This is a genomic window from Paraglaciecola sp. T6c (assembly GCF_000014225.1).
In the GTDB taxonomy this organism is placed as follows: Bacteria; Pseudomonadota; Gammaproteobacteria; order Enterobacterales; family Alteromonadaceae; genus Paraglaciecola; species Paraglaciecola atlantica_A.
The window spans coordinates 807,401-865,071 of the sequence record NC_008228.1 but is presented as its reverse complement, the minus strand read 5'-3'; the positions used below and the strand labels follow the sequence as shown (position 1 = coordinate 865,071).

The following is a 57,671-nucleotide window of genomic DNA, read 5'->3' as shown; positions in this document are numbered from 1 at the left end:
TTTGTTCAATACGACGAACGCCGTTGGGTTCAAGCCCATGGGCTTTTTTCGCTAGAGGCGCTATCACGGTTTGGCGCAGAAACGAGACAAACTCAAATGCTTCAAATAGTTCCCCTCTCCCTATTCTGGCGGCACCGTAGTGCACCCAAACCCAGAATCTATCTTCATACCATTGCAGACTTTGCATTGGGTAATGCCCCTGTGAGCCTTGATAAATATCGCTTAACTGACTGTCTTCTTCCCACAGTACAATCGGATTGTCCACCCGTTGCACGACTTCAGGCAATGGAACGAGCTTCAAATCCACATGCAGTAGTTCATCGCCCTCTTGATACAAACAAATCAGTACTTTAGGCTCACCTACATGCTCACCGGTAAAACACCCTAGCAATTCACCATATGACGCCGCTAACGCTTCGCGCTGTTTGACTAGCGCTTCGTAGTGTTGAGGTTTCACCGCCAATACCAGATCCAGATCGCTGTATTTGTCCAAGTTATTAGTAGAAGCAGAGCCTGAAATCGATAAACCACAGAACTGTTCATTGTTTTGAGTGAGACGAATAATACGTTTAAGAAACGATAAATGGTGTGGTAATGCGCTGGTAATCTTGTTCAACATGGGAAGTGCCCCCTTGCAAATGATGTTGCGACGTTTTTCAAACTTTTCAATAACTTGGATTTTACTACACAGACTTGCTTTGCACGGCTTAGCTTAGCCCCACTGTATTCGGTTTTATTTTACACAGCAATACTTTAGCCTCTCACAATAAGATGCGTAAACCAATGATTAAATGGCGGGTAATAAATCCACCAATCAAATAGCGTCAAAACGTGAAGTCGTAGCAGTTTTATCTATTTTGCATGGCAACCTAGCGGCTTTTTTGCTATTGGTAGCGCATTGATTGTTAAAGCATAAGTAGGTTTTGGGTGAACAACACACATTCTTCCGTGTTGAATAAAGTAGCGTATTTAATATTGCACGGCTTTGACAAAAGCTATCGCTGGCATTCACGAATTACACGCGATGCCCAACAACGTTTTGAACAAGCCCTGTGGCAAGAAACGCAAAAGGCAGTAAAAGAACGCATTGCTATTTATGAGCGCACTTTGGCTGACGCAGTGGGCGAAATATATCAGCAGGTGTTTCCCCATCAAGAAAACAACCAATTTTGGTTTGACCTGAAAACACGGTATCAAAAAATACTCAGCGACCATCCTCAATATGAATTAGCCGAGACCTTTTACAACTCGGTGCTAGGCAGAATTTTCAAACATCAAAAAATCAATGATGAGATGATGTTTATTATGCCCACACGTTGCTATTTAGCGGGGTTGCAGCGCCATTTAGTGGTGCACAGTTTTGATACTTCAGGCACGGTGCGCAGAATGTTAGAAGACATTTTTAGTCAATACCATTTCGATATTGCTTTTCAGGACATGCAACGTGATTTACAGCATCTAGATGGAGCGTTGCGTGCGCGTTTAAATAGAGAACAATTGGCCAGCGTGCATACGGTGGAGATGTTAAAACCGGTATTTTATCGTAGTAAATCCGCTTACTTAATTGGGCGGATTTGCATGCCCGATGAAACCCTGCCCTTCGTGATCCCGCTGTCTATTGCTGAAGCGGAAACCTCAGGTGAAAAACACAAAATTGTGGTGGAAGCCTTGCTCACTGAGCGTCAGGATCTCAGTGTGGTGTTTAGTTTCGCCCGCGCCTATTTTATGGCTGACACCCAACACCCCGCAGAAGTAGTGGCCTTTCTCCATGAGCTACTCCCTCACAAAAAGAAGTTCGAGCTATACATAGCGCTTGGGTTATATAAACACGGAAAAACCGTATTTTATCGTAACTTTTTAGCGCATCTAGAGGAGTCGAATGACCAATTTTCCATAGCCCCAGGGATACGCGGGTTGGTTATGGCAGTATTTCACTTACCGTCTTACGGCGTGGTGTTTAAAATCATTAAAGATGAGTTTCCTGAAAGTAAAAAAATTACCCGTCAACATGTGAAAGACTGCTATAAACTTGTCAAAATGACCGACCGAGTGGGACGCATGGCAGACACTCATGAATACGTAAATTTTCGTCTACCCCGCCACAGAGTCGAACAAGCGTTAGTTGATGAATTACTCGATTGTTGCGCCAGTAGCATTGAGCTTACCGATGAAGAAGTGATCATTAAGCACTTGTACATAGAACGTAAAATGACACCACTAAACATCTTTTTAGAGCAACAACCCGACCCTGCATTGATAACCAGCGCCTTGAATGATTTGGGATTATGCATTAAACAAATCGCCGCAGCGCATATATTTGCTGGCGACATGTTACATAAAAACTTTGGAATTACCCGAGGCGGACGCGTCATATTTTACGATTATGACGAAATTTGCTACTTGACTGAGCGTGAATTTAGAACCTTACCCAAATCTGACGACCCCTACGCAATTGACACGCTTTCAGTGGGCCCGACAGATGTTTTTCCGGAGCAGTTTGAGCACTTTATAGTGGGTAAGAAGCACTTGAAGCAAGAACTTAAGGCTTTGCACGGAGAAATAATGACAGCCGAATATTGGCAACATATGCAGGCCCAATCGTTAAAAGGGGATGTACCGGATTTTATCCCCTATAACCAAGCGAAACGTTTCGTCAACTAAACAGGTTACACCTGACAACATGCTCTACCGCCATTATTTATTAACGGTAGGGCACCTTCTAGTTATTCTTCTCGGTGGTATTAGTTACCGTATAATCAGTATTAAGAACACGTACTTCACGCTGCGGGAACGGTATGGAGATGTTGTGTTCACGTAGCGTTTCAAAGATCGACAGCATTAAATCACCGCCGACGCGATTTTTACCGTCATCAATGCCTTCCATCCAAAATTCTACAAACACGTTTACACCTGAATCCCCGAAGCTATCAATTTCGCAATCTGGTCGCTCTTCAATGGGGTATTCATCACCGCTCAACACTTGCGGGTGCTCAGCAACTACCTCTTTTATTATTTCGACCATGGCTCGAATGTCGGTTTGATAAGCCACCGAGAAGTCCACGCGGTATCGCTGCTTGGGGTTCTTGTGAGACCAGTTAACAAATGTGCTAGAGATAAACTTTTCATTAGGCACCATGATGTCTTTGCCATCATAGGTTTCAAGGGTGGTATAGCGCATTTTGAAATGCCTTACGAAGCCCTTTTGTCCGTCTTCCATTTCAATGTAATCGCCAATGGTCACTGAGCGGTCAAGGAGTATGATAATGCCAGAGATGAAGTTTGATGCGATAGACTGTAAACCAAAGCCTAAACCGACGCCCACTGCGCCACCAAACACGGCTAGTGCGGTTAAGTTGATGCCCATCACATTCAGAAGTAGCAAGGCAATAACACACACCAAAGCGACTTCAAACAGCTTAGCGAATACTTCTCGGGTGCGGATATCCAAGGACTCTTGCTTACGTATAATGTCTTGGCCCACGTTATTCGAAGCGCGGCCTACCCAAAACAACAGCGTGCCAAAAATTAACACTCGCGCCAGTCCGTAGGCTGAGATTTCAATATTTCCGAGGTTAATGCTCAAGCCCTGCAGCACCTCAATAATCCCCGCTAGCCATCCCACCATATGCAGAAACAATAAGGGCAGCATCATCCACTTTAATAAGTTGGCGAGTATCGGGTGTGACACACACACGTTAATGACTGAATTAACAAACAACAGCACGGCGATGGTTAAGGCTAAATCTAAGATCCAGTTAGCCCCTATAATGCTGGCACTAAACTCGCTAACCACCTTTAGAAGAATAATCGCAATCAGCGGAAAGAGCATTTTGTCGATACGATAGGTAATTTTTCGTATGGGGTGGTCTTTTGAATCAGGCTGGTTATCGACGAATTTAGACGCCTTTCGTAATTTACTACCAAACCAATATGCTAATAAATAGATACCAGCAATTAAGCCAAGTTGTATGTAGGTATCGGCCATAAAGAGATGCTGATGGGCTACCTCTAGGTAATGTTGCGCCGTCTGCACTAATGACTGACCCGTCGTTTCTAGTACTGCAGTGTTTTTAGTTGCTACAGCGTCGGCGACGGGTAAAGTAGCGTCGGCGACGGACGAAGTAGCGATGATGAAGGTGTTGGTATCTGTCGTATCCACGTTAATTCTCTAACCAGTTATGGAATGGCTAACCAAATAAGAAACAATGACGCAATATAGCCAATTGTCCATAAAATGCTACGCAAAACATGCACATCGAACCAATAGGCACATAAGTAGCCGAAACGAGCTGCAATGAACACAATCGCACTGTATTGGGCCAAATGACCAGCAGATTGCGTTGCAACCACAGCCAGCGCACCCGGTACAAATAGAATCAGCGCTTCAAAGCAATTTGCGTGCGCTGCTGCCGCCCTCGCTCCAAATCCCTTGAGTTGCTTTTGCTGATCACGTGGATAGCGGTTGTCGTAGCCGTCTTGCTCTTTATTCATCGCTATCGCCAAAGGAGCTTTGGCAATAATTGGCATCAAAGCCGCGATGAGTAAACACAGAAGTATAATGGTCATAATGTATTGCTTATTATTAAATATCAGACCAAACGACCTTATCACGCAATTTACCGATTTCCCTAGCCATGTTTAAACCTGGAAACATTCCCATAAAAAGTGGATTTCGCTGTTTGGTGTGTCCGTTAGTGACCCAACATCACTTGTTTGTAGCAATCTTAATGCTTTGATTTTTATAGAATAACGCATATTCTGAAAGCGCATTTTCGTTATATAACGTTTCATCATTTTATGCGCAACTAAAGGTAATCTATGGATAATGTTTGGTTAGTCATTATTTTTACGTTAATCGCAGGTTTAGCAATGCCAGTTGGCGCTGTGGTAGCGCGTATCGAACATTTTCAATCCCAGTGGTTTGAAGAAGAATTTCGTCATTTAGTGATTGCCTTTGGCGGTGGCGCGCTGCTTTCTGCTGTGGCTTTGGTGCTCGTACCAGAAGGGATTGCTAACTTAAGCCTTACCACCAGCTTGGTGTTTTTTATTGCTGGCAGCTTGAGCTTTATGGCTATCGATATTTTACTGGTCAAGATTGATACCCCTGCTAGTCAGCTTGCGGCTATGTTGGCCGATTTCATACCTGAGTCGATTGCCCTAGGAGCAGCCTTCGCCACGGGTAAAAGCAATGCGGTTCTTCTTGCTGTGCTTATCGCCCTACAAAATTTGCCAGAGGGTTTCAATGCGTTTAGAGAAATGCGCGAAGGGGATAAATTCAGCGCCAATCGGCTTTTAGTCATTTTTAGCGCGCTAGCTTTATTTGGTCCCGCGGCGGGTTTAAGTGGTTATTTTTGGCTGGCTGACTACCCTGATTACGTGTCTGCGATTATGCTTTTTGCATCAGGCGGTATTTTATATTCGATTTTCCAAGATATTGCCCCACAAGCGAAACTCGATAAACATTGGTTTCCTCCTATGGGGGGGGTGTTCGGGTTCGCGCTTGGGCTGATTGGTTTTATGCTAACGTAAAACGCGTTAAATATTGGCAACATTATAGGGTGAGTAGTTATTCGCACTTCAAGTATTCAAAAACGTATTGACTTCGATCTACTAAGACGTTCTCTGATGGGCGTCATTGTTTACGCATTTATATTACCGGTCATTTTTTGGCCGTTACATTTTTTAGAAGCTCAAACCAAGCTGGCTTATGTGCTATCAGGTTGCATGTTTTTTATCAGTGCCCTAAGACTCATTCACTACTTCTTCTCACAACCCTTATACGAATTTTCTTCCCGTCTTTGGTTTGCGATTTTTGCCGTTTTATCGCTACTGCAAGCCGCCATACTTGGTTATGTATTTACGTTGGCAATTTTTGATGAGCGCTTCACTCCTATTATTCACATCTCTATGCTAGCCACCGCAGGTATTAGCGTCAGCGCGCTTTTTGCCCTTAGTCCAAGACTCAGGTTTGCGTTTGTGAATTTGTCGTTGTTGATGATGCCAGTGATGATAACCGGATTTTTAACCGACGGGTTTCTTCCTTTAGCGGGTATGATGCTGGTGTTTTTGCTGTACATTTCTGGGATTGGCATAAGGTCGAACAAGGAATACAAACGCTCTTTTGAGATTGAAATTGAGCTTCAAGCCCAACGAAGAGAGCTTGAGACCCTTAGTCAAACAGATGCCTTAACCAGTATTTATAATCGCGGGTATTTCAATCAGTATTTCGAAAATCTCTGGCACCACGCAACACGGCATAAAATAGAAATCGCTTTGCTGATCATCGATGCAGATCATTTTAAATCAGTCAACGATACCTACGGCCATTTAGGCGGAGACGCCTGCTTGATCCACCTCGCTCATGCAATCAATAAACCGATTAACCGTGCAACTGATATTGCGGTGCGCTACGGGGGGGAAGAGTTCGCTATTTTGCTGTCTGGTTGCAATCCACAGCAGAGCAAAAAAATGGCTGATGCCATTATGCAGTCGATTCAACAGCATAAATTTGTCTATCAAGATAGCGAAATACCTATCACGGTGAGTATTGGCATCGCGACGCTTGTTCCTAGTCCCCATCAAAAGTCGAATGAATTAATTGAACAGGCTGACTCTGCGTTATATCGCGCTAAAGCGACAGGTAGAAACAGAGCCGTATTATTCAGTCCTGACGATTAGGGTTACACTGTGGCATTTATAACAGCTGTGACCCCCTCGTGAACGACACCTTAAACTTAACGCCTATTCTTCAGGACATTTCCCTCCCCTCCCCTGCGCAGCAGATATTCCCGGATTGGGAGCATGCTGATGAAGTACAATTATGGGTAAAACGCGACGATCTAATTCACCCCATAGTATCAGGGAATAAATGGCGTAAATTACGTTACACACTTGAGCGAGCTGTTGGCACTGGGGTTCGGCACATCGTCAGCTTCGGCGGTGCGCATTCGAATCATCTACATGCACTGGGTTATGCTTGCAATAGCCTAAATATAAAGCTAACAGCGATAGTACGTGGTCACTTTCATAATAATCCGACACCTATGCTACAAGATTTAGTGGCATGGCAAGCTGACGTGCAATTTGCTGATCGTAAGACATATCAACTGCGCAATGACGAAACTTACTTGGCCTCATTAGCTCAGCAATATCCTAATGCTATGTTTATCCCAGAAGGCGGCTCTTCTGAGTTCGCTCTCGCTGGCGTGGCGGACATTGTTCGTGAGCTCACTCAACGTTATGACTACTTGTTAACGCCTGTTGGCAGCGGGGGGACATTAGCCGGGCTTATTCATGGTGCGATGAGTCAACCTGTGCCATTACACACCAAAATCATCGGAATCGCTGTGCTTAGAGGTGAGGGGTATCTCGAAGAGTTGGTGAGTAACTTACTGTCATCCCGGGCTATGTTGCCATCGCAAGCTAACACACGTGAACCTATCGCTGATTGGCACATTAACCACCAGTTTCATTTTAATGGCTACGCGAAGGCTACACCTGAACTGCATCAATTTTGTCAGTCGTTCAATGAGACACTGAGCATTCCTATTGAGCCTGTGTATAGCGGCAAGCTTTTTTGGGCGGTAAAAGAACTCATGGCTAAAAAGGCGTTTACACCCGGCAGCAAAATTTTGCTATTGCATACAGGTGGACTACAAGGCGCTAGAGGCTAATACTTGCGTACATCATCTGCTGGCGAATGGATACATTCTCACTTTCAGATGGTATATTCCCGCCCATAATCAGTCCAACCACACTATATGGCGAGTATGTTGTTTAACATTCGATTTTTATTGTTATTAAGTTTGCCTGTTCTTATAACCGGGTGCGCCTCTCAGCATTCCCCCGATGCATCACCCAGTGCACAGACCAAACTAGAGACAAAAGTAGAACGAGCTGAGGCCAGTGGTCACCTTACCCCCCCTATGCAGACCGTACTTAGAACCTCTTCGCAATCTGAGCTAATGATTGAACACTCTGATACACCTGACAAGGAGAGCTCCGCCCCAACGTTACACTTGAAGACACCGCGTTTTGCCCATGCTTCAGCAACAGACGGCAGATATATTTATGTGTTTGCAGGGTATGGTAAGCAAGGCTATTTAAGTGATGTTGAAATTATCAACCCTATCACCGGCGAAGTCGCTGTACTTGAAAATCGCGTGCTACCAAGGGGCTACTTTTCGGCAGTTTTCGATGGGCAGCATTCGATATATTTGCTTGGTGGCGTGAGTCATCAAGAAGACAAGGTACGCGTAGAGCAACGCATTGAAGTGTTCGACACCCGTACCCTTGAAACACGTACCTTAGGGGATATCCCTGAACCTTTGAGAGACAATAAAGCCGTTTATCTTGACGGTTACCTGTACGTACTCGGTGGTTCTTCTTACCAGGCAGAAAACGGTTATCAACTCACTCCAAGCGCGTCTGTTTGGCGCTATCACATCCAGCAGCAAGAATGGCAAAAGATGGCCAATATGCCAAGCGCAAAATCTACAGCCGTGGTAACCGATAACCAAGATATTTATGTTGTAGGGGGCGAACAAAACACAGATAGCCTAGCCAATGTCGAGCGATACACAGTGGCGAGCAATACATGGCAAAACATGACAGCCCTGCCGCATCCAGTCAGTGCCCACAGTGCAACGTGGCTAAACAACGCACTATGGGTATTTAGCAATGAAGATGAAACCAACAACAGCTACTTTTTAAAACGAGACACCTCACGCTGGCAAATAGCACCATTCAATTATCAAAGCGCCCTATATACTAGCATCACCTCGATGGGTCATAGCTTGTATATTATTGGCGGTAATGGCGGCAAGGGAAATTCATTTATGGGTGACATACAGGTATTAACACCATGAGCTGGTTAGAATGGATACAGGGTTTTGCTGGAGCGTCCATCATTGAATGGGTAGCCACCTTGGCCGGGTTTCTTTGCGTATTTCTGTTAATAAAGCGCAGTCGCTGGAGCTTTGTTTTTGGTTTTGTTCAAGTCAGTATTTATAGCTGGATATTTTTCGATGTAAAACTGTATTCCGATATGGGTTTACACATTATTTACATCGGCTTCCAGATTTATGGCTGGTATATGTGGAGCAACCATCAAGATCAGCAAGGGCATATATCCCCGGTCAAAGGCAGTGCGAAAGAATATGCTGGGTTTGGTGGATTAGCCTTAGCAAGCGCTGCAATATTAGGCTTAGCTATGTCTAGTTATACCGATGCCAGCTTCCCTTATGTTGACGCTTTTACCACCTGCGCGAGCTTAATTGCTCAGTGGTTGCTGACTCACCGCAAACTGTTTAACTGGGTGGTGTGGATCATTGTCGATATAGTTTCCATCTCACTATATTGGCAAAAAGGCTTGCATCCTACGTCCGCCTTGTATTTCTGCTTCTTGATAATGGCCTGTATTGGCCAATACACTTGGTTAAAAGAATTCCGTCGCCATAATAGTGAAAAGCATTCCACACATTTAGACAAAGCACTGAGTTAATTTGGGCTTCCCTGAAAACAGCAAAGTGATATGACGAGTACAGTATCTCCATGATCAAAAAAATTGTTTTTTTAGGGGCGCCTTCTACAGGTAAATCAACGCTCAGTGAAACTCTCGCTGAACAATTCAATTCAATTTCTGTAGCGGAATATGGCCGAGAGTATTGGATTGAACATCAGGTCGATAGGCGTCTTACGCCTGAGCAATTATTGCATATCGCCCAAGTGCAAAACCAATGGGAAGATGACGCCGAACAAAAAGCCAAAGGCTATTTATTCTGTGACACCAATGCGTTTACGACCTGGCACTTTGCCTGCCACTACCACACAACTGCTCTGCCTGAACTGACCAAACTCGCCGAAGACAGCTGGCAACGTTACGACTTGGTAGTACTTTGTGATAACGATATTCCCTATGATGATACGTGGGAGCGCTCTGGAGACGCCAACCGAAGTGAGTTCCAACAGTTTCTGAATCAATATTTAATCAACCACGCAATTCCATTCGTGAAAGTCAGTGGTGATATTGAATCTCGCGTTGCCCAAGTGCGTATCGCACTTGATGAGCTTACCGGTCAAATTAAGCAAAGCTTCAGTACACCCGCGACCTGTTAATATATTGTAAACGTTTGAAATTGCTCACTAATTTGGTGCTTATTGCACTAAAGTATACCACTGTTATGGCACCTTTCTATCGCGGATTTCCACTGAAAAATCTGTAACTGCATGAATTATAAGAACTTTAAAAGTTGGCCTATGTGTTGCAAAGGCTTAGGTGTATTAGATGTCCAGATCATCTAATACAGGGAACAATAATAACTATAATAAAAATAGCAGTACCGAGCGATGTAAAGCTCTTCAAACGAAAGCGTCTTATTCTTGTCCGGGTAAGGCGCTTTTTTGATCGTCCCATCGCGCTAAGCTGTCTAATTGCCCAGCAAATACTAGCCTAATTGGTGTGTGTGCCCGAAGTGTGAAATAGTCATTGGTGTAGAAGACTTCTTTGCCATCTTCCCACTGCGCTGACTGCGAAGCCGTTTATTCTCCCAAATACGCTCGTGGATCATATACGCCACCGTGTTAACCGCAGGCTCTACTAACGCAATAAGCCCACCTACGATAAAACTACCCGTAAGAAGATACGCTACGCTGAACGCAACGGTAAAGTGAGTAATAGCAAAGGTGATTGTTTTCATAAAAGTTCCCGTCAGTAATTCGTTCAGTTAGTCGGTGTAAACATAAAAAGTTGATAAACAAATATTATTCCCCGCCTAAAATTTAGGCTAATGAAACAAAGCAATCGCTTCAATCCATTAATACGATTAATTCTCATTTGTATTTTACTGTAACAGACTTAATATGCTTAGATAAAGACAAGTCATTTTTTTTAACGGCACTTTGTTTACATCCCATGATTAGGTGTTAGCATTCGCGTTTTATTGCATGTTGTTATTTATAAGGGTCTCCCTATGTCTCGTGTTCTGATTATCGGCGCTGGCGGCGTGGCTGCTGTCACTATTAAAAAATGTGCTCGTTTACCTGAGCTATTTGATGAAATTTATCTTGCTAGTCGTACGGTTTCTAAATGCGAAGCCCTACAACAAGAAGTGGGTATTGACCGCGTGAAAGGTGTATTTGCCGTTGACGCGGATCACGCAAGCGAAGTAGTAAAAGTGATTAATCAGGTCAAGCCTGACTTGGTTATCAACCTTGCCTTGCCATATCAAGATTTAGCCATCATGGACGCGTGTTTAGAAACCGGCGTTCATTACCTAGATACTGCAAACTATGAGCCAAAAGATGTGGCTAAATTTGAATACTCTTGGCAGTGGGCGTATCAAGAAAAATTCGAAAAAGCAGGCTTAACTGCGTTACTCGGTAGTGGCTTCGATCCGGGCGTAACTAACGTTTATACGGCGTATGCCGCTAAGCATTATTTTGATGAAATTCACTACTTAGATATCGTTGATTGTAACGGTGGCGATCACGGTCAAGCGTTTGCAACGAACTTCAATCCAGAAATCAATATTCGTGAAATCACTCAGCGCGGTCGTTTCTTCGAAAATGGGGAATGGAAAGAAACGGATCCCCTAAGCGTTCGTGAAGATTTAGACTATCAAAACATTGGTGTGCGCGCTTCATACTTGATGTTCCATGAAGAACTTGAGTCTATCGTTAAGCACTTCCCTACGCTGAAACGTGCCCGCTTCTGGATGACCTTTGGTGACGCGTACCTTACACACCTTAAAGTGCTTGAAGGCATCGGCATGACCAGTATCGAGCCAATTGACTTCCAAGGACAGCAAATTGTGCCCCTTGAGTTCTTAAAAGCAGTGTTACCGAACCCGGGCTCACTCGCTGACGGTTACACAGGCATGACGTGTATCGGTACTTACATTACCGGTATGAAGGATGGCAAAGAGAAAACTATCTTTATTTACAATAACTGTGATCACGCAGCGTGTTTCGCAGAAGTGGGGGCACAAGCTGTGTCATACACCACAGGCGTACCCGCCATGATCGGTGCATCCTTGATGCTAAGCGGTAAATGGAAGAAGCCTGGCGTGTGGAACATGGAGCAGTTTGACCCAGACCCGTTCATGGACATGCTAAACCAGCACGGCCTGCCTTGGCACGTAATGGAATGTGACGAAAGCCCATTTAGCAAGTAAGTCGTATTCAGCAAAGAAGTCATAGCACCAATCATCAGCATTTTAGGGCCATTTATTTGGCCCTTTACTTATTTAGCGGAGACCCCCGTGACTGATCCAATGTTAAACCCTGATATTCCTTCACCTTGCTATGTGTGTGAAGAAGCCAAACTCGAAGCCAATTTGCAGTTAATGCAACGAGTACAACAAGAAAGTGGCGTCGAGATTATTTTGGCGTTAAAAGGCTTTCCGATGTGGTCCACTTTTGATTTGGTAAAGCAGTATCTGCAAGGCTCAACCGCCAGTGCAGTATGGGAAGCTCGTTTAGGTAAAGAAGAAATAGGCAAGCAAGTGCATGCTTTTTCACCCGCTTTTAAACCTGCTGATATCGATCAGTTAGTGGATTTGGTCGACCATATTTCATTTAACAGTTTTGGCCAATGGAACCGCTTTAAAGCACAAATTTTACAGTCGAACGTGTCTCCCGGTATTCGCTTGAACGCGGAGCACAGAGAAGCCGATACAGAATTGTATGATCCAAGTGCGCCTGGCTCCCGTTTCGGTATTCTGGCTAAAGACTTGAAAGGCGCTGATTTAAGCGGTCTTGAAGGATTTCACATCCATAACCTTTGCGAGTGTGACTCGTTCGCCACCGAGCGCACTATACTCGCGGTGGAAGAAAAATTTGGCCAATACTTTGAGCAAATTAAATGGATTAATTTTGGTGGCGGTCATTTGATGACCAAAGACGGTTATGACGTGGAGCACCTTATTGCCACGCTAAAAGCCTTCAAAGCGCGTCACCCTCATCTGAACGTAATACTTGAGCCTGGCTCAGCGGTAGCGTGGCAAACAGGCCCCTTGGTGTGTGAAGTCATTGATATCGTTGAAAACCGCGACAAGATCGCGATCGTCGATATGTCAGCCACAGCGCACATGCCAGACGTACTTGAAATGCCCTATCGCCCAGATGTACGCGGTGCAGGTAAGGCAAATGAAAAAGCCTTTACCTATCGTTTTGGCGGTAACTCATGTTTAACCGGTGATGCGATTGATTTATATAGTTTTGATCACGAGCTACAAATTGGCGAACGGATTATTTTTGAAGACATGATCCACTACACCATGGTCAAAACGACGTTTTTCAATGGAGTAGAACACCCATCTATTGGTATTTTACGTAAAAACGGCGAATTTGAGCTGGTACGTAAATTTGAGTACGAAGACTTTAAGAATAAATTGTCTTAACACGATGACCGTCAAAGTCGCGCTACTATGATTAAACAAGGCGTAACCCGACTACTCGGGTTACGCCTTTTTTGATTGCCACCTCATCGCAATTAATGGCTCGCTTTATCGCCCCAGATTTCCTCTAGGCGTTGGTCACGGCCGCAATTCCAGCGATATAGTTTGTAGCGTACTGGACTCTTTTTGTAGAAGTCTTGATGGCCGATTTCATTACCTTTAATCGGGTAAAAACGCTTCGCGTCGAGAATAGGTGTTACCACTGTTTGCTCAGGAAATTGAGCCTCAACTGCTTGCTTGGTACTCTGGGCAATGGCGCGTTCCTGCTCATTGGCCACGAAAATAGCACTTAAATAACTATGGCCTTTATCACAAAATTGGCCGCGGTCATCAAAGGGGTCAATGTTCACCCAATAATGATCTAAAATTTGTTGATAACTCACAACCTCAGCGTCATAGGTAATTTTCACCGCTTCATAATGACCTTTGTGATTTCCGTTATACGTTGGGTTACGCACAGTTCCGCCAGTAAAACCAGAAACCACATCGCTCACCCCCTGTAATTTTTCGAAATCGGATTCCATACACCAAAAACAGCCACCAGCCAGTATGGTTTCATCCGCTGTTACATGAAAAGAGATAAACGATACGCTGAGGATCAACGCAGATAAAATAGATTTCATAACCACCCTTTAATGCTACAACAACACGCTCACGGGAATGTGACGCTCTTGATAAGTAGAACCGATAAACAGCCTACAACTTTCACTGTTGTGGCTTTATCGAAACCGCCCTACGAAGGGCGCCTTGCGTAGGCCGCTTTGCGAAGGCCGCATTCATCAATTAATCAATGCGCTGAGCCAGTATCTTCGTTCTTGGCCTTACGAATAAAAAACATCAACGGCAAGGCACAGGCATACATAGCGCCAATCCATAGAAATAGATCATTAAAGGCCAGTACTTGCGCTTGCACCATGACTCTATCCGCAATTTGCTTAATCGCTGCAACAGCAGGATCGCTCGATGCGCCAGCGACAGCTAACTGAGCTTTAGTAAGCTCTTCGAGCACCACAGCGCGGTTGGTGTCGATAGCAGGAATAAGCTGCGCCCAATGATAGTCCACGCGAATATCACGTATAGTATCCATAAAGGCTAGGCCCACTGCACCGCCTAAATTACGCAACACGTTGAATAGACCCGCTGCGTTACTGATCTCACTGTTTGGCAAGGTGCCCATGGCAATACGAGAGGCCGTTAATAAACACATCAATAAGCCCACCCCGCGCACCATTTGCGGCCACATAAACTGGTTAAAATCTGCTTGATCCGTAAGGTTCGCATTCATCACAGAGCCCGTGCCCACCATTACTAAGCCAACCGCTAACATATAACGCGCATCAACTTTGTCAGATAGCCGACCAATAATGGGGGCACTAAAGAACATTGATGCCCCTGTCACAAACATCAGCTGGCCAATTTGAAAACTATTAAACCCCCGCACCGTGCCTAAAAACAACGGCATTAGATACACCATGCCGTACAGAGCAATTCCGATAATAAAGCCTAATGAAGCACCTAATGCGAAGTTACGGTCGCCAAACACGCGCAAGTCAACGATGGGTAGCGTTACGCGAAAGGCCCGCCAGAAAAAACCTACCGCGCCCATTGCGCATACCGCACTGAGCATTAAGATCAGCGTGCTATCGAACCACTCATCCCCAGGGCCTTCTTCGAGTATGTATTCAAGCGGGCCTAAGAATAACGCCAAATAAAGAAGGCCTAAAAAATCGATTTTTTTGAACAATAAAAAATCTGGTTTATCGATACGTAAGTAAAACCACACACCCGCGCTGGCCAATATTCCCGGCGCCACATTCATTAAAAATAACCAATGCCAGCTTGCGTGCTGAGTGATGTAACCGCCTAAAGTAGGGCCAATTGAAGGAGCGGTTGTCGCTATCATGCCGATCACCGCTTGCACTGCTCCCATGACCCTAAGCGGGAATAACTTGAAGCTAATGGCATAGGCTATGGGGATCATCGCCCCGCCCACAAAGCCTTGAATGGCGCGCATAATAATTAATTGGTCAATAGTTTGCGCAAGGGCGCAGCCGACACTGGCGATAGTAAATGCCACACAGGAAATCACGAAGGTAAGATGCGTTGATAACCAACGGGTTAACATGCCTGACAGCGGGATCATAATTATTTCGGCGATGAGATAGGCCGTTTGCACCCAAGAAATTTCATCAGGTGTGGCAGACACCCCTGCTTGAATTTCATTCAAAGAGCTGGCGACAATCTGAATATCTAAAATCGCCATAAACATACCGAGCATCACAGCAACAAAGCCAATCTTCTGACGCAGCGATGGCATCTCGGTTACTTTTTCATCACTCATTTACGTGACTCGACTTGTCATATTTCGTACCGATTTGATGTACGCGGCAAGCGAGTATTTTTGGCAATACCGGTAAAAGATGATTCATGTGCTTGCCAGTTTAGTTAATGCCTATCGCGTTGCGTGGTCAGCACTTCTTCGTTGGGCAAATAGGCACTTTGTTGATTGAAACCTTGTGTATCAACATGCGGTACCACAGATAAACCAGGACGCAATAAATGCAAATACTCGCTTGGACCTGTGACGTGAATTCGAACAGGCACACGTTGTACGATTTTATTGAAATTTCCAGTGGCATTATCTTTAGGCAGTAAACTAAATTCAGAGCCGGTGGCTGGTGAAATAGACGCTACCACCCCGGTAAACTCCACATCATCTTGAGCATCTACTGTGAGCTTTACAGGCTGGCCGATTGTCATGTGGCCTATCTGCGTTTCTTTGTAATTGGCCACAACATACACTTGAGGAAGCGGTACCAAATACAAGAGTGTCATGGTCGGTTGAACCAAGCCCCCAGTGCGAGCTCCTAAATTACCGACTATGCCATCGCTTGGTGCCAGAATATCTGTTTTAGCCAGCTGGCTTTGCGCATAAGCAATCTGTGATTCAGCGGAACTGATGTTGGCTGCAGCACTTTGCTTTTGTGCATCGAGCACAGCAAACATCTGTTGTGCAGCAGCGTAAGCCGCTTCAGCTTGGGCTTGCTTAGCTTTGGCAACCGCCACGTCAGCTTCGGTATTTTGCAGCTGCTGCTTGGAGTCGAAAGACTGTTTATCTAAAACTTGGAAGCGAGCTAAATTGAGCTCGCCGCGCTTTACTTCTGCTTTGGCCGCATCAATATTGGCTTTTGCTTCATCTATTTTTTTATCTTGCAGACTAATTTGCTGCTGAGCATTAACAAGGGCGGCTTCGGCAACGCTAAGCTCAGCGTTAGCCTGTGCTAATTTTGCTTGGTAATCACTGGCGTTAATTTTGACCAGAAGTTGCCCTTGGCGCACATGTTGATTTTCTTGCACGGCTAAGGTTTCGATACGCCCGGATATTTCAGCTCGAATGGAGATATTGTCTGATTTGATATACGCGTTATCGGTTTCTTCAATAAATCGCCCATGTTCGTACCACTCGTAGCCTTTAGTTGCTATCCACCCCACGACCAACACTAAAACGACGAGGAAAAAACCTTTTCTTAACCACATTGGGAGTCCAAATTTGTGTGCGTTACATTAAGTGTAATGTATATTACACTACACTTCTAATCGTTCAATTGATAACAGGCAAATAACATAAATTTTTGTTATGGTTATTTCGTCTCATTAATGCAGTTAAGCCATGCCCCCAAAGACACCACTAGCTAGCAACACCACTGAGTATGCACCACGAGAACGTGGCCTTATTCGCCGTGATAAAATTATTCAAGCCGCGACGCGTGTTTTCGTTCAATCTGGTTTTGAATCAGCGAATCTGCAAGATATCGTTGCTTTAGCTGGCGGCTCACTAGCCACCCTTTACCGATTATTTGGCAACAAAGAGGGGTTATTTTATGCCGTTATCGAGCGTAAGAGTGACCAGCTACTGGGCGAAATTGACTATGGTGATTTACAGCACAAAACTCCAAAAGATGCATTGCAGGTGATAGGCATGCGTTTTTTCAGTATGGTGATTTCGCCGGAGGTGGGCGCGATACACCGCTTGCTGATAGGCGAAGCGGTGCGCACTCCCAAACTGCGTGAAATATTCTTAACACTTGCTACCGAGCGCGCAATACGTAACTTAGCGGATTACCTGCAAACCCAAGTTGATAAACAAACATTGGATATTCCAGATTGCTTTATTGCCGCCAGTCACTTTATGGGCGCATTAAAAGGCAACTATCACATTCGATGCATGTTAGGGGAAGTGGTCAACTTACCCCTTGAAGAGCAAGAAAAATTTGTAACCGCAGCAGTTGATATGTTCCTCGGTGGTTATGCTCGTCGCTAAAGAGTGCGTTAAACGTCAAGGGCAATTTCAGGCGTTGAAAGTCGTTCTAATAACCGCTCAGATAAGCCATCGTTAATATTGCGTGCTTTTTGCGCGACTATAACGTGGTTAATACGCAGTTTCGAAAGCCAATTCATGCAAGCTCGATTCAGTAAATCTTGCATACCCCTTTGTAAACCTCACCCCGTAGCGCCCCCGTAGATTTGTTTTTCACTCAATACATTGCTCTATAACCCGCGCTGCGCGTGCCGTAAATATTTTATGAGAACTCGGCAGAGCATTTGCATCGTTGATAGCAAATCCGTTAGCGGCTTGAAGATCGCATTTAGGCTACTTGAGACCGTTAAGTTACCACCACATCTTAGTAATAAAATCAGTGCAGGAGACATTATATGAGTATTGTTAAATCTGGCAGCGCAACCTATAAGCCATTAGGTAAGAAAGGCAAAGGCAGTATTTCTACAGAAACTGGCGCATTATCAAATCACCCATATGGCTTCAATACACGTTTTGAAGACGGCAAAGGCAGTAACCCGGAAGAACTCATCGGTGCTGCGCATGCAAGCTGCTTCACCATGGCTCTTTCGCTGGCCCTAGCAGATGCAGGTTACGAAGACGGTGAATTAAAAACCACAGCGAAAATCAGTTTAGATAAGACAGATAATGGCTACAAAATTAGCCAGTCAGCATTGAGCTTAAGCGCAACAGTAGCAGGGATATCCGAAGACGAGTTCTCAGAAATAGCACAAGAAGCAAAAGCCAACTGCCCCGTATCAAAACTGCTAGATACCAAGATAACCTTAGCAATCGATCTATCCACCTAGCCGTTTTATATAACGCCAGTGGTAAATAAAGCCTTAACGGCATGAGCCCCTAATACCGATGGCTCATCAAGTGTAAGGCCGCGGGGGGATAACAACCCTGCGGCTTTTGTTTCTCCCACCCTCCTCTATTAACCCTATTCGATTAACCGTATTTGATAAAGAATGGGTTTAACGAAACTGGGTAATCAGAAGAGCTAAGATCTGAGTTGAAAATCAGCAACTTCGCATCGCCATTTTTACACGGCATCGCAGCACAATTGAAAACGCTTAGTGCCCTCTTTGATTGACCAATTAATCATGTCTTCCTACTGCGTTGCAGCTGCCAGCGCTTTAAGATCTTGAGTTAAGCCGGTTTTGGGTCTTTCGATGACCCGCCCTAACTCTTTTCCATTGTTCAGTAGAATAAACGTGGGTGTGTATTTAAGCCCGTACTGCTCTGCCAAGCCTTCAGGGTCTGATTTTCTCCGGTCAACGGCGACCAACGTAAGCTTAGGCACCTCCAACCCGCTTAGGTCAAAGGTCTTTAACAAACGCGGCACTTCACGTTGACTGTCGTGACACCAGGTACCAAATAAAACCACAAGGGTATCTTTTTGCAGTTCTGCTACCGCAGCCAGTTCCTCTTTGCTTGGTTGATACGCTTTATATTCGGTTTGAAAGGCCGGGTATTGGGCCAACAATTGCTCTGCGCTGATTTCCCCCACTAAGTCAGGCTCACTGCCCACTGAATGACTACAGCCGGTTAACACAAAACCCAATAATATAAATAACGTCACTTTTTTAATACGATTCAAACTGGCTGGCTCCTTCGGTTAACGCACTGGTATTCAATATCACATGTCATCAAATTTCAAGTTAACACATTACTGAGATTATGATTTGGTGTAATATTACTACCGAAGCGTCTTGAGTAGTTAAATCAAAATAAAAACAGTAACTTGCTACCCTTTTTTTCGACTAAACTGATAACAGCTATGCGGCACATTTAATACATAGGACAAGGATTATGGCGACACCAAGCGATAGCGCTCTTACTCAATCGGTAAATGCGTTGGTGGCAAAAATTAATGATGCAACCCAAGCAAAAGAATCTTTGTTCGAACAGGCTGAAATCTATTTCCAATCGGCCCAGAGTCAAGCGCGAACGATCATGCAGCTCACTCAAGATATCGAAGAGAAGCAAAGAACAATTGACTCAGCTCAAAACGAAATACAGAAGAATCAATTTCGTGAGCTTCATATTCAAGCCCAAAAAGCACTCAAGGACGAAAGAAGCAAACAGTCCCGTTTAAGATATGCACGTCTTCAGACTCTCAATCAAATATGTACTGAAATAATTCAACTATGTGAAGGCACGAGTTGGCAAGAAACTCAGCAAAAAAGTGCCAAAGTCCTAGCTACCTTACTCCTGATATGCCCGCCAGAAGGTAACGCTGTGGCGCAAACGCATCAGCGTTGCAAACCTTTTTATAAGGCCGTGCTGAGCTTACGCTTATTGGATCAAATGCTTAAGAATGAACAGGTTGAAAACGCGTATGTTGTTAGTCGCTTCAATGAATCATCGCGATTCTCCACACCAGCAAAAGCACCTCAAAATTTAAATTTGTTCCAAAAAGATGTCGCCATTCCGTTAATTAGCGCGTCCATATTGCAAGACATTGGTATGCAGCATCCTGAAATTCAGCGTTTATTAAAAGGCTCAGACGGTTCGCAAGACCCGTATCGCGTATTAGAAAAAGAAGTACGTGTGCCTCTTTTAATCATGAACCATGAACAAACCATTGATTATGCGAATAATGGATTAGGCGAGGGACAATTTAGCGAAGAAAATGATGACTCTGTAGAGTTCAAAGAACGTCAAGAGCGGTTTGAGAAAAGTGAAGCTAATCGAGCTCGATTACTACTAAGCATGCTAAATGGAGCGATTAAACCTAAAGAAGCCCTCGGCAGCGCGCTCAAAGCCGCGCAGATTTATACGTCCATTGTACTCTCCACCAAGCCCAACTTTAATTTTGCTGACTTACCTAAAGCCACTAAGGTCGTTTTACATTCCGCTCAAAAAGGCGCATTGACCTTAACGGGTGCGCAAAGCTTGCAACAGGTTGTGGGTCATTTCCCCATGGGGTTTGGCGTCGTTTTTTGTCACGAGAAGATAGATGATACGGCTGAGAAACACTATGCTTACGCTTTGGTCAATATGCTTAACCCGCCAAGAGCGAATGACCCTCATTGCCGTATAATTAATTCATTAAACGCTGAGTACCCAGCTGGCAAACAAACTGTTATTCCCCAGCAGCAAAATTTGTATTTTGAGGACGCTTATAACCAATTCAACGCGTTACCGGAAGAACACCTGAATGGCCTTGCTCAAAATATTGCTGAAAAACTCGATCAACCTAAATGTAAAGACACACTTCCTAATCATTGGTCTGCGTACGCTTATTTTCACTTTAAAAAGCAGCAGAACTTTTGGCTACAACATAAGAAATAGTGTTTACTTTATTGATATAACTAAAAAGATGAGTTTATAGCACTCAATTCTACCCTGTTGCTCTTGATTGCTTACTGAATGTCCCCATTTCGGCACCTGCTTTACAGGATGCTAAGTCAATTAGCCTTTAGGCAAAAGTATTGAGATTTTATTAGTCTTTATCCTGTCCTTATTCGTACAAGCTAAGTGAAAACATTGGATTTAGGCGTTTCACCGATAAATTGCATCGAAATACGTATTTTGCGTGGAATCTAACAATAACCAATCTCAATTCAACCATACTATGAAAACCGAAACCACTATACATCAGGCGTGTGTTGCTCACGCTAAACGAGGATTTAACTTAATGCGCTTACTCAAGCCCTTTCTACTGACCACTATTCTTTTGACTATAGTGACCGCGTGCTCAAAGCAATCTGAGCAAAAACCATCCGCAGCGCAAGCTCTGCCGGTTGAAACGAGTGCACCGATTAAAGCAGTCATCACACAGTGGGATGAATACACGGGTCGCTTCGAAGCGACTCAGCAAGTGGATATTCGCGCACGGGTTAGCGGCTATTTGGACAAAGTAAACTTTAAAGATGGTCAAATGGTCAAGAAAGGGGACGTGCTTTTCGTTATCGACCAACGCCCATTTAAAATCGCCTTACAAAGCGCAGAATCGCAGTTTGCGTTAGCAAAAAAAGAATTGGCTAGAGGCAAAGACTTGCGTAAGAAGAACTCGTTGTCCCAGGAAGAAGTAGACCGTCGTCAAAACGAATACGATATCGCGCTAGCCAATGTTGAAACGGCTAAGCTCGATTTGGAGTTCACAGAAGTTAAATCCCCGATTGATGGTGTGGTCTCACGTGATTTAATTAACGAAGGCAACCTCGTTAATGGCAGCGCAACGAGTGCATCTTTACTGACAAATGTTGTATCTATAGACCCTATCCATTTTTATTTCGATGCGGGCGAGCGTGACCTGCTAAAATACATTCGCCTTAGCCAATCCAACAAACGTGAAAGCTCACGTAGTGCGTCCAACCCTGTCAAAGTCCGCTTACAAGATGAAGAAGACTTTGTTCACTCGGGTGTTATGGACTTTGTCGATAACCAAATCGACCAAAACACCGGCACTATCGTTGGCCGCGCTATATTAGATAACCCGGGTGGATTTATCGTGCCGGGCTTGTTTGGTCGTATTCGTTTATTGTCTGAATTGAACGTAGAAAAAATCCTGATCCCTGATGCTGTTATCGGTACAGACCAATCCCGTAAATTCGTTTTTGTGGTGAACGGTGAAGGCAAAGTCGATCGTAAATTCGTTACTTTGGGTAAATTACACACTAAGGAATTACGCGTCATTGAATCTGGTTTAACCCAAGATGACCATATTATTTTGAATAACTTGATGCGCGCCCGTCCCGGTACGCCAGTTCAGGCAGAAAATGTTGACCTTTCTAGCCAATACTCGCTGTAAAGGACGCATAAAATGAACATATCTCATTTCTTCATTGACCGACCGAAGTTTGCTTCGGTCTTGGCAATTATTGTTTTAATCATAGGCAGTCTTGCGTACTTCAGTTTGCCTGTTGAGCAGTACCCACAAATAGCCCCGCCAACTGTTCAGGTGGTGGCGTCCTACCCAGGCGCAAGCGCTGAAATAGCGGCTAAAACCGTCGCAACGCCATTGGAGCAAGAAATAAACGGCGTGGAAAATATGCTGTATATGTCGTCTCAGTCAACGGCTGATGGGCGAGTCACCATCACGGTTACTTTCAAACTGGGAACGGATTTAGATAACGCACAAGTGCAGGTTCAAAACCGCGTGGCCATCGCTGAACCTAGGTTACCTGAAACGGTTAGCCGTTTAGGTATTACCACCAAAAAGAACTCACCGGATTTAATGTTAGTGGTCAACATGTACTCACCCAATGGTACATACGACCAAACCTACATTGCTAACTATGCTGCGCTACAAATTCGTGACCAGCTATCTCGTATCGATGGAGTCGGCGATATCTTAACCTTTGGCGCCAGCCAATACTCTATGCGCGTTTGGCTTGACCCAGACATCATTGCATCTCTTGATATGACGGCCGCAGAAGTGGTAACTGCATTACGAGGACAAAATATTCAGGTTGCAAGCGGCACCTTAAATCAGTCGCCTGTGGATGCAGGACAAACTGCATTTGAGCTAAACGTTCAAACCCAAGGGCAACTGATTGAGCCTGAAGAATTTGAAAATGTCATTATTAAAAACCAAGACGGAAAGATCGTGCGCTTGCGCGATGTGGGCCGTGTGGAGCTTGGTGCAGAAAGTTATACCACCCGCGGTTATTTAGGAGACAAAAAAGCCGTCGCGATGCCGGTATTCCAACGTCCAGGCTCGAATGCCATTGAGACGGCGGACGCTATTAAGGCTGCCATGGTTGAGGTCGGGAAAAATTTCCCACCAGATTTAACTTATGAAATAGCCTACAACCCGACTAACTTCATCAGCGAGTCAATTACCGCCGTTGAACACACCATATACGAAGCAATAGCCCTAGTTGTTTTAGTCATTATGGTGTTCCTACAGAATTGGCGTGCAGCGCTCATTCCAATCATCGCTATTCCTATATCATTAGTCGGTACGTTCGCAGTGCTAAGTGCATTTGGCTTCTCTTTAAATAACTTGACCTTATTTGGTCTGGTGTTAGCCATCGGAATTGTTGTTGATGATGCCATCGTAGTGGTTGAGAACATGGAACGTTTAATGGCCGATGGTATGCGTCCTTTAAAAGCTGCTCGTCAGACCATGACAGAAGTCGGCGGAGCGGTACTGGCGATTGGGCTAGTACTGGTCGCGGTATTCTTGCCCACAGCCTTTGTGGACGGTATTTCAGGACAATTTTATAGTCAGTTCGGTATCACCATCGCCGTAGCCACTATCATCTCGGTGTCTGTGTCGTTGATCCTCAGTCCTGCTATCTCTGCAGTGCTGTTTAAGCCTCATAAAGACGAATCAGAAAAAAGCGGTGTATTTCATTACCTGTCGGGCAAATTTAACCGTGGTATGGACAGAACCTCGGATAAATACGCACGCATGGTCGCCAAGCTTGTCCGCCATGGTTCAATTATGTCGTTTGTATATGTGTTGCTTATGGGCTTTACGGTTTACATGTTTAGCATCGTGCCCAAAGGCTTTATTCCTGCTCAAGACCAAGGTTATTTGATTGTTGGCGTCCAGTTACCCTCTGGTGCTTCGCTTTCTCGCACGGATGCCGTTGTGCAAGAAGCGGTAGATAAATTACTTAGCATTGAAGGCGTTGAGAATGCCGTTGCTTTTGCTGGGTTCTCCGGTGCGACGTTTACCAATGCCACCAACTCAGCGGCAATTTTTGCCATCATGAAATCCTTTGATGAGCGCGCTGAAATTGGCGCTACATTTAACAGCGTCCTTGGCAACGCAAGGGCACAAATGAGCTCTATCGACTCAGCCAATGTCGTCGTTATTCCGCCACCACCAGTGCGCGGTATTGGTAATGGCGGTGGCTTTAAAATGATGCTTGAGGACAGAAGTGGCCGAGGCCTGCCAGCACTCGAACAAGCGATGTGGCAGCTCGCTGGTGCAGCAAATCAAGAACCTGCTACCACTGCGGTGTTCAGCTTCTTTGAAACCAGCACACCGCAACTGTACGCAGATATTGATCGTGAACGAGTTGAACGATTGGGTGTATCCGTATCAGACGTATTTAGCGCCCTAGAAATCTATTTAGGCAGTGCCTTCGTCAATGATTTTAGCTACCTAGGCAGAACGTTCCGGGTAACGGCTCAAGCTGACGCGCCTTACAGAATGGAAGCCGATGACATAGGGCGAATTCGTGTGCGTAATTCGTCAGGTGAAATGGTTCCCCTGAGCTCAGTGGCAACGTTTGAATATCGCTCAGGCCCTTCACGAGTGCCAAGATATAATTTATACCCAGCGGCAGATTTAATCGGCAGTACTGCGCCAGGCTTTAGTTCAGGGGAAGCGATCGCCACTATGGAGCGACTCGCGGCAGAGATTTTGCCCGACGGAATAACCTACGAATGGACTGAATTGGCCTATCAAGAACAACAGTCAGGCAGTACCGGTATATTGGCTTTTGGCTTCGCGGTGGTCTTCGTGTTCTTGCTACTGGTTGCGCTTTATGAGAGCTGGACGCTACCTTTATCTGTTATTCTCATCGTACCCATGTGTTTACTTAGCGCCATCATCGGTGTGCACCTTATGGGGCTAGATAACAATATCTTGACGCAAGTTGGCTTAATCGTGCTCGTTGGTCTTGCCAGTAAGAATGCCATTCTTATCGTAGAATTTGCCCGTCACCGTGAGCATGAAGGAGCTGGCTTATATGAGGCCGCTAGCGATGCCGCCAAACTACGATTACGTCCTATTTTAATGACCTCGTTCGCTTTTATTCTTGGCGTTTTACCCCTAGCAGCAGCCACTGGAGCAGGAGCAGAGATGCGTCAAGCATTAGGCGTGGCGGTATTCAGTGGCATGTTAGGTGTGACATTCTTTGGCTTGATATTCACACCCGTGTTTTACGTTTTAATGCGTAAACTATCAATGCTAGTGAAAGGTCAGAAATTGGATGAAATGGGCCGAGTGCCGGTGATTGAAAGAGAGTAATTAGCGCTAGATAGCATCAGCCCGCCAGAATACTTAAACTTGTTCTGGCGGGCTTTTTTTATGTCCCGCGGATAGGCTTGTTATTCCCCTAAAGGTTGATTCCAAGGCCCAGTGCGATTTCGTCGACTTAAGGCTACCATCACCAATTTAAGGTGCTTCCTTCCACCACAGGGTTTGAATAGGCGCTTGGTCAAGCGTAAAGACTTGGCCAAATTCAGGGGTACTCAACGCGACTTTATTCAACGCAGCAGCTTGCTTAACCCTGTTTAGCGGCTCATACCAAGGATGAAACGCCAAATCAAAAGTGCCGTTATGGATAGGCACCATTACCTTACCAGCTAAGTCCATATGTGCCTGTACAGACTCTTCCGGTGTCATATGAATATCCGCCCAATCCTTGTCATATGCGCCGGTTTCAATCATGGTTACATCGAACGGTCCGTATTTATCACCTATGTCTTTAAAGCCCGAAAAATAGCCTGAGTCCCCACTGAAGTAAAAGCTTCTTCCATCGCATTTAACCACCCAAGAACCCCACAGTGTTTTATTTCCATCACCAATCCCGCGACCGGAAAAATGTTGTGTAGGGGTAAATGCGATTAAGGCATGCTCTGTCTGCCACTCTTGCCACCAATCAAACTGTTTTATTTTGTCATTGCTTACGCCCCACTTTTGCAAGTCTCCTTGAACGCCTAACGGCACCAAAAACAAGGTCGTTTTGGTATTGAGTAACTTGATCGCAGCCTGGTCTAAATGATCATAATGATTATGTGATATGAATACTTTATCGATTGGTGGTAATTCCTCGATACTGATGGGCGTCGGCTCAAAGCGCTTTGGCCCGATAAATGAAAAAGGCGATGCTCGTTCAGAAAATACTGGGTCAATAAGCCAATACTGTCCAAACACTTTCAACAAAATAGACGAGTGGCCCAACTTAACTAAGTAAACATTATCATCACTTAGTGCATCTAATTGCTGACGCGTAACAGCTTGTACCGGCACATGTTCATTGGGCACTGCATCGACCTTTTTCTCGGTAAAGTAGCGAGCAAAGATCCCTAGTGTTTTACCCAAGCTTGGCGGCTCACTGTGCACAGCATTTTTAAATTTTCCACCATCGTAATGAGGGCTACTTGGCTCTTCATCACCAATCGTGGCAACTAATTCTTTGTTCAACGCGCATGCTCCTATGAAGCTACATATCAGTATCGAGATTGTGCTGAAAATAAAGGTTTTCATTCACCTTCCAAAAAGTAAACTGCGAAGTGTAATTTATCATAAGAAGCAAAAAAGTAAACTATCAAGTCTACTTTAGTTACGATACCATGCCCTTGAATCGGATTTTAAACCTTTAGCAAAGAAACATAAAAAGAGGAGTTCGGGTGAAATTATCGGACAAGAAACGTTTAAACATTTTAGATGCAGCTGAACAATTGTTCTTTGAAAATGGTGTAGAACACACCACTATGGACCAAATCGCCAAAGCTGCTCAGGCTTCTAAGCGTACCGTATACAACCACTTTGTGACCAAAGATGCGCTATTTGAGGCGATTATTAGCCGAATGGTTGAGCACCTTAATCAAGATGAGGAGTTGAGCTTTAGCAACAAAGTAGCGATTGATATTCAACTGACCAAAATCGCACAACAAGAAGTGTCACTGCTTAACTCCGAACACTTTTTACGTATAGCCAAAATAGCCTTTATGCAAATGTTACAACAGCCGACGTTAGCCGAGCATATCGCCAGTAATCAATTTGGTTGTATGCGTTACCTTGAGTCTTTCTTGCGCCAAGGGGTAGCTAACAATAAACTGCAAATAGAAAATATAGAATTTGCGGCTAAACAATTCGTTTATCAGCTAAAGTCATTTGTGTTTTATCCGGTTTTGTTTGGCTTTGAAACCCCTAATTCCCTGCCGCTAAAAAAGATTATTGAACAAACTGTTGCGACGTTTTTATCTCGCTATCAGGTAAAGTAAGAGCAGGTATGTTATCCAGTGGTAGCGTCACACGAAAAATGGACCCCTCACCATTATCAGGAACCGCATAAACCAGTTTAGCGCCAATTAAATCTGCACTTTTTTTAACCATGTATAGACCAAGCCCTGTACCCACTGAAGCCGCAGGATGGAAGCGTTCAAACATTTGAAATAGTTTTTTTCGATACACCTCATCAATACCCAAACCGTTATCTTGTACCTCCAACACGAACTCTTGGTTCAGCTTGTAGGTTAAGACGCGAATAAAAGAATTGGCCTTACCCGTGTCTTGGTACTTAATCGCATTGGAAATGAAGTTGTCAATTATTTGGGTAAATTTATAGGGCTGAGTGTTGATTGTTCCTATGTACTCAAAACGTGTCTCAATGTCTAAGCGTTCGAAGTTTTCCATATTACTCAGAGCGGCCAGTGTTTCACACACGATCACTGACACATCAATAGGTTGGGAGCTCTCCTCTTGCAGCTTAACTTTGCTCACATCCAAAACACCGCTGACCAAATCACTTAATTTAGAGAGCCCGTCGTGAGAGGTTTGAACTGTCTTCAAGGCACTCTGTAAATCACCGTTACTAATCTGTTGTGTGATCATCTTCATAAGATAGCCCATAGAGCTCAATGGCGACCGTAAATCATGAGTAAGTCGATAGGCAAACTCCTCCATTTCTTGCTTGTCTTGCAACAAATCTACAGAGGCTTTTTTCTGCAACGTAATGTCTTGAATTTGTGAAATGAAGTACAGAGGGTGTTGTGCTTTGTCTCTTACTAAAGACACCGTCAACTTAGCCCAAATCAATCGACCACTTTTATGGAAGTAACGTTTTTCCATGTTGTACGTTTGTATGTCACCGGCAAGTATTTGCTTAAGAAAAGTAAGGTCAGTTTGTAGATCCTCAGGATGAGTAATAGATTGGAAATCTATTTTAAGCAGTTCTTTCTCGCTGTAACCAAGGATATCGCATATGGCTTTGTTGACTTTTAGCCAGGTACCGTCTGGTGATATTAACGCCATACCTATGGCTGAATGCTCCATTGCAAGACGAAACATATCCTTATGCTCCAAATTAACTAATGGAGCGGCCAATCTTCTTCCTTTGAACATATCGATTATTTTTTTTACCATAAAAACCTACAATAAATGACGTCTATGCAGTGGGCTCTTAATAAGAAAAGTAAACTTTTGTATCGCGATTAGCTAGCGCAATGCGCTACGATGCGGAAAACCTAGACTAAAGTCTACAACCTGACAGCACTTTGAATATAAGAGACAGAAATAGCGAAATAAAAAGTTATATTATTCAACGCAGGCTATTAAAAAATGAAAGTAGACACCGCCTGATGATCAGGCGGAGTAATATTGAAATTAGGTGGAGTTGGTCGATAAGCCAACCTCAGCAAAATTAATGTACTAGTAAAAACAGTATGTTATAAAACCAACCAATATATATTGTCACAGTTTTTGGCACAACCATTTCAAGACTTTAAATATACTATTTAAGGTGACACAACTGATTGAAATATTCATATTTCTAAATATTTAACTTACCCCCCATGACTCCTATTCTGAAAATGATCCTTTATATTTTAAAATCTCTGCGTACTCACTCTCATCCATCGCCATACAACTTAAATGAGCTTGCCTTAATTTCCACATTGAAATGGTATCTAATTCAAACATCTCGATTGTTCTTTCACCTTTACCACAATCTTTCTCTGTGGGCTTGACGACGTAAGGAACATCATTACTTGGGAAAAATGAAATAAATTCGGATGGTGTATCTAAATATGGGTGAATGATTTTGAATGTACAGTCGCTGTAGTTTTTATCATAACTATCTATCACTGTGGTTCGTTTCTTTAATCTTCTATTACAAAATTCACAGGAAGCAAACAAGTTCTCAGGTGTGAACATGAACTCTTTAAATCCACGGGTTGCTTCTTTGTGTACAAAATGCTCTCGGTCAACTGATTTTCGATCAAAACCTAACCCGCAATAAACACATCTATTTTCTTGAATATCTACAAGCTTTTCTAACAACTCTTTCTTATATTTCTTCATTGCATTGGTCTGTAAATTCCATTGGCTAGGATCGTGAGGTATCAAACTTCCTATATAATGAACAGATTCTTTAGAAAGATTAGGTAAGACTGTTATATTAAGATACCAGTCATCCACGCTCATCAATAAAATCCTCCATAGCACCAATGAACTTTTTCAATGGATCTTTTTCATCTAAAACCAGTGACTCAAATTTACTCATTAGCTTTTTTAATTCTACAAAGTCTATATCATCACTTGACATTAATTGATGTGCTTTTTGTAAATCACTATCTAAATAGACACTGTTAATTATCCTCACATTGAAAACTCTGTATAAAACACTTTCAGGACTCCACCCTAAAGTTGAACTTTCGATAGGAGTAGCTCTAATGCCCTTTTCATCTTTTTCTAAAACTATCAATGAACTATCTTCAGGCTTTAAATCAGTAACTAAAAAATGAGAATGTGTAGCTATGACTACATGACACCCTTTCAAATCGGTTAAAAGCAAATCTATTAATGAAATATATTTTAGTTGCCAGTTGGGATGTAGGCTTATTTCAGGCTCGTCAATTACAACTAAAGAGTCATCGACAACATACCTTACAAAAGATGAAAGACTGTGTAACAGTTGACTTTCTCCTGAACTTGCATCCATAAAAGTGAAGTCTTGTTTATCACCCTCTTTTGCTAATCTTAAAGATACATCACTAATCAAACCGACTCGCCTTAAGAGATCAATATTTTGATATGCTTTGAGAAACCCGTAGTTATCATCCAATAGGTTTACCTCAAAATATGCTTCTTTATCAGATACCCGTAGAATGATATCTTTAAAATAACTTAGAATATTTCTGGCTGCTTTTAAATCAAATTCACGAATCAAGTCCACCTGCATTCTTCTGGAATTCAGTGAATAGTGTTCAATAAATTCTAGCAAATCTTCTGCTTTGCAGTTAAACAAATCAAGCTTTGTTGTTTTTTTAAGACTGAACCTAATACGTATAATATTTTCAAACGAAAGAAAACTAAAAATTTTTGAAAGAGGCTTTATCTTGTTATTAGAAACACAATCAAGTAGGTTTTCGATTGTCTTTCTCATTAAGGAGCTAGTCCAAGATGCATTGCTTGTTTCTCTTATGCCACAATATTGATAGTTCTTATCAAAAAATTTGTCACTATCAGAGAAAGGTAACTTATCATTATTAGAAGCGGAGATAGCAATAACTTTATTACTTATTATGGCTGTTTTTTCTTGTGCTTTATTTGAGTTTAGTAAAATTTTTTTATTGCTCTCATTCAAATAAGCTAGCTCGTAATTAAATTTTTTGGTCCTGCTAGAACTCTCGGATGGGTGATGAGATCTAACGGCTGATATCAGCTCATTTAATAAGCGAGTTTTCCCTGTTCCATTCTCTCCAATCAATAACGTTTTGAAGTTCTTTGATGATTCACTCTTTGTGAAATTAATTTCCGAGAACGAGTCACTTTTGTATGCGAGGATTCGAAACATTCTTCCCTAAACCTAATGCTAATCAATTAGTAATAAACAAGGTTCTCAATAAATCAGTCATTACTCAAGAACTATTAATTCATTCTGTTCTCCAGTGATAGCCATCCTTTCAAGTAACATAGAGATCCCTCCATATATCTTGTAGAGCGTATACTAATTATTAGTTTTGTTAATACGTGTTAACACAAACTGACTCTGATTTTGGCCAACTAAAGTGCCAAAAGCTTGCTACCAGCATAAATTGACTATTCATTAGCTAGCTTGTTATTTACGCAAACAAAAACGTATTCTCTTTCAGAATATCAATGATATCCGGTTCACCTTCCTGACCATCTGTATAAAAATTGACTGAGGTGTTTTTGCGACAAATTATAAGTTTTGTGCGCGCTCGAGTCAGAGCAACATATATAAGCCTTAGATACTCATCTTTGGTGTCGTATGATGAGCGAGAATAGCGAGGATCGACCACAAAACAAACATCGGCTTCTAGTCCTTTCGCTTTATGCATCGTCATTACAGAAATTCTTTTCAACAGTGGCATATACTTTTCGGTTTTAAGCGCCAAAGTAATTGCATCGCTTATCGTATCAACTACCTTAGTTGTCCTAGCTAAAATGAGTATTGCCTCTGTCTTGTGCGATCTTTCTAACAACTGAGTCAACTTACTTGTTAAGTCATTAACAAGTCCTTGCAAATCATCATGCTCGATAAGTTCCGGTGCATCTCCTTCTGATTTTCCGGTTGTTAGTTTTTTTGGTAACGATTGAGTGTAACGTCGGACAAAGTTAGTGAGTCGAAGAATTCGACTGGTAGACCTATAGCTATGTCTTGAGGTAAAGCGCTTAACTTCTGTGTTCTCTGCATAATTTTCAAACCTAGCCGGACGAGCACCTCTAAATCCAAATATCGATTGAGCTGTATCTCCAACACAAAATAACTTTATGCCTGCTGCTGATAGCTTCTCGAGGATCTGCCACTGCACCAAATTGGAGTCTTGCATTTCATCTAAAATTAGATGCTCGCAACCATCAGATACTTTGTTGGAGAATTTTGGAACTTTCATGCGCTTGTTCATAAAAGTCAAAACATCATCGAAATCCCATAGAGAATGTTTTTCTTTCAATTTCTTATAGGCGACGTAAACGGTTCGTGCATCTTTAGCGTTAACCTTTAACTTTTTAGAACGTCTTGAGCTAATAGAATCAATTAGGTTACCAAGATTTGGCTTACAATCATTAGCACTAAATGAGAACAATCTATCATAATCTTCTGCTTTGCCTTTAATCGTCGAATTAGAAGCAACTATGTTACGCAAATAGTATTCTCTGGTCTTAGTTAAAGCGCCTTTTTCTTTCTCTGACGGCATATAAGTACTTGAGCCATATTGCTTTTTATCGTGTCGTTTCAATTGCTGACCACACCAAGCACTAAATGTCTTGATATTTGGAAGTTCAAAACGGTCTTTTCCGTTTAGCGGCTTTAGCTTTTCGAGTTTTTTTCTTATTCGCTGTTTAAGCTCTTTTACCGCATCATTTGTGTAAGCCAGTATAGTAATTTTATTAGCATCAACGTCTTTCTCACTTATGAGCCAAACTACTCGCTTTACTATTTCTCTCGTCTTACCGCAACCAGCACCAGACTTCACTACTATGTTGTGGTGCTCTGATTTATAAGCTTTTGAAATTTTTTTAACTTTTGTTAACGGTAGTGGTAATTCGATACTTTTCTTTAAGTGATTGAATTTTATTAATTTAATAAGTTCATCTGTCTTTATAATAGTAGGGTTTTGGATAGTCTCCAATAAATCGGTTAGCAGCTTTGTTTTCATTGTATTGAACACTGTTTCATCTAGCCGAAACACCTTGGTCCCTTCAAGCTCTTCATTTATTTGGCGAGTAGCTGCTTCTTTATTACCGCCATCCTGCCAACGACTTTTCTCTTGAATAGTTTTTAAAAGAAGCTTTCTATCAATTTTTCGCATTACAATTGGATCTATTATTGCAATTTCATCCAGTGGCATTGTCTGAGTAGGTAGGTCCGATAGCGGGATGGTTTTCTGAAACAACTTGCTATTGTGACCTGCACGGTTTGTATAGAAACGTCTTTCGATGCGAGTGACCATTGCTAGCTTTTTCATAGCCTGTTGTACTTCAGCATGTTCAATCAAAAAAAAGGTAATGTCTGTCTTCATCTCCTTTAATATTTTATCGTACACGATGTAGTGATTGCTTCTCCTATTACCTATGTAGCATGTTTCAACAAGCTTTTCCAAAGGCCAGCAGGAGCCCGTCGAAATACTATTGATAGCAAAGTATGCAGGAAACACGAACGGTTGAAATACACCTGGCATGTTAAAAGCTATATCAACCCTCTTGTATCTCGCTTTTGCAATAAACTGTGAGTAGGCTCTTTTTTTCAGTACTGACTTGATGTGTCCGAATAGGATACTGAGTTCAAGGTCTGTGAATCGACTTGGAATAAAATCAATCTGGACTCTTTTACCTTCTAGACCCTTAGTCCCATCAGCGATATAGATATAGAAAAACTTGCGTCTATCATTGAATAGTTTTATTCGATAAACAGATGTAAAAATCGGAGCTTTTGGATATCGCTCACCCTCACTATTTTCCTTACTCATAAGACCGTTATTCGCTTTATGAACCCATGGCTCATGGCGGATTGTTAAAATCTCACGTAGTGCATTGGATCTCGGCTTTAGTAGCCCAGTATCGTTATTTGTAAATAGTTCAACAGTTTTAGCTTGAGAGCAATCCACTTGAATAGATAGATAATCACAATCAAGTTTTAGATATTTTTCTGGCTCTTCAAAATATCTACTCAACAACTTAGATTGGTACTTTGCGTGCTTTGGATCCTGTAGCAACTTCACTAACGATTTTGGTTCATCTTTATAGCTTAGTGTTCCGTTATTAATAAACGATTGATAAACAGCATTCAAGTCAGTATCTACATGACTGTTATTTTTGAGTGCAAATTTGTTACTCCACAGGTTATTTTCAATATCTGAAAACATCAAATTTTTATCATTCCTTGTCATACAAACACCTCTAAATAATATCGATTGTTAATTCTATATAAGTGACATTCCACTGAGCTTATACAGATCAAAAAAAAGCTCTCTCTGTAGCTCTAATACAAATGCCTCGTAATTTTAGTTCTCCCCAATAATTCTCTTGGCTAAAAACAACTTCCATTAATTCTGGACAGATAATATAATAGACTAAGAGCAAAATGTAAAATTAATTCTGAACAGAGCAATGAACTCATCTATCCCAGTACCATAAACCATGAGCATAAAGGTAAAAAATAATGGCAAGATTAAGAAAAGGAAGATCTGAAAAGGAATGGCTTGAGTGCGGTCAGTCACTCATCGAGTTTGTAGGTAATAGCAGACTCAAGGTAGCAAAACGCAAGAGTGAACTGAAAAATGAAATCGATCGTCTTCTAAAGGAACTTAACCAAGCTAAAGCAAATAACGAACAGAAAAAGGTTGAACAATTAGTTACTGAGCTCAATACATTGAGCAATGACTGTGGTGACGCATGGAAAGCATGGGTCAAAAAAATATCCCAAGATGAATTAGATAAAAAAAGAGATAGAACTGATCTATCCCTCGAAGCTGCGCGATATTTTGAAAGTTTAATAGAAGACAGTAGCAAAGCGAAAACATATGAACAGCTTCATCAAGCTTTAAAGTTACTTGGAGTGACCAGCTTGTCTCAACTCGATACTCTCTATAGATTTTTTATTCAGTTTGAAGACAACACCGAAAAGCAAGCTAATACAACGTCACTACCTGAGCAAAAAATTAAGTTAAAAGACACGCGGGCATTGAGGCTACTTGAAAAGGGATTGAAATCACGTGGTGTGAATAGTTTGGAAAAATTGACCCATTGGGCAAATGATGTAGATACCGTCTACGTTACTGGCAGTATGGTCCCGATTTCAGATAGTGAGGTTCTAAGTAAGAGTCAATGTGAACCTGTATTAGACGGAGTGACAAAAATTGTTTTTAAAGAATAGCCTTTATAGATTTTAATTGACGTATTAACTAGGTCAAAAACATCTCTATTCCTACCTCAAAAGGCTTGCTAGCATATGCATAGCAGTTACTGCTAGCACGCCTCTTTTAACGTAAAACCAATCATATTACATATCAAAACTGGAGTTCAGATGACTACAGCGAGTCCACTCGCCCTGTATTTAGGGAGACTTGCGCCTAATAGTCGGCGCTCAATCAAGTCACAGCTATACAAAGTTGCTGAGATAATGGAATGGCCACCGGATAAACGCGACGAGATGCTCCACCAAGTTGATTATCAAACTGCATGCCAAATCAAAGTAGAGCTTATTCAACACGGTTCATCTTCCAAATCAGTTAATCGTGCCATGTCGGCCATTCGTAACGTGGTTAAGGTCGGTGTCATCATGGGCCTAGTGCCTGAAAATCAGCTAATTCAGCTCAGTGCTATTAAACTTGAAAAGACCTCACAGCATCAGGGTAATCCACTCAATGCAACGCAGGTAAATACATTGTTTAGCTACTTAAACAAACACACCAGCATCATCGATGTCCGTAATCAGGCTATATTCGCCCTATTACTAGGTGCAGGCCTGCGCAGAAGTGAACTAACTGCTCTGCACTTGAAGGATTTAATCTTACACGAACGCCAACTTGTCGTGCAAAAAGGAAAAGGCAATAAACGCCGGACGGCCTTCTTACCTAAATGGTGTGTCGAGCATGTTTATTCATGGTTGTTGCTCCGAGGGGATAATGCAGGCTACTTATTCAATCCCGTGAACAAAACCAATCGCATCAATATTAATCGAGGCATAACCACCGAGAGCGTTTACTTATTGGTACGTAATACGGCAAAGCAGGTAGGACTTGGTAACGTATCCCCCCATGACTTGCGCCGCACCTATATCACCCGCCTATTAGAGCAGAACATCGATTTAAATACCGTTCGCCTAATGGCAGGACACCAAGATATCAGTACCACCGTGGTGTACGACAAACGCGATAACAAGGTGATGCAAAAAGCTGCATCTTCACTGAGCTATGGTGATACCAGAGAGGCCAATTCATGAGTCGCCCTCAACACACTGCTCTAGCTGCTCGCTATGCAAGCGCCCTTCTCACTTATGGTCTAACTGAGCCTGAATATGAAGCTCTGGATACGGATGTTTTGGACAAGCTAACAATTCTGATTGGTCCAAATCAAAAGCCGTCATCGTTTGTAGAGATGCAGGCCGCTTTGCAAAGTATGGCTAAGAATGTACGAAACGATATCATTTACCACAATGCTAGATTGCTTTGTGCGATCTACCGAGTCCCGATAGAAAGCGCTGGGCTCATTGAGTACATCATCGCGCTGAGTTCATCGAGTGTGTTAAAGGAATTGGTTGATGAATTACAGTTTTGCGACTTAATAGATAGCGTAAAGCGAGCTTTAACGGCGCATTTTAAAGTTGATGAAGATACCTGTTACTCACAACTAGACGCTTTAGCCAGCAACGGCCTTATTCGCTCGACCACGCTAACGAACTCTTGTGACCTGATATTACCTGAAAGTCAGGTGCGGTTATTAACGCGTAGCAAGCTATCAAGTGCAGAGGTGTATTTACGTCATTTGTTATCGGCAAGTCCATCAGCGGCTTTCACCTTGAAAGACTTCTCGCACTTAGATACCGAAACGCTACATCAGTATTTACAGAGCGCAGTAAGGCAACGGTTAAGCGGAGTCAATATCCTCATCTACGGTGATGCGGGTACAGGAAAGACCGAACTAGCCAGAGCCTTAGCCAAGTCATTATCGATAACCCTATATGAAACGAAGACAATGGACAGCGCGGGTAAAGGATTAGAAGAGCGCTACGACGTTAGGAGTCAAAGTCGCCTTCGTATGCAGTACTTATCTTCAATGCAGGCACTATTAGGCAGTCACACCCAATCGATGTTTTTGATTGACGAATGTGAATCCATCTTTATGGATAGCGATGAATACTTTGCAAAAGATACCCTTCATCGTCTACTGGAAACGAATCCTAATCCCTGTATTTGGATAACAAACCATATTCAATACATCGAAAATAGCTTCATTCGGCGTTTTAAGCTGGTACAAGAAGTGAACGCCATAGAGGGAAAATACATAGAGCCACTGGCGAAACAGGCATTTAGTGGGTTACGTATCAAGCAACCCTATATCGATAAGCTACTTACTACAGCCAATATCACTCCTGCGCATATAGGGAATGCGGCACACGTAGCTAAAACCATCAATCTAACAGGCCAGTCAGCACAAGAAGTAGTTTCTGAGGTGATTCAAAGTACCTTATCAGCTTCTGATTTATTAGCCACACCACTTAGCTATAAACCAGAGATGGCGTTTGATGCTAGCTTGCTGAACATCAAGCAAGGCAAGGAAACCATTAAGCAAATTAATGCTGCGCTCGCACAACATGCGCCAATTCGTATATTACTGTCTGGCGAGCCTGGCACGGGTAAAACAGCCTTTGCGCACCACTTGGCGAAGCAGCATGACTTTAACCTTGTATCAGTGCGCTGCTCTGACGTTTTAAGCAAGTATATTGGTGAAAGTGAGTCCAACATTGCCAATATATTTTATGACGCACAGCAGCACGGCAACGCGTTATTACTAGATGAAGTGGATAGCTTATTAGTATCTCGCGAGCGCGTCACTGAGCAACATAACATACAGCTTATCAATGAGTTATTAACACAAATTGAATGTTTTGAGCAGCCAGTATTTGCCGCGACCAATTACGCACGGTTATTGGATAAAGCAGTACTAAGGCGTTTTGACTTTAAACTTGAAGCACAGTACCTAACTGCCCAGCAATCTATGACATTGTTTAAGCGAGTGTTATCACTTAGACAATTAACCCAATACGAACAACAAAAGCTATCCATACTGACCCAATTAACTCCAGGTGACTTCGCTATTGTAGCGCGTCGCATGCGGTTTCAGCCCGATGGTGATTTTCGCCAGCAAGCATTGTCTCTGCTTATCGAAGAGAGCCGTCACAAACAACCCAACCACCCTATCGGTTTCATCTCGAAATCACACTAACCTAAAAGGTAAACAACATGACTACATCATTATTGAGTTCACTCAAGGTAACTACTCGCCCGATCATCGAGCCAAAGCCACCCATTATCGGCAAACGTATGAAACTGATTGAAAAACTAGAGCAGCAGCAAGAAATGGCAACTTGCATGCTTGAAGGGAAACCCTTCGAAGCCTATCGCGAAAAAATGGTCAAGGATCCTGTCACTGGAGAGCGTACAAAGCAACGTCGAGCCGTATCGGTTAAACCGTGGTATTACGACAGCGATGGACATTACTTTTTAGAGGTAAAGGTAAACAACAAACCCATTGATATACAAGAAGGCAAACCTGCCATTGATATAGGTGATAAAGCCGAATTACCCAAAACATTTGAAACCATCATTCACGCTGTGGAAAAAGGCGAATTGGATAATTTTATCTTAGCTAGAGTCACTATTGGTAAGAAAACCATAGCGGCCAAAACGGCAAATCAAAAAGTGTCAGGCAAGACCTAACAATCTAATCAACTTAGCATAATGTTCCAGTTCAACATCACATAGCCTAAAGCATCTTCGATACTGAATGCGGGGAACGTTGAGGCTCTCCAAAAAGCTCTACTTCGTATTTCACTGGTAATGAACGCCTGAACATAATTTAGGTACGTGGTTAAAATCATGCCACGCTCAATTATATGAAAGCCAAGCACCTTTTGTTCGCCGAAGACGTTTGTTTACAGTCTGACCTATACCACGATTGCGCGCATCAAAAAGTAAATCTAGATGGTGCGCACACTCAGGCCACAAATAACAAGGTAAGTTTGAAAAATCGAATCGACTCAACTTTCAAGTAAAATCCAATACGTATATTCAATACTTAAAATTTAGGATCAACCTTAACATTCGTGTCAATTTCGCCATTCCGACGCAACCGTTAAGATGGATGGCGTGACTAGACGGGAGTAGTTCAAAAAATAGGACTCGACTTTTCAAATCTGCTACATTAGCGGCTTTTTCATCTTTCGCATTCTAAATAGCAAGCTTAGAATTTCACAATCAGGCTAATAGCTAGTGCGTTACCATTTGAATTACAGCAACTATGAATCAAATTTTGGAAGTTTATTTTCCTACTTAATAAGCGCTCTGTATCGGTAATTAAATGTGCCCCCATCAATAACCCCCATGTCTATATTCAGGCGTGGGTGATAATAATATAAAAGGACAACATGATGCCTAAAAAGCTATTTTCGTTTTTTTCTGGAAGTGGATTTTTGGATCTTGGCTTCGAAAAAAACGGTTTCGACGTGGTTTACGTAAACGAATATCATCAACCATTTTTGGATGCGTACGAATATTCACGTCAACAAATGAAAATTGAAACTCCTCAGTATGGTTATGACAACACTAGCATTGAAGATATCGCAAATAACAGCAGTTTGTTAAATAAATTAGCTAGAAATGTTAAGCAACAAAAGAAAGAAGGACATATCACCGGATTTATCGGAGGTCCGCCCTGCCCTGATTTTTCGGTGGGCGGGAAGAATAAGGGGAAAGAGGGAGAGAATGGTAAACTAACAAAAACGTATTGCGATATCGTTTGCGAGGCCAAACCCGATTTCTTTATATTCGAGAACGTTAAGGGGCTTTGGCGTACAGCTCGCCATAGAGAGTTTTATGAAGAAATCAAATTGCATTATGAAAAGGCTGGTTACCTTCTAAGTGACAGGCTCACTAACAGCTTGGAGTTTGGAGCGCCACAAGATAGAGATAGAATTATTCTATTTGGATTTCATAAATCACTTTTAAAAAACACTGAATTAAAATCTGGTGAAAACTTAACTGAAGCGCTTAAATGGGAAAAACACATAAAGTACAAACTGGATGTAACTTTAAATTATCCTTGGCCAGTAAGAAGTCCGTTCAAAGAAAAAGTAAAAGTTTCAGCTCCAAAAAACATTCCTATTGAGCTGACCGTTGAGCACTGGTTTAAACAGAATAATGTCACTAAACACCCAAATGCCAATCATCATTTTATCCCAAGAGCTGCACTGCCAAAATTTCAGTCAATCGACGAAGGAGACGCATCTAAAAAATCGTTTAAAAGACTCCATCGATGGCGTTATTCTCCAACAGCGGCGTACGGCAATAACGAGGTTCATATTCATCCATATTTACCTAGGCGGATAAGCGCAGCTGAAGCATTAGCAATCCAATCTCTGCCACAAGAATTTGAACTCCCGTCAACAATGACTCTTAGCAATATGTTCAAGACCATTGGCAATGGAGTACCATTCTTAATGGCAGCAGGAATAGCAAAAATTCTAAGGGATTTCTTAGATAATTAGCCTGATTTTACTTTTCTCATAAAATTAAGTCACAGCCTCGAGAAAGGTGTGGAGAAATTTGATGTTATCGATGCCTTTCAAATTTCTCCTACTCAACAGGAACAAATCTTCGACAGCTGAGTATGGCAGGAACATTATATTCATATCTTTGAATTGGGGAGCATTAGCTTTACGCAAAACTTGCTCTCTGATCTCATCTGGCGCAGATATAATAAAGGTCATATGTGCTAAATCGGGAGCCTCCTCCATGAAACCTTTCATTCGAGTTAATCCTGATGTTACTCCTGTACTGTGCTCTATCTCGATAATTGCTGGAATTTTCCTACCTTCACTGTCGAGCCACATTAAATCAATTAGTTCACCAGCTCTAGCTGCATTCGGGTAACCTTGCAATGCGGCAGTATTACTCAAATCCTTAATAACAGAATCCATTTCAATCAGTCTTTTCGAATCATATTTTATGCTATGATCATTCTTTGCAACCCAAGATTTCAATCCAATTGATTCAGCTGCTTTAATTAGCATTATTTGTATTTGAGCATGGCGTCTATCTATTTCAATCTGAACCTTATCTCTTTCTGGATTTTCAGATAATAAGAGAGAGTCAAAATATACCTCTCGATCGACTTCTGAGACAACCATGTCATTGACTTCCATAACTTCGAAGATACCTCTCCGGTGTGGCTTATCTGGACAAAAAATAATATGTTTGTGTCCATTTCTCACTCTAGTATCTTCTCCGATTTTCTCGAGGCGACCGGGATAGCAGATATAGTAATTTTCGGTGTGAACCAGCATGGCTTCAAGTGCAGATCTAGAATTATAGCTCGCACCAAAGACTCTATCGACATTCACGGGAAGATTTGGCTTCAAGGAGCTGGCTAATCTCCATATTGCGGCAACAGAAATACTTTCATCAGCTTTGTTATCAAAAGATTCTCCCTTATTCGGCTCACATCTCCGAAAAATAATCGGTCCTTCGGGCATTACTACATTAACAATATTGATCTTTGTTTTGGTTCTTGGGTTTGGATAATCATATGTGACATTTTTATCCAAGGAATTTATCGCTGCTGCGATATTTGTAGCGGTTACATTCATCTTAAACTCCAATTTCTAGCGGCCATATCGACAACAAACCCAAAATTTGGCCGGAGTAATTATGGGGTTCTGGTTAATATACCCGCATAAAAACCTAAAATAAAGCAAATTAATAAAAAAAATGGATATTTGACCGGAGGAATTAGTGATGAATATGGATCTTAATTGTGCGGGGAATCAACTTGAATATATTGAAATTGTTTATTTCGTGTATTTACAGTTTTATCACAAATTAAATGTGTCAATTACATTACCTAAACGAGCGATTGAAGCACCACCATGAGTATATTTGTCTGTAATCCCAGCTTTGGAAATTCCATGCCCTACAATTTGTTGTAGAAGCGAAAGATCAAATTCACCCTCTGTTCTAATTTTGGTTATGAAGGTATGGCGGAAACTATGAAAAGAACGCATATCACCTACCTCATTTATAGTTTTTATACTCAATTGCTCTACTACTCTAGCGAACCAGCGGGTAATAGTTTCGGGACTAGAAATACCCTCAAGAACACGTTCGTCGCATTCGGAAACGTATGTTAAAAATCCATAGTTAATAAGGTCATTGTGTAGAGGGATTCTACGTTTGGCATTTTCGGTTTTTAGCTTTTGCGTATCATGTTCATCCGTGATGAGCAGGTAGTATCTACCACTATCAGAGTCCTTCTTGATGTCTTCTGTTCTTAACTGAAAAATCTCCGAGCGCCGCGCACCTGTGTATATACCTAAAAGGATCGACCACTTCTTCCATGCCACCTTCTGAGTGTTTGCAAACGTAATAAAGCGCCTAACCTCCTCATCAAAATAGATACCCCGCCGCCTCTGCTTAAAATCTCGCTTAATGTTACATGGAGAGCTAGCTATGTATCCTACAGTGTCTTTTTTAGCATAAGCAAACACCCCTTGGAGTAACTTATAATAATGCTGGACGGTCTTAGGGGTAACTAAATCATCTTCACTCACGTCGCAATTGAGCCGTTCTTCCCAGCCCATTTTGTTGTAGGGGGACTTGTTCATTTTTGGCAATTCAAAGCACCTATCAATGAAAATCCCAATATCTTTGGGTAAATAATCATTTATGGCTTTATCAGGACCTATAGCAGTCCACACGATCCAATAGCGTTCGTAATCCTTTTGCATTTTTAGTGTAAGGTTTTCTTTATTAATCTTGTGCTGAAGGAATTCTTTATAAACCTCTGAGAGTAACGGCGAGTGAGGCTTTACGTCCTTTCTGGTTTTCTCGGAGTATCGATGTCTGGTTTTTTTATTGAGAAGCTCTTCAAGTTCGCGCTCCTTAATAACGTCGTTATTAATAATAGCGAGGGCAATGTTGTTCTTGAGGTATCTTGAATTAGCTAGCTTCTTATTTAGCACTTTAAAAGCAATTGAACCTGTCTGATATTCGTAGCCAAGTTCTCGCAACAAAGATTCGGTTTCTTTCTCACGCAAATTTTCCGTTGTATCGACGGAGCCTACTTCGGGGATATCGTTGTATCTTATCATCCTAGAAATGTCTTCAAGTCCTTGTCCATTTGCGCTATTGATCGCTGAACCTTCGAGCTCGCTACCAGCTGTAGCTCGTAGTACAGCGAATTTTGCTACTAAGCTTAGTCCTCTTTGAAATGAGTCGCTCATGCTTGCATACGAAACGACCTTTCGCTGCATTAACTCGAAATCATCAGTAAGCATTACGTCAGCAAGTAGCTTAAGAGTCTCACTGGACAGCTCTTTCACAGTAACATCACTCAACACATCCATCATGTGTATATGGTTACTTACGTTCCGTTCGGACTCACCTATAACGGTATCGATATCATGTAGTGTTAGTTTTTTCCGCATGTTTTCCTTAACCCCGATGATTCGTTGCTGAAGACTAGATAGATTTAAGCCCTTTGATGCGGTCGCCAACATCTTTAACTCATCTGTGAACGGTTTCAATAGCTCGATACGTTGAAGAGCATACACTAAGTTCTGGGTGTTAAGCGAAAGTCGAATATCTGCTCTTAGAAGCTTACGAGGGAAGTTAAATCTGAAGTAATAGTTTTTATCGCGAATGGATAAATATTTGAGCTTTTTGACGGTTTTCATTACGGCACCAGTGCGTAATGTTTTTACTGGAATTTAAATGCAATTTGTCACAGTTTTTGGCACACCTGTGCCAATCTGAAACTTTTCATGCTAACCGCTTGATATACAAGCGGTTAGTGAAAAGGTGGAGTTGGTCGATAAGCCGGGTTCTGTCGTGGACAACCATTCATCTAGGCCAGCAATCACTCGCTGGCTCAAGCAACACACCCGATCTCAACGTGGGCCACGCCATAAGAGATCCTATTTGGTCTTGCTCCGGGTGGAGTTTACCTTGCCACACACTGTTACCAGTGGTGCGGTGCGCTCTTACCGCACCCTTTCACCCTTACCGGCGCTTGCGCGCTTAGGCGGTTTCCTCTCTGCTGCACTTGTCGTCGGCTTGCGCCGCCCAGGCGTTACCTGGCACCCTGCCCTGTGGAGCCCGGACTTTCCTCCCCTTATTAACACATTACTCTAGGGACTAGCCCTAATGAAATATCTAACAAGCGGCGATTGCCTGACCAACTCCGGAGGCGGATTCTACGCAGGTTACGCCTGACTTACAATCTAGTTTGCTACGGATTATTCAATGGCGTTCATGGCTCGATTGAGCACAAACAAAAACGCCGCACCTTATACGACCAATGCGGCGCAATATGTGCGGCGTTTCACCCAATACATAAATCGCGTTAGATACTGACGCGTTTATACGGGCGGTATTCTGCCTGCCAAAAATTCCCTTCAATGCGCTCACTGAGTATTTCATCACTCACTTCTAGGGCTAACCCTTGTTTCTGAGCGACTTTGCCTACATCAAAGGCTATCTTCTTGCTTAGCTGCGCAATGCCTGTCAGTGGTGGCAACAATTCTTGCCCTGTACCATTCGCCAGAGGTGACGCATTGGCGAGCGCAGCACTGGTGGCCATCAGCATCTCGTCACTGATTAAACTAGCCTTGGCTGCCAGTACGCCTAATCCGATTCCTGGGAATATATAACTGTTGTTACATTGTGCGATAGGGTAGGTTTTCCCCTTATATTCCACAGGCTTAAATGGGCTACCGGTAGCGATAATCACTTCGCCGTCAGTCCACTCAATAACGTTTTCAGGACGGGCTTCTACCTGACGAGAAGGGTTACTTAACGGAAAGATGATCGGCAAATCGCAGTTGCGTTTCATTTCCCTAATGACTTGCTCGGTAAATAAACCCGCTTGCCCTGATACCCCTATTAAAATACTGGGTTTGACTTGGCTCACGGTTTCAAACAATGACGGATATTGCGCCGCTTTTTGCCATGTTGCTTGACTAGCCAACGGCTGCGCAAGTCGGAATTGGAAGTCCCGTAAGCCTTCCATATCGTCTGTGACCAAACCAAACCGGTCAATCATGAAGACTTGACTACGGGCCTGCGCATCAGTGATCCCCTCACTCGTCATTTGCTTGATGATTTGCTCAGCGATACCGCAACCCGCAGATCCTGCACCAACGAACACCACGCGTTGGTCGCTAAGCTTTTCATTTTTAGTTTTACATGCCGCTAAAATAGTCCCCACCGTTACAGCTGCGGTGCCCTGAATATCGTCATTGAAGCAACATACTTTATCGCGGTAGCGCTCAAGTAATGGCATCGCATTAGGCTGGGCGAAATCTTCGAACTGAAGCATCACTTCAGGCCAGCGCTTTAAGACCGCCTTGATAAACATATCAACAAATTCATCGTACTCCGCTTGGCCAATACGCTTATGACGCGCGCCCATATACATAGGGTCGTTTAGTAATTTTTCGTTATTAGTTCCCACATCCAGCATAACAGGAAGCGTATAAGCGGGACTGATACCACCACAGGCGGTATACAAAGACAGTTTTCCAATAGGAATGCCCATACCGCCGATACCTTGATCGCCCAGACCAAGAATACGCTCACCGTCCGTCACGACTATGACTTTTACCTTACGCTTGGTGGCGTTGCGAATAATGTCATCCATTTGATGACGCTCTGAATAGGAAATAAACAATCCTCGAGAGCTACGATAGATATCTGAAAACTGCTCGCACGCGTCCCCTACCGTCGGGGTGTAAATGATCGGCATCATTTCATCAATATGCTGCTGGATAAGACGATAATACAGGGTCTCGTTATTATCTTGGATTGCACGCAGATAAATATGCTTATTGATGGGTTCGTTGAAACTTGAATACTGCATATACGCACGTTCGACTTGCTCTTCGATACTTTCGTAACGTGGGGGGATCAAGCCTGTAAGGTTAAACGCTACGCGTTCTTGGGCAGTAAACGCACTGCCTTTATTGAGCAAGGGGGTTTCAAGCAAAGAAGGGCCTGAATGAGGAATGTATAACGCACTTTTAGGCGCTGAGCTACTCATAAAAAGTGTCCTGTTTGGCGCGAAGACAAAGCCTTCGCAGAAAATTTAAACGCGAAATATTAAAAAAATGCTGATAAGTGCAAGCGGTAATATCAATACACACCGACTCACTTAGCAGCATTTCTGACGAAAACACTTAGCAACCACTTTGCGTAGCTACCTGCGTTTTCTGATGGAGACTATGATGCCTTAAAAAATGTCTTCAAGTGGTTTGCTTTGTTCACTGCTTTCTTCAGCTGGGTCGACAAATTCGCTGTCGCTCACATAGCTTGTAGGAGCCGTACCTTGCATAAAATACTCAAACATTGACGTATGATCAGTGCGCTGAGTTAATTTACCACTAGCAAGGTCAATTCGTGTAGTCACCAAATCCGTCGGCATAGGACGTTTCTTTTCAGGCACCCCGTCTAACGCTTGTTGCATAAAGCGGATCCAAGCGGGCTCAGCCGCTTTAGCGCCATCTTCGCCACCTATCATGGCGTTGCCAATGAAATTAAATTTCTGTGGGTTCTTGTTAACCAAGTTTTGGTTGCGTGAGGCGCGTCCTAAACTGCGACTCATATCATCAAAGCCCACCCAAACTGTCGCTACTAAATCGTTGGTAAAGCCACTAAACCAAGTATCTTTTGAATCATTAGTGGTACCGGTTTTTCCTGCTATATCCGCTCTTTGAAGCAAATTACTTGCCCGCCAGCCCGTACCTTGCCAATAGGTCTTCTTATTCCAATTACCATTGGTTTTTACGGCTGTGCGCATCATTTCTGCCACTAAGAATGCGTTGTCTTCGTCCAGCACCCTTGGGGCCGAGCGGATCGGTGCAGGTGCATCGGCGGAGTCACTACTTTGTGCTGGCATCGCCTCGCTTTGCCCAAATTGCCCTGAGCCTAATTCAGCTGCAAGCATGGCTTCAATGTCCATCATCTGTTCAGGCTCAGGTTCGGCTGCATCTTCATCAGCATCACCACAGGGGTCACAAGCTTGCACTGGATTGGATTTCCAAAGCACTTTTCCGTAATCATCTTCAATGCGCTCAACAAAATGCGGCTGAATTAAAAAGCCACCATTGGCAATCACGGACAGTGCTGTCGCCACTTCCAATGGCGTATGTGAACCCGAACCTAAAGACACAGTTTCATCTTTGGGTATTTCTGATAAATCGAAACCAAACCGCGACAAGTGCTGGCGTACTTTTTCAAGCCCCACAGCACGCACTAAGCGCACTGACACCACGTTCTTTGATTTTCCTAAGGCAACCCGCAATCGAATTGGCCCATCATATTCTGGTGGCGAGTTTTCAGGACGCCAAGCATTGCCCGTTCCGCGCTCCCATTGGTTAATCGGGGCATCATTAATAATGCTAGCTAAGGTAAAGCCATTGGCTAACGCCGAAGAATAAATGAAAGGTTTGATGTTCGAGCCCACTTGCCGCTTAGCTTGTGTCGCTCGATTAAACTGACTTTGGTAAAAACTGTAGCCGCCGATCACCGCCTGCGCAGCGCCGTTGTGAGGGTTTAATGCAATAAAGGCGCTACTGGCATCTGGATACTGGGTAAGTTGCCAATGTTTATCGTCTTCTCGCTGGCGAATAAGAATCAGCGAACCTTCCGAGACTATATCACTGGCTTTCTCAGGCTCATTGCCCTGCCTAGTATCTGTTATGTATTTACGCGCCCAATCTAGTCCATCCCAATCAATAACACTGTAGCGACCTGAGCGAGTGAAAATGGTTATGTCTTTGTCATTCACTTTGGCTACGATTGCTGGCTGCATAGACTCAAATGTTTGATACTCCTCAAGGAAGCTCAGCATTTTCTCTTCATCCCATGGTTCACTAGAAATAGCGGGGGCGGTCTGTGACCCAGCAGTGTCCTCAGGCTTGACGGGTAACTCAGCGGGAACCCAAAGTTGTTGTTCAACTCCGCGATAACCATGGCGCTCATCATAGTCATGTAAGTTTCGCTGAACCGCTTTTTGCGCCGCTAACTGAGTGGCAGAAGGTACGGTGGCGTAAACCTGATAACCGCCAGTTTCCGCTTCTTCTTTGCCATACAGCTCGACCATTTCATTCCAAATTAAATCCGCCAAATAAGGTGCTGAGAATTCGATTTCGGCACCATGTTTTTTTGCCGTAATCGGTGCATTTACCGCTTCATCGAACTGAGCCTGAGTAATGTATTTCTCATCCAACATACGCAGCAGAACCACACGACGGCGAATTTTGGAGCGATCTGGACGACTGATAGGGTTAAGGACTGATGGTGCTTGCGGTAACCCAGCGATGGTTGCCATTTGTGCAAGCGTTAGCTGGTTTACCGTTTTGCCGTAGTAAACTTGGGCGGCTGCACCAAAACCAAAAGCACGATGACCTAGTTCAACTTTGTTTAGATACAGTTCTAAAATTTCTTGTTTGGTGAGCAATTGCTCCATGTGCCAAGCGATAAAGATTTCTTTAATTTTGCGTATATATGTTTTATCTCTCGTTAAAAAGAAACCTCGCGCCAACTGCATGGTTAACGTACTACCGCCCTGTCCCTTCTCTCCAGTCAAAATAAGGTTGACCACAGCTCGCGCCATACCGATAGGGTCAACCCCTGGATGTTGATAAAAACGGCTGTCCTCTGTGGCCAAAACAGCATTAATTAAATCCTGTGGCACGTCTTCAATGGTAAGCGGAATACGGCGTTTCACCCCGAACTGTGAAATCAACTTCCCATCTTGGGTGTAAACGCGCATCGGCGTTTGCAAGCGCACATCTTTGAGCATATCCACACTGGGTAGGTCTGGCTTCATGTAAAAATACAGGGCAAAAGTCGTGACGACACCGACGACAAAAGCAAGGATAAGGATCAAAAATGCGGATTTTAAAAACTTCACGAAAACAATATTACCAAGACAAGTTGCAATAAATGACTCATATTTTATACATATTTCCTATAACAACAATAAAAACCATTAAATTGCGTTTTAATTCAATCAATTAACTCTAAGTTAATCAGCTATAAATTTTTTAGTAGAGTCAGTAATAGTGTCAGTTACGTTTTATGGCCATGTTGTGAAATTTGGCGACAATTCGAGATCCTATTCTGATCATACGAAAAACAAGTTTACCGCACTCTAATCCTTTTGTTTACTTAGATTTGCGGGATTTTTCATTTCTCCAGACCTGATCCAAAAATCGATAATTAACACATAAAACGCGCAGGCGTGGTGGAGTGCTTTTTATATGGTCTTGGATGCTCCCACCAAATTCAGCGTAAATTTCACGCACAGGAAATTATCGGGCCATTTATGGCCCAATATTTTGGTTTTGGTTTTCTTTTTGGGTGGTTACTGCAACACGGGTGGTATTGCTGCTTGGGTTTACTCTGTGATGGGTTCTAGGTCAGCTTTTAGTGCGTCTGCGTCTGACTTCTGACCAGTAAAATCACTGGCTTGGATTGGCGCGGCTGTGTTCGGTGTGCCGTGCGGGTGAGTATGTTTTGATAATGTATCGGCCATGGCGCTAACCACACCGATTAGGTCTACCAGTATTTTTATTGCATTAACGTCTGAACTACCAAACCAGCATGTGCCCTCGGACACTTCTATGTGGGCCAGTGTTTTGGCAATAGCGTTTAGCTCTTGGTCTGTTTTTATCTCTGTGTTTTCTTTTGAGTATGTACGCAGTGCTTTATTGCTTGCTAGCTTAAGATCCTTCAACGCTAACAATAATGCTTCTTCGCCTGCGGTTAGCTTCATTGCGCCCATGGCTTCAATGGTTTTTGTTGCGCCTACTTGCTCAGTGCTGTTTGTTGCTGTGGTGATTGTCGACTGCTGGTAGTTCTGCACGTCCTGTAGTGCTTCAACTAATCGGTTGATGCTTTTATCTTCAATGCTTTTGTCTGTGTGGCGCTGCCAATTACCTGCACTGTCGGCTTTTTGATGTATGCCTGGTGAATGCTGCCATACCAGATCACCATTGTTTACTTCTGGGGTGGTTAGCTCTGAACTTAGCACAGTGCGAATAAATGGTTTGTTTGGGTTGCCGTATGCGAATGCTACTTCAACTGTGGTGCCCGGCTGGGGAAAACCCCACATGCCTTGGTCTAGCCCTGCCATATTCACTGGTAATGGTACGCTGTGGTAAACGGGTAGCTTCTTGTTTACTTCACCATTGGCGGTGAGTATTGCGATATCAACCGCAAAGCGTGGTCTGAATGCATCCACAATGTTTGGGTCTTCTGGTGCGTCGGCTATTGCTACCACCTTGGCCAGCATAGGCAAGTGGTAACCACTGAACAGTTCGGGCAACAAGCGTTTTAGAATTCTCTCGATAACCTTTACCATTTCGCCACCATGAAAGATCCTTCAATCTTTAATTCAGTGATTTTATTGCCGTTTATTTTTACACCTGGGCGCAGTGCTGGCAGCAATGGCAGTTTCATTGTTTTACCGTCAACCTTTATTGCTTGGTGTGCTGCTACTTCAAGTGCTTTGTCGTAGCCGAAGCTATCTTCATAAGCGCCCACAAAACATGTTTGGTTGCTCTGCAAATACCAGGTGAAATTGAGTATCGAAAACGCTGCACCAATGGCCTGCATTTGTTGGGTAGCCGTGCCCGTGTGGTAGAAGTACGGTATTTTCTTTGTCGAATAAGGCTTGTCTGGTGTGACGAACTTTAAGCCGGTAATGCTTGATATGGCTTTTAATACGTCATTCAAGGTGCAATGACGTAAATTAATGGGGTTCTTTTCATCTAATACCCCCGTTAGTTCACGGGCGATAACTTGCCATTTTCCTTTGGCCAGTTGAATACAGCTATCAACAACGCCAATAAATGCACTGTGCAAAGTGTCGAATGAGCCAATGCCGATTTGATATTTAACCAGGCCTTTTAGTTCTTCGTCACTGCCAATGATAAAGCTGGCTTTGCCTGCCCAGTTCAATGCTAGGTTTATGTCTTCTTTGACTAGCAGTACTTCATTATCCGCAATGATCAAGCGTTTATTAATTTTCATCAGTAAACCAATACTCGCCTTGCTGTAACCATTGTTCGAATGTGGTTAGCTGCTTTATTTCCTCTCTATCAACTTCAGTGGCACTGGGTGTGGTTTGCTCAACCTCTGTTTTCTCGCTTAGGTCTTGTTGCTCTTGTACTTTCTCGGCCACGCTGCGGTGTTCTTTCAATATGAAGTTAACCCACCATGCTTTTTTGGCATCGTCCTCTTTTACAAGAAACTCAGCATTAAACTTAACCTGTTTAATCGACATGGCTTCTGTGGTGTCATTCACAATAGTGAATACATGACGGCTGCCGTCTTCATCACGTTGGCCTGCTAAGTCTCTAATGGTTTTTAAGTCTTCTGGTTTAGCGTGGGGAATAAGCACACGCACACGAACAATTTGGGCTTTGTCGCCCGTTTCAGCATCCGTGGTGCTGCTACCTTGGCCGCTTAAATCATCTGACTCAATCGAGTAATTCACGCTTAAGCGCAATTCACTGCCGGGTAATTGGTTACCGTCTAACACCAACTTTATTGTCATTACAGGCCTACCAATTCGCTGAGCAAAGTTAATTCATTTTCAGTGCCCATAAAGCATAAAATCGCGGTCAGGCTTTTTTCACTGCCTGGACCCGCTGCGCTTTTAACTTGTGCACCTAAATTGCTGCCACTGGCTTTAAACGCCAATCCTTTCACACTGCCAAATTCAACACTGCTTAGGGCGCTTGTTGCCACACTGTCGTGATCCACTTTCTTGCTTTCAAATGTGCTTAGCTCTGCGGCTATGTCACCAATAGCGGTTTTTGCTTCTTCGTTCGTCAACTCAATGGCTTTGGCGTTGTAGCACTCGGCCACTTTTCCAGCATGCAGAACAGTGTGTTTAGTGCGCTGTAAAACAGGGGTTAAACTTGGCTCAACAATGGTGAATTTGGCGCTTTCTAAGTCATTTAATAAGCTGGCGCGTTGTTTAACGCTGAGCAACCACAGCAAGCCCATGTTATCAATTGCGCTTTGTACATCGGTACCTAATTGGCTTAGGGTACTGGCAGCAAACGCCACGCACACCACGGCATCATGTTTACCTTCGTCTAATTTTACCGCTAAGGCATTAACCGCGTTGGTAAACGACAACACAGTGGGCGAATCCCCCTCACCTACACCATATTGGAATGGGTGTATTAATACCGCGCTTACGCTTGTGGCCAGTGCGTGTAAATCTGCCAATGCTGCAGCACTTTGAATGCTATTTGGTACTGCTAGTGAAATGTCTTGCCAGCTCATTGCTTAATTCCAATTCATCATGACAACCAATCAAGTGTGTCAAATGCCAAATAAAACGGGGGTAATTCAGGTGTGTAATAACGGTCTAACCCTCGGTTATTCCGCTCGGCTGTTATCTTATAATTGCGGCTATCATCAAACTGAAATTCTCCCGTAACATGGCCGTTGGCAATGTTTACGGTTAAATACTCTTCACGGCCATTGGGTTGGTCGTCGGCCTGCTCTTGCATAACCAACTTTAAGTTATCAATGCTTATGTCTACTACATTGCCCATGCTATCAACAATATCAAGTGACACTTTCAACAACGTTTTAGGCGTGAACATACATTTATTCTGGGCATTTTGGTAAGGCGTGATCACGTTATCATCACCGTCACTTAGCACTAGATTTGCCATACCCAACACGGGTATTTGTGGTGCGGTAGGTTGCGGCGTTGGTGCTGTCGTTGTTTGGCTCTCAGTGTCTACCAATTCCCAGCGGTTACCCATCCATTTGGGGGTTAAACCATCCGTTGCCGCCATGGGCTCAGTGGTCACAATGCTGCGGGGTATCGCTTGCCCTTTGACAAGCTCAACTTCACGAATAAACAAGCCGGTAATATCAATTAAATAACCCTGCATGTTAAATTCTCACCAAGTTTAATGACTCGCCCCGTGGCCCTAACGTATTGCTAATATAGGGCACGTAAAACTTAAGCGGGTCTTTTTCAACACTGGCCAACACTGCAAAGTTGTTTTCAGTTGTTCTGATCGACATATTCGCGGTGCCGTCTATTGCTGGTAACACCTCTGTTGTTGCCTCACCGTTAAATGTGGCCCCAAAATCGCCGTTATCTCTGACCTGTTCGTCTATTAAATAACCCACCAATAGTTTGTTATCGGTTAGTAATAAATCATGCATGTCATCAGCATTATTCACCGCAAATGTACCCACTGTTTGGTTGTGTTTTCTTACTGACAAACCACCGTCAACCGAATAATACCGCTTACTAATAAATACGCCGTTTTTGTAAATACTTGGGCCGTCGTTATCTTCCGTAATTTCATCAGCCAACACATTGCCTGCGCTGTCAAACACCACTACGCCCTCATTGTGTGAAAATACAATATTTCCGTATGCTGGGTCTGCTGGGTTTATGTCATCCACTACAAACATTTTTTCAAACGTGCTTTCGTCTAAAATTCTGAAATTAGCAAGCAATGTAAATGTTAAAAACTCGCCTGACTCCCTTACGCTTTTATATATTCCATCGTACTTAGTCGCTACATACATAGTCTGGCTGTCAACACTAAAGGCGGCTGCCAATACTGTAGAGCCTGAATATGTAACCCCAGCACTAACCAAACCATCGTGCACACCGCTTTCAAACGTGCCGCCATTGTCATAACTTATAATATTGGCCGTGTGTGTTTGGTTGTTAATTTGGTTAAACCACCACGCAAATATTGTTGTGCCGTCTGGTGCTAGGGCGAACTTCCAAAAGCTATCGATGTTGTATGTTGATGGTGTTTGTATTTGTTGCCAATTCACCCCTGCATCAACACTAAGTTGGAAACGTGTCGAAGTAGCGGTTTTTGTTACCTGAATTATCAAATTACCGCTGCGGCCAACATATACACCCTGTTTTGTTGTATACGGGTTTATCAATGTTATGTTTTGCTCAATGGCCAACGGCATCAAACCAGAAGGAAATTCGACGGCATCAGGATAATCAGCCAATAAATATTCACGCCCTGTTCTAAGGGCAAACGGGCTTTTCACTACGCTTTGGGTAATGCTACCGGTATCGCTACCACCCGATAAATCTCTGTCTCTAATTGCACTCATAATGTTGCTACCCCATCCACATAATCAATTCGCCAAGTTGACTCGTTCTTGGTTAATAAAAATTCGCTGTACTCGCCCCGCGTGGTGCGTATTGGCCCATTGTTTTGAACAAGTACTGTCGCCGGTGACGCCAAACTAATGCCGCTGTCTACATCGCCCACAATGTGAATACTCTTGTTTTGCGCTTCAGGTATTGTGAGCGTGACCGGGTTCATTAAGCGGTATCTAAACCCCTCAATCGCCATGGTATCTACATAAATGGGTTGCCAATCTAAGCGCTCAAAAATCTTTTCGCTTACATCAAACTGCCAGCTTTCAGCGGGTATGGTGATGTTTGTTACCTCTGCTGCGCCGGTAAACTTCAATGCAAAGTTGCGGGTTAAGTTGTTGCCACCCCCAAAGATATCACCCGTTTTGTATTGCATGGCCGTGTACTTAATAAATACAAGGGTGTCGTTTTCGTCGTATAGGCCGATCCAATTGAAATTAAAATCACCTATGGTGGTATCGAGTACGGCGCTATACACCACAGTGTCACTATTTATGCTACCAGCACGGGTTACAGCCATGGTGTGCACCAAATCTGCGGTGGGTTCACTTTGGCTGTAGTTTTCAGGCAGGGTGTTTGGGTCTAACCCGTTCACGTTGGCAAACTTAAATGTGGTGATATTCAGCTTTGCGTCAGCGGCTATTTTTGCCGCTATTAATGCATGGCCATCGGTGGTTAATAATCCGCTATTCGACATATTCTACCTCTGTAAATTCTTGGCTGCCGCTGAATTCCCACACGGCTAAATTGGTGCCGGTTACCGCGTCGTTAGTTAATTCGTAGCGGCGGCATGTGCGGCCATATTGGGCAATAATTTGATTAAATAAATCGTTGTTTTCACTCAATTGCTGCTCAGTCACTTGAATAGTGATCACGTCCCAATCATCAACATAATGGCGTTCGTACATGTCAATAATTTCAATGTTTAAACGCTCAAATATGGCCAACATTCCTGCCACGCTTCCCGCGTCTTGGGCGTTGACATACGCGTAATTTACCCGCAACCGAAACATTTCTAGGCTTTCAAGTGGTAAGCGTTCAACGTCTTTTTCCCATGCCAGCAAATCAAGCACGGCTTCAGTGCAGTTTAGTGGGTCTACTTGGCCTAATTGCCACTGTGAATGACCTGCTATTTTTTGCCAAAACTGCTGGGCTGCGGCTTTTAACGCTTCGGCGTTTTCATCGTTTAACCAAAAAGGTAATTGAATATTTATCATTGCATTAGCACCGATAAATCACTTAAACGTGGAATACTTAAACCGCTTTGTATATCACCGTTAGCAAATACCAAACGGTCAATTTTAGGAAATTTGCTGTGCAACTCTTGGGTTAGTCTGCTAAAGCTGAATACCGCACCTGGCAACGTTGTGGTCACTGTGTAGGCGTCGTTCTCTCTAAATGCAGCGCGTATAAAACTGCTGATATTACTTTGCAGCAAATTAATTTCAGCCACGCTTAACCCACTGACCGGCCATACACTCACACTGACATCGTGGTTGGTTTCTGGTATCGCAAATACTTGCACATCATCACCATGGCCGTGGTTGCCCTCGTCGGTAATGTATTCGTTTATGCTGGCTATAAATTCAGGGCTCGCGTTGCCAATAGGCAGCAAAATATAGCAATTCGCGGTGCCTGGTCCCCTTGGGGCATTGTGTTGTATAAAAATATCACTGGTGCGAATGCCGAACTGCTCGGCCAACATGCCTTTGTAAACGGCGTCGATGTGGTAGTCACCCACCAAATTAAATTGATTTTTAACCCTTAGCCTAAAATCGTCGTCGGTTTCATCGTCTGTGCCTGGCTGCGTTAACCACGCATTGCCATTACTCATGGTTACATCATCAATGGGGGCTACTTGCACGTTGTAATAACCCGCAGCCAAGTTATAGGCGCTACCTACTTCAACGGCTTCAACGGCCACTTGTCCGGTCGCTACGCCAACACTTAGTGTTAATTGTTCGGTTGTTACCACGGCGTAATTAACGCCGTTTATCGCAGGGCTTTGTAAAACAAAACCGGCTTCAATGACTAATACGGTATCGGTTAATGTGCGGTTTACGTCTATTACGCCTTGCGCCTTAGTTGCGCTTAATGGGCTCAGTAAACGCGCCTCGCCTTTTAGCAATAATGCATCGCCCTTGGCAGTCATTAAAAATTGTGCAGGTAAGGTGGTGTTGATCATGGCATCCACAATCGTTTTTGCGGGGGCTACCATTATCGCGTCGATCAGTTTTCTAAACGGTGAATATTTGCTGTCGTTAGTAATGGGGCTACCCTGTGCGGCTAGCTCGTTTTGCCAAATCAGGCTTAATTCTTCACTTTCAACCGGCACATTATCAGCTGCCAACATTGCTTTAAAATCTACATCAGCCATAAGTTACCCCTATGTTTAACGGGCCGTATTCAACGGTGTTGGCCGTAACCGTTAAGGTGTTTATGCTCAATTCAGTGACCTTGGCCGTGCCTGGTGTTAAGCGGCGGTCTTCTTCCATTTCAATCTCTATCAACTTCATGTAGTGCTGACGCAAATCTGAACTGCGTTCACCAATCATGCGCACCACGTAACCGGTCTCGCGGATCATGTGCTTTATATCTTGGGCAATGGCTAACCGGCCACTGACTAAATAGGGTTCGCCCGTGCTGTTCAGCGTTAAATCGTCATCGGTAATGTATAAATCAATATTACTGTCACCAATCACCACCACAGGGTTGGTGTCTACTTCTGGCAAAACGCTATTAACTGACCCAACATGGTTCAACATTATTCTGTTACCCCATACACACCCGTGCTGGTATAGGGCGGGTTGCTACCGGCGTGCCAGCCAAATACCTTGGTGCCTTTTGGTGGTGTTAGCGGCACATTCACGCGGTACTTGTTTACCAGCACATCACCGGTAAACAGTAATTCTTTAGTTTGCATATCAAAAAGCGTTAAATCGCGCAGGCCAATGGCTAAACCGGCTATTTTTAATCGTAGGGTTGATTGGGTTGTTTGAACGGGTGGCACGTAAGCGGCCACAGTAACATCAAAAAATGCTTCTTCGCTTGGCTCTGTGCCGTCATGCACAATGCACCCTAAACGCACAGTATTGCTCACCGCTTTAACCGTTGATGTAAGCGTTACGCTTGCGGTATTAGTTTCGTTTAGTGAACCGTCACCACTGACGATGCGCCATATATAGGTGTGCGAATCGCCCGCGTCTGGGTCGTTAATATTTGCGGTGTAAGTGCCCGGTGCACCAGCGGTTAATGA

49 protein-coding genes and 1 other RNA gene (2 of these 50 running past the window's edge) are annotated in these 57,671 nt (G+C 43.3%); 20 read left to right on the top strand and 30 right to left on the bottom strand.

Annotation, left to right across the window (positions count from 1 at the left end; all coding sequences use genetic code 11):
* On the bottom strand, window positions 1–619 hold the 5' portion of the coding sequence (locus PATL_RS03880; protein WP_011573648.1) for an aminoglycoside 6-adenylyltransferase. Its footprint begins 212 nt before the window's first position; only the first 619 of its 831 coding nucleotides appear in the window; its start codon is at window positions 617–619; its stop codon lies off the left edge, out of view.
* 308 nt (window positions 620–927) lie between these two features.
* On the opposite strand from PATL_RS03880, the gene aceK reads away from it, so the two are divergent.
* The gene (gene aceK / locus PATL_RS03875) at window positions 928–2,661 is read left to right on the top strand and encodes a bifunctional isocitrate dehydrogenase kinase/phosphatase (RefSeq protein WP_011573647.1); all 1,734 of its coding nucleotides are present in this window, start codon (window positions 928–930) and stop codon (window positions 2,659–2,661) included.
* A gap of 58 nt (window positions 2,662–2,719) precedes the next feature.
* Here aceK and PATL_RS03870 read toward each other — a convergent pair whose 3' ends face one another.
* Both PATL_RS03870 and PATL_RS03865 read right to left on the bottom strand, forming a co-directional pair.
* Complete coding sequence (locus PATL_RS03870) at window positions 2,720–4,033, bottom strand: mechanosensitive ion channel family protein (RefSeq protein WP_157043439.1); 1,314 nt, start codon at window positions 4,031–4,033, stop codon at window positions 2,720–2,722.
* A gap of 143 nt (window positions 4,034–4,176) precedes the next feature.
* The gene (locus PATL_RS03865) at window positions 4,177–4,566 is read right to left on the bottom strand and encodes an MAPEG family protein (protein ID WP_011573645.1); all 390 of its coding nucleotides are present in this window, start codon (window positions 4,564–4,566) and stop codon (window positions 4,177–4,179) included.
* A 252-nt stretch (window positions 4,567–4,818) separates the two neighbouring features.
* Between PATL_RS03865 and PATL_RS03860 the strand changes: the two genes are divergently transcribed.
* The 6 genes from PATL_RS03860 (at window position 4,819) to PATL_RS03835 (ending at window position 10,116) form a co-directional block, all read left to right on the top strand.
* Window positions 4,819–5,529 (top strand): ZIP family metal transporter, encoded by a 711-nt coding sequence (locus PATL_RS03860; protein ID WP_011573644.1) that lies wholly within the window; start codon window positions 4,819–4,821, stop codon window positions 5,527–5,529.
* Window positions 5,530–5,625: 96 nt separating this feature from the next.
* The gene (locus tag PATL_RS03855; RefSeq protein ID WP_011573643.1) at window positions 5,626–6,678 is read left to right on the top strand and encodes a GGDEF domain-containing protein; all 1,053 of its coding nucleotides are present in this window, start codon (window positions 5,626–5,628) and stop codon (window positions 6,676–6,678) included.
* Between the two features lie 38 nt (window positions 6,679–6,716).
* On the top strand, window positions 6,717–7,673 hold the full coding sequence (locus tag PATL_RS03850) for a 1-aminocyclopropane-1-carboxylate deaminase/D-cysteine desulfhydrase (protein WP_011573642.1): 957 nt from the start codon (window positions 6,717–6,719) through the stop codon (window positions 7,671–7,673).
* A gap of 96 nt (window positions 7,674–7,769) precedes the next feature.
* The gene (locus tag PATL_RS03845) at window positions 7,770–8,867 is read left to right on the top strand and encodes a Kelch repeat-containing protein (RefSeq protein WP_041713287.1); all 1,098 of its coding nucleotides are present in this window, start codon (window positions 7,770–7,772) and stop codon (window positions 8,865–8,867) included.
* Window positions 8,864–9,502, top strand: a complete 639-nt coding sequence (pnuC, locus tag PATL_RS03840) for a nicotinamide riboside transporter PnuC (protein WP_011573640.1) — start codon at window positions 8,864–8,866, stop codon at window positions 9,500–9,502. Before PATL_RS03845 ends, pnuC begins: the two co-directional genes overlap by 4 nt.
* 50 nt (window positions 9,503–9,552) lie before the next feature.
* Complete coding sequence (locus PATL_RS03835; RefSeq protein ID WP_011573639.1) at window positions 9,553–10,116, top strand: AAA family ATPase; 564 nt, start codon at window positions 9,553–9,555, stop codon at window positions 10,114–10,116.
* Window positions 10,117–10,445: 329 nt separating this feature from the next.
* Here PATL_RS03835 and PATL_RS03830 read toward each other — a convergent pair whose 3' ends face one another.
* The gene (locus tag PATL_RS03830; protein WP_011573638.1) at window positions 10,446–10,697 is read right to left on the bottom strand and encodes a DUF2061 domain-containing protein; all 252 of its coding nucleotides are present in this window, start codon (window positions 10,695–10,697) and stop codon (window positions 10,446–10,448) included.
* Between the two features lie 273 nt (window positions 10,698–10,970).
* Between PATL_RS03830 and PATL_RS03825 the strand changes: the two genes are divergently transcribed.
* Together PATL_RS03825 and nspC are read left to right on the top strand one after the other, a co-directional pair.
* Complete coding sequence (locus tag PATL_RS03825; RefSeq protein WP_011573637.1) at window positions 10,971–12,173, top strand: saccharopine dehydrogenase family protein; 1,203 nt, start codon at window positions 10,971–10,973, stop codon at window positions 12,171–12,173.
* Window positions 12,174–12,260: 87 nt separating this feature from the next.
* Entirely contained in the window at window positions 12,261–13,400 is a 1,140-nt protein-coding gene (gene nspC / locus PATL_RS03820) for a carboxynorspermidine decarboxylase (RefSeq protein WP_041713284.1), read from the top strand.
* A gap of 92 nt (window positions 13,401–13,492) precedes the next feature.
* Here nspC and msrA read toward each other — a convergent pair whose 3' ends face one another.
* The 3 genes from msrA to PATL_RS03805 form a co-directional block, all read right to left on the bottom strand.
* A complete protein-coding gene (msrA, locus tag PATL_RS03815) occupies window positions 13,493–14,080 on the bottom strand; it encodes a peptide-methionine (S)-S-oxide reductase MsrA (RefSeq protein ID WP_011573635.1) in 588 nt (195 codons plus the stop codon).
* 164 nt (window positions 14,081–14,244) lie between these two features.
* On the bottom strand, window positions 14,245–15,798 hold the full coding sequence (locus PATL_RS03810; RefSeq protein ID WP_011573634.1) for a DHA2 family efflux MFS transporter permease subunit: 1,554 nt from the start codon (window positions 15,796–15,798) through the stop codon (window positions 14,245–14,247).
* Between the two features lie 104 nt (window positions 15,799–15,902).
* Complete coding sequence (locus tag PATL_RS03805) at window positions 15,903–16,994, bottom strand: HlyD family secretion protein (protein ID WP_011573633.1); 1,092 nt, start codon at window positions 16,992–16,994, stop codon at window positions 15,903–15,905.
* A gap of 133 nt (window positions 16,995–17,127) precedes the next feature.
* On the opposite strand from PATL_RS03805, the gene PATL_RS03800 reads away from it, so the two are divergent.
* A complete protein-coding gene (locus PATL_RS03800) occupies window positions 17,128–17,778 on the top strand; it encodes a TetR/AcrR family transcriptional regulator (protein WP_011573632.1) in 651 nt (216 codons plus the stop codon).
* An 8-nt stretch (window positions 17,779–17,786) separates the two neighbouring features.
* On the opposite strand, the gene PATL_RS23025 is transcribed toward PATL_RS03800, so the two are convergent.
* Window positions 17,787–17,915 carry a hypothetical protein gene (locus PATL_RS23025; RefSeq protein WP_301547048.1) on the bottom strand — a complete coding sequence of 43 codons (129 nt, stop codon included), beginning with the start codon at window positions 17,913–17,915 and terminating at the stop codon, window positions 17,787–17,789.
* 255 nt (window positions 17,916–18,170) lie between these two features.
* Here PATL_RS23025 and PATL_RS03795 point away from each other — a divergent pair, with 255 nt between their 5' ends.
* Window positions 18,171–18,602: an OsmC family protein gene (locus PATL_RS03795; protein ID WP_011573631.1), complete on the top strand. Its 432-nt coding sequence runs from the start codon at window positions 18,171–18,173 to the stop codon at window positions 18,600–18,602.
* A 305-nt stretch (window positions 18,603–18,907) separates the two neighbouring features.
* Here the strand turns inward: PATL_RS03795 and PATL_RS03790 are convergent, their stop codons facing one another.
* Window positions 18,908–19,396, bottom strand: coding sequence for a thioredoxin family protein (locus PATL_RS03790; RefSeq protein ID WP_011573630.1), 489 nt, complete (start codon window positions 19,394–19,396; stop codon window positions 18,908–18,910).
* Window positions 19,397–19,608: 212 nt separating this feature from the next.
* Here PATL_RS03790 and PATL_RS03785 point away from each other — a divergent pair, with 212 nt between their 5' ends.
* The 3 genes from PATL_RS03785 (at window position 19,609) to PATL_RS03775 (ending at window position 25,735) form a co-directional block, all read left to right on the top strand.
* Window positions 19,609–21,093 (top strand): hypothetical protein, encoded by a 1,485-nt coding sequence (locus PATL_RS03785; RefSeq protein WP_011573629.1) that lies wholly within the window; start codon window positions 19,609–19,611, stop codon window positions 21,091–21,093.
* A 346-nt stretch (window positions 21,094–21,439) separates the two neighbouring features.
* Window positions 21,440–22,555: an efflux RND transporter periplasmic adaptor subunit gene (locus tag PATL_RS03780; protein ID WP_011573628.1), complete on the top strand. Its 1,116-nt coding sequence runs from the start codon at window positions 21,440–21,442 to the stop codon at window positions 22,553–22,555.
* A 12-nt stretch (window positions 22,556–22,567) separates the two neighbouring features.
* Window positions 22,568–25,735 carry an efflux RND transporter permease subunit gene (locus tag PATL_RS03775; RefSeq protein WP_011573627.1) on the top strand — a complete coding sequence of 1,056 codons (3,168 nt, stop codon included), beginning with the start codon at window positions 22,568–22,570 and terminating at the stop codon, window positions 25,733–25,735.
* Between the two features lie 147 nt (window positions 25,736–25,882).
* Here the strand turns inward: PATL_RS03775 and PATL_RS03770 are convergent, their stop codons facing one another.
* Window positions 25,883–26,977, bottom strand: a complete 1,095-nt coding sequence (locus PATL_RS03770) for an MBL fold metallo-hydrolase (protein WP_011573626.1) — start codon at window positions 26,975–26,977, stop codon at window positions 25,883–25,885.
* 143 nt (window positions 26,978–27,120) lie between these two features.
* Here PATL_RS03770 and PATL_RS03765 point away from each other — a divergent pair, with 143 nt between their 5' ends.
* The gene (locus PATL_RS03765) at window positions 27,121–27,717 is read left to right on the top strand and encodes a TetR/AcrR family transcriptional regulator (protein ID WP_011573625.1); all 597 of its coding nucleotides are present in this window, start codon (window positions 27,121–27,123) and stop codon (window positions 27,715–27,717) included.
* Here the strand turns inward: PATL_RS03765 and PATL_RS03760 are convergent.
* From PATL_RS03760 to PATL_RS03745, 4 genes are all read right to left on the bottom strand, one after another.
* Window positions 27,668–28,819 carry a sensor histidine kinase gene (locus tag PATL_RS03760; RefSeq protein ID WP_232283284.1) on the bottom strand — a complete coding sequence of 384 codons (1,152 nt, stop codon included), beginning with the start codon at window positions 28,817–28,819 and terminating at the stop codon, window positions 27,668–27,670. The two genes, PATL_RS03765 and PATL_RS03760, sit on opposite strands and share 50 nt — an antisense overlap.
* A 474-nt stretch (window positions 28,820–29,293) precedes the next feature.
* Window positions 29,294–29,917, bottom strand: a complete 624-nt coding sequence (locus PATL_RS03755; protein WP_011573623.1) for a hypothetical protein — start codon at window positions 29,915–29,917, stop codon at window positions 29,294–29,296.
* On the bottom strand, window positions 29,904–31,289 hold the full coding sequence (locus PATL_RS03750) for an AAA family ATPase (protein WP_011573622.1): 1,386 nt from the start codon (window positions 31,287–31,289) through the stop codon (window positions 29,904–29,906). The genes PATL_RS03755 and PATL_RS03750 overlap by 14 nt, the downstream gene beginning before the upstream one ends.
* Window positions 31,290–31,557: 268 nt before the next feature.
* Window positions 31,558–34,347, bottom strand: coding sequence for a UvrD-helicase domain-containing protein (locus PATL_RS03745; protein WP_011573621.1), 2,790 nt, complete (start codon window positions 34,345–34,347; stop codon window positions 31,558–31,560).
* A gap of 272 nt (window positions 34,348–34,619) precedes the next feature.
* On the opposite strand from PATL_RS03745, the gene PATL_RS03740 reads away from it, so the two are divergent.
* The 5 genes from PATL_RS03740 (at window position 34,620) to PATL_RS03715 (ending at window position 40,724) form a co-directional block, all read left to right on the top strand.
* Window positions 34,620–35,333: a hypothetical protein gene (locus PATL_RS03740; RefSeq protein ID WP_011573620.1), complete on the top strand. Its 714-nt coding sequence runs from the start codon at window positions 34,620–34,622 to the stop codon at window positions 35,331–35,333.
* 150 nt (window positions 35,334–35,483) lie between these two features.
* Window positions 35,484–36,401, top strand: a complete 918-nt coding sequence (locus PATL_RS03735) for a tyrosine-type recombinase/integrase (RefSeq protein WP_011573619.1) — start codon at window positions 35,484–35,486, stop codon at window positions 36,399–36,401.
* A complete protein-coding gene (locus PATL_RS03730; protein WP_011573618.1) occupies window positions 36,398–38,404 on the top strand; it encodes an AAA family ATPase in 2,007 nt (668 codons plus the stop codon). The genes PATL_RS03735 and PATL_RS03730 overlap by 4 nt, the downstream gene beginning before the upstream one ends.
* A gap of 17 nt (window positions 38,405–38,421) precedes the next feature.
* On the top strand, window positions 38,422–38,898 hold the full coding sequence (locus PATL_RS03725) for a DUF6641 family protein (RefSeq protein ID WP_011573617.1): 477 nt from the start codon (window positions 38,422–38,424) through the stop codon (window positions 38,896–38,898).
* A 707-nt stretch (window positions 38,899–39,605) separates the two neighbouring features.
* On the top strand, window positions 39,606–40,724 hold the full coding sequence (locus PATL_RS03715) for a DNA cytosine methyltransferase (RefSeq protein WP_011573616.1): 1,119 nt from the start codon (window positions 39,606–39,608) through the stop codon (window positions 40,722–40,724).
* 24 nt (window positions 40,725–40,748) lie between these two features.
* Here PATL_RS03715 and PATL_RS03710 read toward each other — a convergent pair whose 3' ends face one another.
* The 16 genes from PATL_RS03710 to PATL_RS03635 form a co-directional block, all read right to left on the bottom strand.
* Window positions 40,749–41,825: a hypothetical protein gene (locus tag PATL_RS03710; protein WP_011573615.1), complete on the bottom strand. Its 1,077-nt coding sequence runs from the start codon at window positions 41,823–41,825 to the stop codon at window positions 40,749–40,751.
* Window positions 41,826–42,050: 225 nt separating this feature from the next.
* Window positions 42,051–43,910, bottom strand: coding sequence for a DUF3258 domain-containing protein (locus PATL_RS22165; RefSeq protein ID WP_011573614.1), 1,860 nt, complete (start codon window positions 43,908–43,910; stop codon window positions 42,051–42,053).
* Window positions 43,911–44,032: 122 nt separating this feature from the next.
* Window positions 44,033–44,418: RNase P RNA component class A (rnpB, locus tag PATL_RS22280), an RNA gene on the bottom strand.
* A gap of 160 nt (window positions 44,419–44,578) precedes the next feature.
* Complete coding sequence (locus PATL_RS03695) at window positions 44,579–46,273, bottom strand: NAD-dependent malic enzyme (protein WP_011573613.1); 1,695 nt, start codon at window positions 46,271–46,273, stop codon at window positions 44,579–44,581.
* A 189-nt stretch (window positions 46,274–46,462) separates the two neighbouring features.
* Complete coding sequence (locus PATL_RS03690; RefSeq protein WP_041713277.1) at window positions 46,463–49,147, bottom strand: penicillin-binding protein 1A; 2,685 nt, start codon at window positions 49,145–49,147, stop codon at window positions 46,463–46,465.
* A 486-nt stretch (window positions 49,148–49,633) separates the two neighbouring features.
* Window positions 49,634–50,599, bottom strand: coding sequence for a hypothetical protein (locus PATL_RS03685; RefSeq protein WP_011573611.1), 966 nt, complete (start codon window positions 50,597–50,599; stop codon window positions 49,634–49,636).
* Window positions 50,593–51,270 (bottom strand): hypothetical protein, encoded by a 678-nt coding sequence (locus PATL_RS03680; RefSeq protein WP_011573610.1) that lies wholly within the window; start codon window positions 51,268–51,270, stop codon window positions 50,593–50,595. Before PATL_RS03680 ends, PATL_RS03685 begins: the two co-directional genes overlap by 7 nt.
* Window positions 51,260–51,796, bottom strand: a complete 537-nt coding sequence (locus PATL_RS03675) for a hypothetical protein (protein WP_011573609.1) — start codon at window positions 51,794–51,796, stop codon at window positions 51,260–51,262. The genes PATL_RS03680 and PATL_RS03675 overlap by 11 nt, the downstream gene beginning before the upstream one ends.
* Complete coding sequence (locus tag PATL_RS03670) at window positions 51,796–52,536, bottom strand: hypothetical protein (protein ID WP_011573608.1); 741 nt, start codon at window positions 52,534–52,536, stop codon at window positions 51,796–51,798. Before PATL_RS03670 ends, PATL_RS03675 begins: the two co-directional genes overlap by 1 nt.
* A gap of 17 nt (window positions 52,537–52,553) precedes the next feature.
* The gene (locus tag PATL_RS03665; protein ID WP_011573607.1) at window positions 52,554–53,159 is read right to left on the bottom strand and encodes a hypothetical protein; all 606 of its coding nucleotides are present in this window, start codon (window positions 53,157–53,159) and stop codon (window positions 52,554–52,556) included.
* A 1-nt stretch (window position 53,160) separates the two neighbouring features.
* Window positions 53,161–54,366 carry a hypothetical protein gene (locus tag PATL_RS03660; protein ID WP_011573606.1) on the bottom strand — a complete coding sequence of 402 codons (1,206 nt, stop codon included), beginning with the start codon at window positions 54,364–54,366 and terminating at the stop codon, window positions 53,161–53,163.
* Entirely contained in the window at window positions 54,363–55,112 is a 750-nt protein-coding gene (locus tag PATL_RS22160; protein WP_011573605.1) for a phage tail protein, read from the bottom strand. Before PATL_RS22160 ends, PATL_RS03660 begins: the two co-directional genes overlap by 4 nt.
* Window positions 55,102–55,632 carry a phage tail protein gene (locus PATL_RS03650; RefSeq protein WP_011573604.1) on the bottom strand — a complete coding sequence of 177 codons (531 nt, stop codon included), beginning with the start codon at window positions 55,630–55,632 and terminating at the stop codon, window positions 55,102–55,104. Before PATL_RS03650 ends, PATL_RS22160 begins: the two co-directional genes overlap by 11 nt.
* Window positions 55,629–56,792, bottom strand: a complete 1,164-nt coding sequence (locus PATL_RS03645; RefSeq protein WP_011573603.1) for a baseplate J/gp47 family protein — start codon at window positions 56,790–56,792, stop codon at window positions 55,629–55,631. Before PATL_RS03645 ends, PATL_RS03650 begins: the two co-directional genes overlap by 4 nt.
* Window positions 56,785–57,180: a DUF2590 family protein gene (locus PATL_RS03640; RefSeq protein WP_011573602.1), complete on the bottom strand. Its 396-nt coding sequence runs from the start codon at window positions 57,178–57,180 to the stop codon at window positions 56,785–56,787. The genes PATL_RS03645 and PATL_RS03640 overlap by 8 nt, the downstream gene beginning before the upstream one ends.
* A protein-coding gene (locus PATL_RS03635; protein ID WP_011573601.1) for a sialate O-acetylesterase crosses the window boundary here: on the bottom strand, window positions 57,180–57,671 show its final stretch. It continues 1,413 nt past the right edge of the window; the window shows 492 of its 1,905 coding nt (coding positions 1,414–1,905); its start codon lies beyond the right edge, outside the window; its stop codon occupies window positions 57,180–57,182. The genes PATL_RS03640 and PATL_RS03635 overlap by 1 nt, the downstream gene beginning before the upstream one ends.

Bases quoted from the DNA above. Each gene is read 5' to 3' on its own strand.
- PATL_RS03865 (WP_011573645.1), bottom strand. From the start codon at position 4,566: ATGACCATTATACTTCTGTGTTTACTCATCGCGGCTTTGATGCCAATT.
- PATL_RS03860 (WP_011573644.1), top strand. From the start codon at position 4,819: ATGGATAATGTTTGGTTAGTCATTATTTTTACGTTAATCGCAGGTTTA.
- PATL_RS03855 (WP_011573643.1), top strand. From the start codon at position 5,626: ATGGGCGTCATTGTTTACGCATTTATATTACCGGTCATTTTTTGGCCG.
- PATL_RS03845 (WP_041713287.1), top strand. From the start codon at position 7,770: ATGTTGTTTAACATTCGATTTTTATTGTTATTAAGTTTGCCTGTTCTT.
- pnuC (WP_011573640.1), top strand. From the start codon at position 8,864: ATGAGCTGGTTAGAATGGATACAGGGTTTTGCTGGAGCGTCCATCATT.
- PATL_RS03835 (WP_011573639.1), top strand. From the start codon at position 9,553: ATGATCAAAAAAATTGTTTTTTTAGGGGCGCCTTCTACAGGTAAATCA.
- PATL_RS03830 (WP_011573638.1), bottom strand. From the start codon at position 10,697: ATGAAAACAATCACCTTTGCTATTACTCACTTTACCGTTGCGTTCAGC.
- PATL_RS03825 (WP_011573637.1), top strand. From the start codon at position 10,971: ATGTCTCGTGTTCTGATTATCGGCGCTGGCGGCGTGGCTGCTGTCACT.
- msrA (WP_011573635.1), bottom strand. From the start codon at position 14,080: ATGAAATCTATTTTATCTGCGTTGATCCTCAGCGTATCGTTTATCTCT.
- PATL_RS03810 (WP_011573634.1), bottom strand. From the start codon at position 15,798: ATGAGTGATGAAAAAGTAACCGAGATGCCATCGCTGCGTCAGAAGATT.
- PATL_RS03805 (WP_011573633.1), bottom strand. From the start codon at position 16,994: ATGTGGTTAAGAAAAGGTTTTTTCCTCGTCGTTTTAGTGTTGGTCGTG.
- PATL_RS03800 (WP_011573632.1), top strand. From the start codon at position 17,128: ATGCCCCCAAAGACACCACTAGCTAGCAACACCACTGAGTATGCACCA.
- PATL_RS23025 (WP_301547048.1), bottom strand. From the start codon at position 17,915: ATGAATTGGCTTTCGAAACTGCGTATTAACCACGTTATAGTCGCGCAA.
- PATL_RS03795 (WP_011573631.1), top strand. From the start codon at position 18,171: ATGAGTATTGTTAAATCTGGCAGCGCAACCTATAAGCCATTAGGTAAG.
- PATL_RS03785 (WP_011573629.1), top strand. From the start codon at position 19,609: ATGGCGACACCAAGCGATAGCGCTCTTACTCAATCGGTAAATGCGTTG.
- PATL_RS03780 (WP_011573628.1), top strand. From the start codon at position 21,440: ATGCGCTTACTCAAGCCCTTTCTACTGACCACTATTCTTTTGACTATA.
- PATL_RS03775 (WP_011573627.1), top strand. From the start codon at position 22,568: ATGAACATATCTCATTTCTTCATTGACCGACCGAAGTTTGCTTCGGTC.
- PATL_RS03770 (WP_011573626.1), bottom strand. From the start codon at position 26,977: ATGAAAACCTTTATTTTCAGCACAATCTCGATACTGATATGTAGCTTC.
- PATL_RS03755 (WP_011573623.1), bottom strand. From the start codon at position 29,917: ATGAGCGTGGATGACTGGTATCTTAATATAACAGTCTTACCTAATCTT.
- PATL_RS03750 (WP_011573622.1), bottom strand. From the start codon at position 31,289: ATGTTTCGAATCCTCGCATACAAAAGTGACTCGTTCTCGGAAATTAAT.
- PATL_RS03745 (WP_011573621.1), bottom strand. From the start codon at position 34,347: ATGACAAGGAATGATAAAAATTTGATGTTTTCAGATATTGAAAATAAC.
- PATL_RS03740 (WP_011573620.1), top strand. From the start codon at position 34,620: ATGGCAAGATTAAGAAAAGGAAGATCTGAAAAGGAATGGCTTGAGTGC.
- PATL_RS03735 (WP_011573619.1), top strand. From the start codon at position 35,484: ATGACTACAGCGAGTCCACTCGCCCTGTATTTAGGGAGACTTGCGCCT.
- PATL_RS03730 (WP_011573618.1), top strand. From the start codon at position 36,398: ATGAGTCGCCCTCAACACACTGCTCTAGCTGCTCGCTATGCAAGCGCC.
- PATL_RS03725 (WP_011573617.1), top strand. From the start codon at position 38,422: ATGACTACATCATTATTGAGTTCACTCAAGGTAACTACTCGCCCGATC.
- PATL_RS03715 (WP_011573616.1), top strand. From the start codon at position 39,606: ATGATGCCTAAAAAGCTATTTTCGTTTTTTTCTGGAAGTGGATTTTTG.
- PATL_RS03710 (WP_011573615.1), bottom strand. From the start codon at position 41,825: ATGAATGTAACCGCTACAAATATCGCAGCAGCGATAAATTCCTTGGAT.
- PATL_RS22165 (WP_011573614.1), bottom strand. From the start codon at position 43,910: ATGAAAACCGTCAAAAAGCTCAAATATTTATCCATTCGCGATAAAAAC.
- PATL_RS03695 (WP_011573613.1), bottom strand. From the start codon at position 46,273: ATGAGTAGCTCAGCGCCTAAAAGTGCGTTATACATTCCTCATTCAGGC.
- PATL_RS03685 (WP_011573611.1), bottom strand. From the start codon at position 50,599: ATGGTAAAGGTTATCGAGAGAATTCTAAAACGCTTGTTGCCCGAACTG.
- PATL_RS03680 (WP_011573610.1), bottom strand. From the start codon at position 51,270: ATGAAAATTAATAAACGCTTGATCATTGCGGATAATGAAGTACTGCTA.
- PATL_RS03675 (WP_011573609.1), bottom strand. From the start codon at position 51,796: ATGACAATAAAGTTGGTGTTAGACGGTAACCAATTACCCGGCAGTGAA.
- PATL_RS03670 (WP_011573608.1), bottom strand. From the start codon at position 52,536: ATGAGCTGGCAAGACATTTCACTAGCAGTACCAAATAGCATTCAAAGT.
- PATL_RS03665 (WP_011573607.1), bottom strand. From the start codon at position 53,159: ATGCAGGGTTATTTAATTGATATTACCGGCTTGTTTATTCGTGAAGTT.
- PATL_RS03660 (WP_011573606.1), bottom strand. From the start codon at position 54,366: ATGAGTGCAATTAGAGACAGAGATTTATCGGGTGGTAGCGATACCGGT.
- PATL_RS22160 (WP_011573605.1), bottom strand. From the start codon at position 55,112: ATGTCGAATAGCGGATTATTAACCACCGATGGCCATGCATTAATAGCG.
- PATL_RS03650 (WP_011573604.1), bottom strand. From the start codon at position 55,632: ATGATAAATATTCAATTACCTTTTTGGTTAAACGATGAAAACGCCGAA.
- PATL_RS03645 (WP_011573603.1), bottom strand. From the start codon at position 56,792: ATGGCTGATGTAGATTTTAAAGCAATGTTGGCAGCTGATAATGTGCCG.
- PATL_RS03640 (WP_011573602.1), bottom strand. From the start codon at position 57,180: ATGTTGAACCATGTTGGGTCAGTTAATAGCGTTTTGCCAGAAGTAGAC.